Origin of the sequence: Roseobacter sp. (genome assembly GCF_024639605.1) — a bacterium.
GTDB lineage: Bacteria > Pseudomonadota > Alphaproteobacteria > Rhodobacterales > Rhodobacteraceae > Roseobacter.
The window spans coordinates 1-42,483 of the sequence record NZ_JAHEHZ010000011.1 but is presented as its reverse complement, the minus strand read 5'-3'; the positions used below and the strand labels follow the sequence as shown (position 1 = coordinate 42,483).

Genomic DNA, 42,483 nt, shown 5'->3' with positions numbered 1-42,483 from the left:
CATAAGGCTGCAGGCTTACGGTCAGTTGCGTACGCCAAACCCGGTATGCAGCAGGCGCCTGCCTGCTGATAATCGCTTATCGGCGATCAGGCGTGGGCAGGCCTGTCTGTCCCGACTGGCGTGGCGTCAGGAACAGGCGGGGCTGGTACCTGATCTCCGTGCTATACGCTTTTTGGCTGCTGCCCGTATCACCGGGCTGTTTCTTTGCCATCTGACCGCAGCCGGCGCAGCAGCTTGAAGGCAGGCAGAAAGATCAGGATCAGAGCAATGATCGTGATCGGCCCGGCCACCGGCCGCGTGAAAAAGATCGACGGATCACCAGATGAGAGCAACAACGACTGGCGCAGCGTTGGCTCTGCGATCGGACCCAGCACAATAGCCAGAACCGCAGGGGCCAGCGGATATTCAAACTTGCGCATGAAAAAAGCGCCAATCCCGAAGGCGACCATCAGCCAGATGTCGAACATATCGCGTGTCGATGCATAGCCACCGGCAATTGAGAGCACGAAAATCATCGGCGCGAGGATCGTGAAAGGCATCCGGAGCATCCAGATGAACACCGGTATGAATGCGAGATTGATCAGCAGCGCTGCCACATTCGAGATATAAAATGAGCCGATCAGCCCCCAGACGAACTCCTCTTCGTCGACGAAGAGCCTCGGCCCGGGCACCAGCCCCCAGATCACCATGCCGCCCAGCAGGATCGCCGTCGTGGGCGAGCCCGGTATCCCCAGAGTCAGCATCGGCAGCATGGACCCTGTTGATGCGGAATTATTGGCAGCCTCCGGGGCGGCAACCCCGTCAACCGCGCCTTTACCAAACTGGCCGGGGTTGCGGGACACCATCTTTGCCACGCCGTAGGACATCAGCGATCCCGGTGTTGCGCCGGCTGCCGGCAGGATCCCGACAAAAAAGCCCAGAAATGACCCGATGGCAGTTCCTTTCCAGCCCCGCGTGGCAAAGTCTCTTGCATCCGTGGCCATGCCTTTGACGGTCATTTTGGGTGTCGTGGCCTTAACCTCGCCGCGGGTCTGGTCAATCGTCCAGAGCATTTCCCCGATGCCATAGACACCGATGGCGAGTACGAGAAAACCGATGCCCTGCAGGAAACCATTGTAATCGAACAGAACAAGTCTTGGTGCGCCGGAGATCTGGTCGAAACCGACGGCGCCCAGCACCAGCCCGAAGCAGATGGAGAAGATCGTCTTGGGAATGTCATCGCCGCCCAGGCCGACAAAGGTGGCAAAGGCGAGCAGCATCAGAGCAAAGACCTCGGGCGGGCCGAAAGACAGAGCCACGGTTGCCAGCAGCGGGGCAAAGAGGGTGAAGAGAATATTCGCGATCGTGCCGCCGACAAAGGAGGCCAGAGCCGCCGTCACTAGCGCAAGACTTGCACGCCCCTGGCGGGCCATTGGCAGGCCGTCAAATGTAGTGGCCACGGCCGTCGACGCGCCCGGGATACCAAGCGTGATCGAGGATACCGCGCCGCCGTACATCGCCCCGTAGTAGATTGCTGCCAGAAAAATGATGGCAGAACCGGGCGGCACAAGAAACGTTATCGGCAACAGGATCGCGACCCCGTTAACAGATCCGAGCCCCGGCATCGCCCCGATAAAGAGCCCCACGGTTACGCCAAGCAGGATCATCAGCAGGTTCAGGGGCTGGAGGGACAGCAACATGCCATCGCCAAGCAGGTGCAGAACGTCCATCATCGGTTACTTTCTTGCAGGAAGCGTGCCATAACTTCAGTAAATAATGTCATAGAGGATGTTAAAGACCGGGTCGGTGAACGGCAGGCCCGACGGCATCGTGATCCGCATCGCACCTTCAAAGAAGAAAAACAGAGCGAGTGGTGTGATCAGCGCGATCGACAGACTGAGCCACAGGCTGTGGCGGCCCAGAAACCAGGTGTAGTAGAACAAAAAAACACCAACCGCCCCGTACATCGAAATTATGCTGATCAGAACCACGAAGACGATCACGCCCCCGCCGACAAATATCAGAGATTTCCACCCGTGTGTGTCGAGGACGGGCGCGTCGGACTGTGAGGGGGCGCTGGTACCACGCCACCAGTTGAAGGCGATGCAGATACAGCAGACCAGCATGATCCCGGAGAGCCAGAATGGCCAGGCGCCTCCGCCGGGCCCCTTTCCGGGAATAAAGCCGATGGGCAGTTCAGTGCTTTTCCACATCAGGTAAAGCGACAGAAGGGCCAGAAATCCGGCGGTTATAATCTCGCCAACGCGCATCTGGCCCTCCTTGCTGTTAAGTCCCGGTTCAGGGGTCTGATGGGTCTGTGGGCATCACTCGCTCAGTGTGGCGAGCAGTTTCTTGTGGTTTTCCACCTGCAGGCCCCAGTAGTCGCGCTGCGCGTCCGCATCCATCCAGAGCGGCGACAGGCTTTCTGCCTTCAGGTAATTCTGCCATTCATCGCTCTCATAGATCGTGGTGAAGAGGTTCTGGTAGTAGGCCGCAGCTTCGTCAGACATGCCCGGCGCTCCGACTACGGCGCGCTGGTTATAATAGGAAAAATCGTGGCCCATCTCTTTGATGGTGGGAACGTCCGGATAAGCCGGCATACGTTCGTCCGAGAAGGCCAGCAGCGGTACAAAATCTCCCGCCTCATAAAACCCCTTGGCTTCTGCGGGGTTGTTGACGCTGGCCATGATCTGCTGACCGGCAAGATCCTTGGCGACCGCACCACCGCCATCATAGGGGATGTACTTGATGTCGAGGTCGTAGGCATCCGACATGTAGGCAATGACGATGCTGTCTTCCTGACCGGCACCGGTGCCGCCCATGACATACTCACCGCCCATGTCTTTCACCGTGCTGACATACTCGTCCATAGTGGTGATGCCACTGTCTTTGTGCACCCAGAGTACAAAGGGATCGACCCCCATCATCGCGACAGGCGTAAACGTCCGGATGTCGATGCCGAGATTTTCCTGACGCAACGGTGTCGTGAAAAATGAATTCAGGGTCACAAGGATTGTGTGATCGGGGTCGCTGGCGTTGCTGACGTGGATCAGCGCCTCCGCGCCGGAACCACCGCCCTTGTTGTTAGGCACGAGAGGCCGGTTCGTCAGATCCTGCTTTTCGGCCACCGACTGGATGAAGCGTGCGATCTGATCAGCGCCACCACCAGCCCCTGCCATGATGACAAAATCGATGGGTTTACGTGGTTGCCAACCGTCGGCTACTGCAGAAATGGGCGCTGTCGCAAAGAGTGTGGCTCCGGCGATTCCCAGCAGAAAACGTTTCGTAATCTTCATGGTTTTGTCCTCCCGTTCATTGTCCGAGCAGTCCGGCCGATGCTGACAGCACAACCAGGACCTGCACCGCAGGCATGTTTCATCCGGCGTACGGGAGTAACTATCTTGTTGTATTTGCTTTTCAAGCGAAACTTTGTTGCGCAGCCAATGAATACCTTAGTGTACCAAAACCACAGGAATTTCTGCTTTATCTACAACGGCCTGGGTGTTGCCGCCGAAAAGGGTCTCGCGTTCGTGGTTGTGCCCGTAGGCCCCCATAATCAGCAGATTGGCGCCCAGTTCAGTTGTTCGGTTCAGCAAACCCTCGGCGGGATTGCGGGCGTCGAACCGCTCAATCTCAGCCACAACCCCGCGCAACCGGTAGTAGTCAACCAGCTCTTCCGCGCTTGCGCCATGCGGCTCGCCTTTTCCGCCGGAAAGGATGGTCACCGACTGTGCTGTTCTCGCAATATCAAGCGTCATCGCAACGGCGCGCGACGATTCCAGCGATCCGTTCCAGGCCACCGTGATGTGGTTTCCGAAGTCCGGTTGTACGTCCTTGCGGGGCGGGCACATCAGGACCGGCCGCCCGGTACGGAACAAAGCGGACTTGAGTGAATTGGTGCCGAGATTGCGATCCCGGTCCGGTTTTCCGACAACTACCAGATCCGCAAGCCTGCCGATGTGTTTGATCACGTCGGCCATCAGCCCGTATTCTTCAGCAAACTCGATAGATGCCACGCCCTGACCCGGTACGTTGGTTTCTTTCAGCCCCAGGGACAGGGCGAACCTGTGCAACTGGTCCCGGACAGCCCGTTCTTCCTGATCTGCCAGTTCGCGCGCCTGTTCGGTAAGCGTTTCCCGCGCAAAGGACGGTAACTGCCGGCTGAAAGGCATCAGATCCTCAGTCCTTGAACGGCAATGGGCGACAACAACATGCGCGTTGTGACGCATCGCCAGTGCCGACGCATGTCCGAGTACGGGCTCAATCATACCGTCTCCGCGCACCGGGACGACTATTTTACTAAGCATGGATGGCTTTCCTCCTCTTGCCGACCGGGGCCGCGCTGTCGTTGCGGAACCGGACAATACTGAAATTTCGGTCTTCTGCCAGCCGGACGCATCCCCGGCGGGTCCCCTGGCCGCGTCAGTGTTGTTGCGCGCCGGTCGTTTCGCTGTGCCGCACGGCAGTGCGACCCTCAGGCCAGACGGGCCGGGCCGTACACATGTGAACTGGTATTGTCGTGCGGATGCCCGGGCGGATATTCTGATCAATCATCAAGGTCTTTCAACTGTTGTCTTCCCGATCAAGTAGCGCCGCAAGGCTTTTAGTGAAGTGATCTGGTGAGTGTCGTATCGAAACCAGTCAATGCGTGCGACGGATTGTTCCGCCTGTTCTGATGCCCCGAAAAAGCGGGTCAGCAGCGTGACGTTGTAATCAGACCAGGCGCGCGGGCGCTGTGCATGCGGGGCGGGAGGGTGCTGAAGTTCTGCAGGAACCTGCGGGCGCGCGCATTCGGAACGGACCGAAAGATCAGCCGGCGTCCCCGCTTCATGTGCGACCCCGCCGTTTGCGTGTGGCGAAATAAGTGCGCCGGCCGGCACACTTGCCAACTGGCGCAACTGACGTTTCAGAAGGTCAGACCGTTTGCAGTCGTTTCAGCAAACCGATCATCGAAAAGCCCGCCGGAAGAAGGAGGTGCCCGCCGGCAGCGCGCCGGAGATACCTGAGAAGCGAAAACGGGTGTGCGCACTTTGAACGATGTCAGTGCCTCATCAAAGTTTTCGAAGCTATCGAGGCGCTGGTCGGTGCCGGTTATAAGGCGCCCGCCGACCTGACAGGTCGAAAAGGTATCGGGGTTATCGTGATCAGGATTGATCACCAGGTCCATTGACCATCCATAATCGTGCTCACCTGTTTGATCCTTTTGCCGCTTTGAGAGGGTCCGTCACAAGCGCCACAGGAAGATGTTTTGATGCATCCCGGCTGTTGGGTTGCCGGACTGCCCGTTCCTGATGCAGGACAGCGCACTTCTGATACCCCGCTCCGGGGCTGATTGCCTCAGGCGGCGTAAAACCCATGTTGCCGCAGGTGCTGGCATCATCCATGACACTTCTGTCTTCAAAACGCATTTTGTCGCAAACCAGACGTTCACCGGTTTCATGAATCGTCAGGCGCTTCACCGGTGGCCATGTCACAGGTATTCCGGCCGTCGACAGTCTGATGCTCAACAGGCACGGGTATCGGGGTCGATGATGCCGGCAACAGCCCCGCATCTGCAGTATTCAACAGAATTTCTGCATACCATCCCTTTGTGATCTCGGTGTACGGGCGACGGTCCGAAATCTGCATGGTACTGAAAGCAACTTATCAAATACCGGGGGGAGACAAACGTCCGACACGTGCCCGTACAACGGAATCATATCTAAAACTGTGAATGTGAGGCATTGATTTAAGTCAATCGCAGGTCGGGAACGCCAGCGGGTCACCTGCTCATGGGCGGGCTATCGCCAATCGACCGGGATGCCGGGGAGATTTTCAGGGACTCAGCAGTCCGCCTCACTGATCTGATATGCAGATCGTTCCAACCAGTCGGAAGACACCTCTACGCCCCATCCGGGAGCGTCGGTGACAACTGCTTTGCCTTCTGTGATTCTAAAGGGAGATCTGACGAACAGTCCCTCCTGCCATGGATAGTAATCAGGGCCTTCAATCGCAAACTCCAGATATTTCCCGGCATTCGGGATCGCCCGCAGCAGGTGCATGGTGAAAAGCGTCACCATGGAGAGGTTCGCGCAATGGGGCGTGACGGGTATGCCGGCGGTTTCCGCCATTTTCGCCACGCGCAGGGTGCGCGCAATACCACCCAGATAGCAAACGTCAGGCTGCACGATGTCGACCACACGGTCATCGATCATCTGCTTCCAGCTGGCCATCATACAATCCTGCTCGCCGCCCGTGACATCAATATCCAGCGCATCTTTGACCTGCTTTGTCTGTGCAAATTCCCAGTAGGGGCAGGGCTCTTCATAGTGAGACACGCCGTTGTCTGTCAGCAGTTTTCCCACTTCGATTGCCCGCGCCGGATCATAACAGGAGTTCGCGTCAACCAGCAGCGCCACATCATCTCCCATTGCTTTGTACATCGTCGGTACAATCTCTTCGGTCCGGCCGGGCCATTCATCCACGTTACGGCCCACTTCTGCGCCGATGCGGAATTTGAACGCATCAAAGCCCTTTTCATCACGCAATCGCAGGAGACGGTCTGCTTCATCCCGGGGCGTGATGTCCCGTTTCATTGACGACGCGTAGGCACGCACCGGCCCCGGCGTCCCGCCGATCAGTTCGCATACGGATTTGCCCGCACGTTTGCCTTTGAGGTCCCACAGAGCGGTATCAAGACCACCCATCGCGCGACGCAGATAAGAGCCCGGGAACTTATGCTCGCGGTCGCGCACAATATCCAGCAAACCGTTGATATCCCCGTCATCCTGACCGAGGGTCCAGGGGGCGACCTGCCGGTGCAGGACCAGGGCCGTGATGTCCGCGAAGTAGGGCGCGACCTGTCCCCAGCCCTGTGCGCCGTCTTCGCCGGTGACGCGGGTGAAACAGACAAATTCATTTGTGAACGTCTCGATAGACCTGATTTTCATGCAAACTCCGCGCCGTAGGCTGACTGGCTGAACGTATTGACGATACAGGGCTTTGGATATTTATTAAGGTCCATTAAGCCGCATTGAGCAGTCCAATTCCTGAAGGAACGCCCCGATGAAAAGACAGGACGGTGCGTTGCTTTCTTCCATTGAGATTGACCGCACCGGCAAGCGGGCGATCGGTGTGCAGCTTTATATGGTGCTGCGTGAAATCATTCTGTCGGGTGGTCTGCGCGCGGGCGAACGGATCCCGGCAAGCCGTACGCTGGCGCGTGAGGTGGGGGTGTCGCGCACCACTGTCATAGATGCTGTTGATAAACTCGTCGCCGAGGGGATGCTGGTCTCGCGGGTGGGGGCGGGTACATTCGTCAGCGATATTCTGGAACAACAGCACCCCCGCACAAACGAGCTTCGCCCGCCGGATCCTCAGACTTCACAACCCCGCCTGTCGCATGCCATCGACCACTCTTTTTCGTCCTATGCCCCCCGGTCATGGCTGCCGCATCAGGCCAGTGCCTTTATAACCGCGCTGCCTGCGCTGGATGCTTTTCCGATTGCGCAATGGTCGCGGTTTTCAGCGCGCCACCTGCGCGGCGACCGTGCCGGGATTATGGGATATGGCCAGCCCCAGGGGCATCAGGGTCTGCGCAACGCCATCGCCAGCCATCTCAATGCCGCGCGGGGGATCAGGTGCAGCCCCGAGCAGATCTTTATCACCTGCGGCGCGCAGCATGCGTTCTCGCTGGCCGGCAGGGTGCTGCTCAATCCCGGTGACAAGGTCTGGTACGAAAACCCTGGTGCCACGGGTGCCCGCAACGCTCTGATTGCCGCCGGCGCCGAGCTGGTACCCGTAAGTGTCGACGATGAAGGGATAAATATTGCGGAGGCGAAGCGGGTTGCTCCACACTTCCGGCTGGCGTTTGTCACGCCGTCCCACCAGCAACCGCTGGGTCATGTCATGTCACTTGCGCGCCGGCTGGAACTGCTGGAGGCGGCCAATGATGCCCGGGCCCTGATCATAGAGGATGATTATGACGGCGAATTTCACTATGGCGTAAGCCATCGCCCGCCGTTGAAAAGCATCGATACCCAGGGACGGGTTATTTATGTCGGCACTTTCTCCAAAACTCTTTTCCCGTCTTTGCGTCTGGGTTTCATGCTGGTGCCGGAGCAACTCACGGCGGCATTTGATACGCTTTTTGCCTCCTGGATCAGCACGCCCCCGACAGCGGTCCAGGCCACGGTTGCGGATTTCATGGATGAGGGGCAGTTTGCGGCCCATATCCGCCTGATGCGTCGGCTGTACAAGACCCGGTATGACGCGCTGATGCAGGCGGGGCGCGATCATCTGCCCGATACCATCCGGTTGCAGGAAACCACCAGCGGGTTTCACACAACGGCCCTGCTGGACGACCGGGTGGATGAAAATGCCCTGATGGCGCAGGCCGCGGCCGCGGGCCTGACGGTTGCTCCGATCAGCCGCTACAGCCTGTCAGACACCGTCGAAAAGGGGCTGGTGCTGGGCTTTGGCAGCACCAGTCCTCCGGACATCGAGAGCGGTGTTTCAGCACTCATGCAGCTGCCTGCACTCACCCCGTGAATTGGTCTGTATAAAATTCCATAATGGATATGTGGGCCAGTCCAATACTCTACTAACATCGCCCGGTGTCCATGAATGCCACGCAGCGCGAACCGGCGCTGATAAGGGAGTTAAACCATGAAACAGAAAAACTATATTGTCGGACTTGCGGTTACGGCGGCGCTGTCGACCGCATCCGTGGCCCAGGCCGAAACACTGCGGCTGCTGACCTGGGGCTCATATGCGCCCGAAGAGCTGATCCAGAAATTTGAAGAAGAATATCCCGACATCGATGTCGAGGTCACTTTCTCCAACAACGAGGAAATGATCGCCAAACTGCGCGCGACAGGTGGCGCCGGATTTGATCTTGCGCAGCCGAGCCATGACCGGATCTATGCCGCACAGCTTGAATACGACATTTACAAGCCGCTGGATCTGTCAAAAATCGATACTTCCGTGATGGAGTCCACGCACCTGGAAGGCGTGAAGGCCAACACGACGATCGACGGTGAAGTCTATGCGGTCCCGCACCAGTGGGGCACCTCCGGTCTGATGAAGAACAAAGCCATGGCGGCGGATTTCAACGGCTGGGATGATCTGTGCGACTCTCAGTACGCGGGTAAAACCTCCATGCGCCTGAAGCGCACGATCCTGCTGGGTACGGCATTTGCAATGGGGCATGATCCCTTCGCGGCCTATTCCGATCTGGATAAATATCAGGACATCCTTGATGAGGTCTCCGAAAAACTGATCGCGTGCAAATCTAACATCAAGGCTTACTGGCAGGGTGGCGATGACCTCTCCGCGATGATGTTGTCGGGTGAGATTGTGGCCTCAGAGACATGGGACTCCACAGCCTATAAACTCTATGCCCAGAACCCCGACATCGTGTTTGTGCCGCCGGAAACAGGTGCGCTTGCCTGGATCGACACATTTGCACTGCCCGCCAAGGGCAAAGCGGATGATGCGGCCTATAAATGGATCAACTTCGTACTGCGGCCGGAGAATGTGACCATCATGTCCGGCAGCACGGGTGCGATTGCAGCCGTGAACGGCGGTCTCGACTTGTTGCCTGAGGACAAGAAGAACGCGGTGAACGCGGCCTTCACCCCCGCGGACATTGCCAACCTCAAGTTTTTTGCCAACATTCCCCCGGGCGTCGAGGATATGGAAGGCAAAGCGCTGGAGAAGATCAAGGCAGCCACAGGCGGCTGAGTTAAGTAAATGCACGGGGGGCGGCGATGTCGGTGACACGCCGCCCCTTTTGTGTCACGACGGGGTGCAGGGGAGCAGGCGCAATGAACGACGCTGTGGAACATGATCTGGAGTGCACAGGGCTCTCCAAACATTTCGGATCCGTGCGGGCGGTGGACGATGTGTCCTTCAGAATCCCGAAGGGATCGTTCTTTTCGATCCTCGGCCCGTCGGGCTGTGGCAAGACAACGCTGATGCGGATGATTGCGGGGTTCGAAAACCCCTCGGACGGGGACATCCACATCAAAGGGCGCTCTGTCCTCAACATCCCGCCGAACAAGCGCAACGTGAAGATGGTGTTCCAGCATCTGGCGCTTTTCCCGATGATGAATGTCTTTGAGAATATCGCCTATGGTCTGCGCTGTGCAGGCACCCCGAAATCCGAGATCCCGCAAAAGGTCAATGATGTGCTTGAACGCATCGCGCTGCCTGACGTCGGCAATCGCGAAATTCATCAGCTGTCAGGCGGGCAGAAACAGCGCATCGCGATTGCGCGCTGCATGGTGCTGGACCCCGATGTGCTGCTGCTGGATGAACCTCTGGGCGCGCTGGATCTGAAGTTGCGCGAGGCCATGAAAATCGAGCTCAAGCTCTTGCAGCATCAGTTCAACACCACATTCATTTACATCACCCACGATCAGTCCGAAGCTCTTGTGATGTCCGACAATGTCGCCGTGATGAACGAAGGACGCTTTGAGCAGGTGGGCAAACCGGAGGAACTTTATCACAAACCGGCGACGTCTTTTGTCGCCGGGTTTGTCGGAGATTCAAACCGCTGGGCCGGCAAAGTGGAAGAGATTTCTGACGGCGTGGCGAAGGTCGCGACGGAGGCCGGTCTGAGCATGCTCTGCAAGCCGCAGGCGGGCGTCGTGACGGGTGCGCCGGTGTCGATTTTTGTCCGACCGGAGTTCATCGGCGCGCAACGCGCCAGCGAGGCCGGACCCCCGGATGCAAACAGCAACGCCCTGGCGGGTAAGGTGGATTCTGTGCTGTTCAACGGCGCCAACAGCCGCATTCTGGTGCGCGGCCCCTCTGCCGAGCTGATCGAGGCGGATGTGGTGGTGACCGGCGGCACCTCTGATCTGCGTCCCGGCGATGCGGTGCAGCTCAACTGGGCGCCTGAACAGGCGATGTGCTATGCAAGGTGACGTAAAGCGTCTCTCGCTCATCCTGCTTTTCGCGCCCTTTGCGCTCTGGATTGTACTGCTGATCATCCTTCCGCATCTGGGGATGGTGTATCTGTCGCTGCGTGAAAAGGTGGCCCCTCGGGTCTATGAGTTCGGTTTCGGCAATTACATCGATTTCATACAGGAACCGATCTACTGGAATACCCTGCTGCGCACCGGGTCCATGTCGATCCTCGTGACCGTTCTGGCGCTGCTGATCGGGTTTCCTATTGCCTATTACATTGCGAAAATCGCCGGCCGCCGGTCGCGCGGCGCACTGTTTCTGCTTTGTCTGATCCCGCTGTGGGTCAGCGATCTGATCCGGGCTTTCGGCTGGATCCTTTTGCTGCGAGAAACCGGCGTGATTTCCACCAGCCTGCAAACAATGGGGCTGATTTCGGAGCCGGTGGAGTTTCTTTATAACGACGCCACGGTGATCGTCGGTCTCGTCTATACGGTGATCCTCTTCATGATCGTACCGCTGGTCTCCACTCTTGACGGGATGGATGATGCGATGGTCGAGGCAGGCTATAACCTCGGTGGCAGCGGCCCCACAGTGCTGCGCCGCATCATCATTCCCTACGCCATGCCGGGGATCGTGGCGGGATGCATCGTGGTTTTTATGCTCACCGCAGGCAGTTATCTCACGCCAATCCTGCTGGGCGGCAAAAACTCCAGCTGGTTCACCGAACAGATTTACGATCAGTTCATCACCCGGTTTAACTGGGAATCCGGGGCGGCCTTTGGCTTTCTGCTGCTGGCCTTTACATCGCTGGTGGTCTGGGCCGGGCTGCGCCTGACGGGCCAGAACCTCGCCAACACCGTGGCAAAGAACTGAAGGCGCGCGATGGCTGTTTCCACACATAACAAAGGGTTCCTGCTGGGCTACCGGCTCTATGTCGGTGCCTTCTTTGTGTTTCTCGCAGCGCCGCTGATTGCGGCCGGAACCTTCGCCTTTAACGACTCGCTGTTTCCCGCGCTGCCCTGGCAGGGGTTCACGCTGGACTGGTTCTTTAATGATACCGAGCCCAAGCTGGGCATGTTCCATGACCGTCGCCTGTTGCGCGGGCTTTATTACTCGGGCGTCATTGGTGTTCTGGTGGCGTCCCTCTCGGTTTTTGTGGCGACCTGCAACGCTTTTCTCTTTGTGCGCGGCGAGTTTCCGGCCAAAAACTTTTTCTACATTCTGATGATCCTGCCGCTGGTCATCCCCGGCGTGATCCTCGGCATCTCCATTCTGGTCATGGCCAGCAATATCGCCAACGGGATGGAGGACAACTTCAGCATTGAGATCGAAATGCTGAGGCCCGGTCTGCCGCTGGTGGTGCTGGGGCAGTTCTCCTTCATCACGACAATCACGTCACTGGTGATTTCCGCACGGCTGAAGAAATTCGACTCTTCCATGGAGGAAGCCGCGCTGAACCTCGGCGCCACCCGGGCGCGCGTGCTGCGCACGGTGACTCTGCCCTTCCTGCGCCCGGCGATCATTGCGGCATGGATCGTGGCCTTTCTCGTCTCTTTCGAGAACTTCAACACTACGCTCTTTCTTGTGGGCTCAGAGGCCCCGCTCACGATCACCATGTTTGACCGCATGGCCAAAGTCGGCTCGACGCCGGTGCTTAATGCGGTGTCGTTCTTTCTGATCATCGGCTCAGGTCTGCTGGCGCTCGTCAGCGTTCTTGTGCAGCGCGATCCGCCGGAAACCTGAAGGCACGGGCGGTGGCGGAGTACGATTTTATCATCGTAGGTGCGGGGTCGGCAGGCTGCGTGCTGGCCAACCGGCTGAGCGAGAACGGCAAATACACGGTGCTGCTGCTGGAAGCCGGCGGCAGTGATCTGCATCCCTGGATCTGGATGCCGATCGGCTATGGCAAAGCGTTCCATCACAAGCGGCTCAACTGGCGCTATCAGGCCGAACCCGACCCGGCGCTGAACAACCGCAGATCATACTGGCCCCGTGGCCGTGTAATGGGCGGGTCCAGTTCGATTAATGCGATGGTCTATATCCGGGGTCAGCCTGCGGATTTTGACGACTGGGAAGCGATGGGCAATCCCGGCTGGGGCTGGAAAGACGTGCTGCCTTTTTTCCGGAAATCTGAGACCAATGACCGGGGCGCGGATGATCTGCGCGGCGGCAGCGGACCGTTGCATGTCTCGACGATGGATCCGTTTCTGCACCCGATGTGCCAGACCTTTATCGCGGCCGGTCAGGAAAATCAGTGGCCACATAACCCGGATTTCAATGGCGCTTGCCAGGAGGGCGTCGGCACGTATCAGAACACCGCCAGGGGCGGGATGCGCATGTCTGCCGCGCGGGCATATATCGGGCCTGCAAAACGGCGCCAGAACCTGCGTATAGAAAAGCACGCGCAGGCGACGCGGGTTCTGTTCAGGGGCGCGCGCGCCACCGGCGTGGAATACAGCCGGCGCGGCGCGTTGCGTCAGGCGACCGCGCGGCGTGAAGTGGTGTTGTCGGCCGGGGCGGTCAACTCTCCGCAACTGCTGCAACTCTCCGGCGTGGGGCCGGAAGCGGTGTTGCGCGCGCAGGGCATTGACGTGCTGCACAATCTGCCGGGCGTAGGGCGCAATCTGCAGGACCATCTGGCGGTTGATTTTCTCTATCGCTCAAAAGTGCCCACACTGAACGACCAGCTGCATTCCTGGCAGGGGAAGCTGTGGCACGGGATGCGCTATGTGCTGACCCGGGGCGGGCCTTTGTCGCTGGGCGTGAACCAGGCGGGGGGCTTCGTGAAATCCCGCCCGGACGCGCCGCGCCCGAACATCCAGCTTTATTTCTCGCCGGTGAGCTACACCAAAGCGCCGCCCGGAGTGCGTCCGCTGATGAACCCTGATCCGTTTTCGGGCTTTCTGACAGGGGCGCAGCCGACGCGCCCTACAAGTCGCGGATATCTGGAGATTGCGTCTCCCGATCCGATGGTGGCGCCCGTGATCCACCCGCGGTACCTCAGCACTGATCTCGATGTTCAGGAAATGCTGGAAGGAGCGTGGTTGCTGCGCAAACTGTCGCAAAGCCCGTCATTGGCCGGGGTAATTGAACGCGAAACGCGCCCGGGTGCTGACATCGCCACAGATGCGGATATGCTTGCCTATATCCGGGAAACCGCAGGCACGGTCTTTCACCCGGTCAGCACCTGCAGGATGGGGCCGGATGTGACATGCGATGTGGTTGATGCACGGCTCCGGGTGCACGGGGTAACGGGGTTGCGGGTGGTGGATGCGTCGGTGTTTCCGACCGTGACATCAGGCAACACCAATGCACCCACCATTATGGTAGGAGAGAAGGGCGCAGACCTGATCCTTTCTGATCACGAAGAGGGCGGCAGACATGTTCACCGATGACTTCAGGCCCGCGCCTTACTGGTGGGATCATGCTCCGCGGGAAGACCCGACACCCACGGATCTGCCGCGAACCGTCGATGTTCTGGTTGTCGGCTCCGGCTATACCGGGCTGCATGCTGCTCTGCGCGTCGCCCGTGCGGGGCGCTCTGTGCTTGTCGTGGATGCAGAGGCGCACGGACACGGCGCCAGCAGCCGGAACGGCGGGCAGATTTCGACCTCGGTCAAACCGGGCAAAGCGGCCCTGACCCGGAAATACGGGGCAGAGATCGCAAACGGCATTCTGGCTGATGGTCAGGCATCGCGGGAGTACATCGAAGATTTCGTGCGATCCGAGGGCATTGACTGTAACTTTCAGGTGCCGGGCCGCTTTCACGGCGCGCATACCGCCCGCCAGTACGAAAAACTGGCCGCCGGGGCAGGGGGCAACGATACGTTCATGGTGCCCCGCGCCTCCCAGCATGAGGAGCTTGGCACCGATGCGTATTTCGGCGGTATCGTCTATCCGCATCACGCGAGCCTTCATCCGGGGCGCTATCATGCGGGGTTGCTGGAAAAGGTACGCGCTGCGGGTGTTCAGCTCGTCAGCCATTGCCCGGTGGAGGCGCTGGCACCTGATAACGGTGTCACCCGCGTCAGCACACGCCATGGCAGCGTCAGGGCCGGGCGGGTGATTGTGGCCACCAATGGCTACACCACCGGACTGACACCCTCACTGCAGCGGCGGGTGATCCCGATCGGATCCTACATCATCGCGACAGAGGAGCTTCCCAGGCCCGTGATGGACCGCCTGATGCCAAAGGACCGCATCCTCTCCGACACCCGCAAGCTGGTTTATTATTATCGTCCGTCGCCCGACCGCAAACGGATCCTCTTTGGTGGTCGCGTCTCGCTCAGAGAAACCGATGCCCGGGCAACAGCGCCCTTGCTCAGGGCCGAACTGATCCGGCTCTTTCCGGAACTGGGTGATGTCAGGATAAGCCACTCATGGTCCGGTTTTGTCGGCTATACCTTCGACAGCCTGATGCACATCGGGCAGGATGAGGGCATTTACTATGCGATGGGCTATTGTGGCTCTGGTGTCGGGATGGCCAGCTATCTCGGGATGAAACTGGGCCTGATGGCGGTGGATGACCCGGCGGGCGAGACTACTCTGGCGAAGCTTCCGTTTCCCGGCAGGCCATATTATCGCGGGGACCCCTGGTTTCTGGCTCCGTCCATTGCGGCTTACCGGTTGCGCGACAGACTGGGGTTCTGAGACGTCGCTAATGATTGCCGGGGGAAAGCGACGCGGACAATCCGACCCGGAAACCTTCTCACGAACGCGATGGTCTCGTGGAGTGCGTGCCCTGTTTGGCGTTTTCATGGATCCATCGTCAGAAAGGCATTGTGGATCGCTGTCCGGCGTCATGGCGTCGGGGCCGCCTGTCTGAGATCCTGAACTCCACACCGTATCACCGTCGGCCTCAGGTGCGCGGTGTTACCTGCCGGTTCAGGTAAACTTCCGGAAAAGCCGTGTTTTATCAAAGATCTCTTCCAGCTCCTGCATCCGGTCTTTGGTGTTGTCCCAGTCGAGATTCTGAACCTGAGAGATCATGCTTTCGACGAGAAGCACCGTCGTTGCAACCGAATCCCAGGCGGAAGGAACAATGATCCGGCAGGTCAGAGTGATATCAGCGAGCCGGTGCACCGGCGATCGCCACTGATCGGTAAAGAGCACCAGTCTCGCCCCGCGCGCCCGTGCCATTTCGGCCAGTTTCAGTGTGTTGTTTTCATAGCGCCGCACATCGAAGATTACAAAAACATCACCCTCCGCAGCATTCAGCAGGTAGTGAGGCCACGTGTTCGACGTCGACTGCACATGGGTCAGGTTCGGGCGGATGACCTGCATATGCATAAAGAGGTATTCGGCCAGTGTATGCGTGATCCGTCCGCCGACGATGTAGAGATGACGCTTCTGATCCGCGACAAGCGCGCAGGCCTCGTCAAAGGCAACCGGATCAATATGCGCCATGGTGTTCCGGATATTGTCGATCACAGCTTCGGTAAAGCGGTTCAGGATATGCCCTGAGGGAGCGGCCCCGGCCCAGGTTTCATGCTTGGCAATCGGGCCTTTGGCGATTGCGCTCAGTTCATCGCGCAGATCGGCCTGGAAATCCGGATAGCCTTTGTAGCCCAGCTTCTGCACCATGCGCGCGACCGTCGGCACCGAGACATCAGCGCTTCTGGCCAGCGCCGTCAGCGGGCCGAGTCCGGACGCCGGGTAGTTCTCGAGGATCGACAACGCCAGCTGCCGTTCGGCACGGGTAAAGGTATCCAGCTCTTTGTGAATGCGGTCCGAAATCGTCTGGTTTGCATCTGTCACCGGGGAGATGCCTCGTCGTTGAGCGATAAAATAACAGGTTAAAGCGGCCTGTGATAAATATTTCATAATTGTGTTGACAGAATGCCCGCCTGGCAAGACCTTTCCGGGGTGGGAGCAGCAATGAATCATCCGGAACGCCTATCCGACGACGCCGTGGTTGAGGTGTATAATGCAAAGGCAACGTCGCCTGTCGTACTCGTCTGCGAGCATGCCAGCGCGCATATTCCGGCCGAATTTGACGATCTGGGTCTGAGCGGGGATGCCCTGCACAGTCACGTCGCCTGGGATCCGGGCGCAGTGTCGGTGGCCCGGGGCATGTCGCGGCAGCTTGATGCGGTGCTCGTGGCCTCGCGCATCTCGCGCCTGATCTATGACTGTAACCGGCCGCCCGACGCGGCGGGTGCGATGCCGGAACGCAGCGAGATTGTGGACGTGCCGGGCAACAAAGGCCTTAGCACGGCGCAGAAAGCGGATCGGGTGGCGACATACTATGAACCTTTCCGTGCTGCTCTGTCTGAGGTGCTGGCCCGCGTGTCTGACCCTGTGCTTGTGACGGTGCACAGTTTCACGCCTGTGTATCACGGGCAGAACAGGGATGTCGAAATCGGCGTTCTGCATGACAAAGATACCCGTCTGGCGGATGCGCTGTTGTTAGATGCGCCGGGGGCCTGTGTCGTGCGGCGAAATGAGCCTTACGGGCCTGCGGATGGTGTGACCCATACACTGAAAGAACACGCACTCGGACCCGGACACCTGAACGTGATGCTCGAAGTGCGCAACGATCTGATCGGAAACGAGCGCGATCAGGCCGCGATGGCGGATCTTTTGTCGGGCTGGATCAGACGCGCCCTGACACCTGCCGGTGCCGCCATATGCTGAATTTCGCGATGCGATACACCCGGATAATCGACGGGCTGAACTATCGCATCGGGCGCGTGGTGATGTACGGGATCTTTGTGATGATGGCGATCCTGCTCTGGTCGTCTGTCAGCAAAACCTTCTTTGATCCGTCACTCTGGACGCTGGAAGTCGCGCAGTTCGCCATGGTCGCCTATTATATGCTGGGCGGGCCTTACTCGATACAGATGGGGGCAAACGTGCGGATGGACCTGCTTTATGGCGAGTGGTCGGATCACCGCAAGGCTCAGGTCGACGCGATGACCATTGTGTTTCTGATTGTCTATCTGATCTTTCTGCTCTGGGGCGGCTGGGAAAGTTTTCAGTATTCGATCAGCTACGGCGGAGAGCGAAGCTCTTCAGTCTGGCGCCCGTATCTCTGGCCGGTTAAGGCGATCATGCTTGTGGGGATATTCCTGATGTTGCTGCAGGCGTTCTCCGAGTTCTTCAAGGACATACTGCGCCTCAAAGGCTACGACATGGGGGAGAAGATCTGATGTCCTATGAGGCCATCGCGATCCTCATGTTCTCTTCGATGATGCTGATGCTGCTGACCGGGCAGCGTGTTTTCGGCGCCATCGGATTTGTCGCTGTGGTGGCGGCGTTCTTTCTCTGGGGTGACCGGGGGGGCTATGATCTGGGATTTGCCGCCGCGATCAAGCTGATGAAATGGTATCCGCTGCTGACGCTGCCGATGTTCATTTTCATGGGCTATATCCTGTCGGAATCCCGGATTGCGGATGATCTTTACAAAATGTTCCACGTCTGGATGGGCGGGCTGTCGGGCGGGCTTGCGGTGGGCACCATCGGGCTGATGGTGCTGATCTCCGCGATGAACGGTCTGTCGGTTGCCGGCATGGCGATCGGAGCCACGATTGCGCTGCCGGAGCTTCTCAAACGCGGCTATGACAAACGCATGGTGACCGGTGTTATTCAGGCGGGATCATCGCTCGGCATCCTTGTGCCGCCCTCTGTGGTGCTGGTGCTTTATGCGATGATCGCGCGTCAGCCGGTGGGACAGCTCTGGCTTGCCGGGGTGCTGCCGGGTCTGATGATGGCCGCGATGTTCGTGATCTATATCGTGATCCGTTGCCGCCTCAATCCGGCACTCGGACCCGTGCTGCCGCCTGAGGACCGTGACATGCCGATGGCACAGAAAATCAGGCTGCTGGGGGCGGGCGTGCTGCCGCTCTTTATCTTCTTTTCGATGATGGTGCCTTTTGTGAACGGCTGGACATCGCTGGTGGAAAGCTCGGCCATCGGCGCGATCGCGGCCTTCCTGGCTGCCGTGCTCAAAGGCCGGATGACCTATGACGTCTTCGAGACAAGCGTGCGCAAGACCCTTGGCATCTCGTGCATGTTCATGTGGATCATCCTGGCGGCTCTGGCCTTTGGCGCGGTTTTTGACGGGCTGGGTGCCGTCAAAGCGATTGAGAGCCTGTTTACCGAGAAATTCGGTCTCAGCCCCTGGACGATCCTTATCCTGATGCAGCTCAGCTTTATCCTTATGGGCACTTTTCTCGATGATACGGCGATGCTGGTAATTGTCGCACCGCTGTATGTGCCGCTGGTGGGCGCGCTCGGCTTTGATCTGATATGGTATGGTGTGCTTTACACGATCACCACACAGATTGCATATATGACACCGCCGTTTGGCTATAACCTGTTTCTGATGCGCGCGATGGCACCGCCTGAGATAACGCTGAAAGACATCTATTCTTCAATCCTGCCTTTTGTGCTGGTGATGGTTGTGGCCCTCGCCACAATCATGGCCTTCCCCGAAATCGCCCTTTGGCTGCCGGGGTATGTGTACGGAAATTAAAGACAAAAAGATCCCGGTATGCGGGACGCAATTCACAAGACCTTCAACAGAGAGGAAAGACCCATGACAACCAGACGTAAGTTTCTGACCACAGCAGGTGTCGGTGCCGCTGCCACGCTTGCCAGTCCCGCAATCGTCAAAGCGCAAACGGCAATCAAATGGCGTTTCCAGACATATGCCGGCAGCGCGCTGGGAGAGCACGTCACCAAGCCGGTGATCGATTACATCAACGCCAATGCCAACGGCGAGCTTGAGGTAGAGCTTTTCTATGCCGACCAGATCGTGCCCACCGGAGAGCTTTTCCAGGCGCTGCAGCGTGGCACCCTTGACGGCGTTCACTCGGATGACGACTCAATGGCCTCGCCCACGCCTTTGCGCCAGTTCGGTGGCTATTTTCCCTTTGCAACCAAACACATACTTGACGTGCCTGTGCTCTTTAACCAGTACGGTCTGAAGGACATCTGGGAAGAGGAATACGCAAAGGTCGGCGTCAAATGGCTTTCGGCGGCAGGACAGGATCCCTGTAACTTCAACACCAAAAAAGAGATCACCAGCGTGGCGGATCTTGATGGTCTGAAGCTTTATACATTCCCGACGGCGGGTCGCTTCCTCGCACAGTTCGGCGTGGTCCCGGTGAACATTCCCTATGAGGATGCCGAGGTCGCAGTGCAGACCGGTGAACTCGACGGTATGGCATGGTCGGGCATCACCGAAGATTACACCGTGGGCTGGGCGGATGTGACGGACTATTTCCTGACCAACAACATCTCCGGTGCCTGGATCGGATCCTGGTTTGTGAACCAGGAACGCTGGGCGGACCTGCCGGATCATCTGAAATCGGTCGTGATGGCGGCAACCGAAGCGGGACACACATATCGCAATCAGTGGTACTGGGGTGGTGAGGCTGCACTGCGCGCTAATGGCGACAAGCTGCAATTGCGTTCAGTACCCGCCGGAGAGTGGGCCGAGGTCGAGAATGCGGCCAAAGCTTTCTGGGAAGAAGTGGCGCAGGAAGGTGAAGTGCACCAGAAGATCGTCAACATCTTCAAAGAATATAACAGCGTCATCAACCAGGCCGGTGCGCCCTATAACTTTGAATAAAACTGCCTGATCAGCAAAGGGGCGTCCCTCAACAGGGGGCGCCTCATCTGTGCCGGGGGCGGGCGTCACGGCAGCACGTTGCAGCCCCAAATCCCGGTTGGCTCATCTCAGGCCTGAGCAAAATGCGAGGGGGAAACGGGTACCTTAGCACTGAGAAACTGCCCCGGCGGACCGGAAGCTGAAGCCCTGCGTATCATGCCTGCAACCGCCGTGGTTTCAGTTCATGGGGGCGCTGTTTTGTGGTTCAGCCTTTGCAGCCGTCTGCAGTTTGTCCGCCAGCGCGGGCAGCGAAAACGGCTTGTCCAGAAATTCAAAACCGTCGCTGCGCAGTTTATCTGCGTCCCCGCCATTGCCTGAGGCAAAAATCACGCGGGTCCCCGCCTGGGCCAGTTGGCGTCCGAGCGCGATACTGGTCTGTCCGCGGTCCACATTTATATCGAGAACAGCCAGATCGAAATCGGTGTCTGCCATCAGTTGATGCGCGCTTTCCAGACGGTAAGCTACAGCAACGCTCTCAAACCCCAGCGTTTCGAGGTATTCGGCTGTATCCATTGCCACGAGAAGCTCATCTTCCAGATACAAAACCTTCAGGCCATTCAACACGCAATCATGCTCCTTTTGAGACTGTGACATCGTCGAAATTTAATTCAATAACCACGCGCAGCCCGTTTTGTTCCCATTCCGGCGTCACAGTTCCGCCAAGACTGCCCTCCAGCGTGGAGTTGATCAGTTGCGTGCCAAAGCCTGTTTTGTCTGGTCCGCCGATCTGCGGTCCGCCGGATTCTTTCCACTGAATAATCAGCCTGTCGCTCCTCGCGTCGGTGATACGCGACCAGTTTACACTGACATGCCCGTCCTCGCCGGAAAAGGCACCATATTTAGCGGCATTAGTCGCCAGTTCATGGATGGCCATTCCGATCGCCAGTGTGGCCTCGGAGGTCACGAATACATCCGGTCCCGAGAGCGTCACCCGGTCTTCGCCATAAACGCCTGCCGTTTCGGGTTCGATCACGTCACGCAGCAACGCCGAGGACCAGTTTTCCGCCGTCAGCAGCGAGTGGGTTTTCGCCAGCCCCTGAATGCGGTTGGTCAGCGTATCGAAAACGGCCCGATCAGTTGTCGCCTCGCGCCCCGCGCGGTTTATCAGCGCGTTGACGTTGGAGAGCATGTTTTTTACCCGATGCTCAAGTTCGCGCATAATGCGGCGCAAATTGTTCGCTGTTTCAACTTGTTCTGTGATGTTCCTCACGTTGACTGAGACGCCTGTGAGCCCTTCGCCGGTGTAAAAAGGCAGCCAGTCGCTTTCCCAGATATGAACTCTGTCGGGTTCGTTCAGGGTGCTGCCGGTCACCCGCTCTTTAAAGATCGGTTTTCCGGTCTCCAGAACTGTGCGGATCAGCTGTTCGGTGTGATCGGCGACATCGGGGATGATATCGCGGATCCGTCGGCCGATGTGCTGATCGACCGGCGCGCCGTTAATTTCAGCCAGCTTCTCATTGAGCCTGATATAGCGCATGTCGCGGCCCACCAGACCCATGGCCATGGGGCTGTGTTTATATATCTGTTCGACCTCGGCCTTCTGACGATCTGCCAGCGCCTTGGCGTAATCCGCCGTCCGGACAGCTTTGCGCAGTTCGGTCACGTCCTGCAGGGTAAAGACAGCGCCGAGGCTGTCCTTGCCGTCAGGCGAATAGGGCATCACCCGAACTGACAGGCTGACTTTTTCGTTCTTTGTCAGAAACTCTTCTTCGCGCTCCAGCTGGTCCGTGACGGTTTTTTTACACAGTTCAATCAGCCGGTCCTGATCAATTTCGGCGCTCAGATCGGCGAGGTTGCGGCCGAGGTCTTTTTCGGTGAAGCTGAAATACCGCTCCGCTTCAGGGGTGAAGCGCAGCAGCCGCAGATCCGCGTCGAGGAAAACAGACGGGACGCGGGCGCTCTGTACGAAATTGTTGAGGTCCACATTGGCCTGATTGAGCGCACGCAGCTTCTCCTGCAACTCGTCGTTGATCGTGGTCAGCTCTTCATTGGCCGATTGCAGCTCCTCGTTCATCGACATCATTTCTTCGTTTGAGCTTTTAAGCTCTTCGTTTGATGTCTCGAGCTCTTCCACGGTGGTGCGCACCGCCTGTTTAGCGTCGTCAAGCTCCGTTTCGAGCTGATTGACATAGGCGTCCTGCTTGGACCCCTGATCCGCGGTCCCTCCTGGCCGGCTGTCGAGGAGTTGCAGATTGTCGCGGATGACGAAAAGCTGCGTGCCATCATCAAGCCGTCGCGCTGAAACGATCAGCCGTTCGGGTCGACCGCTGATCTCTCCCTGAAATTCAATCTCGCCCGCGGCACCCGGCTTCGGGTCGGTCCGGGCGACCCTGCGGAAGGTCGATTCGAGTTCAGGGGCGATGATGCTGAACAGACCTGTGCTCACTTTGCCGGCCCGGATGGTGAGATATCTGCTTGCGTTGGCCGAAGAGAATATCACATCGCCCCGGGTATCGGTGTGCAGATAAGCGGGCGCGAATTCATTGAGGATCACCCGGTCAAGGTCTGATAATTCTGTCGTGGTCGCGGTTTTTTCTGCCGTCGTTTTGTGCCGGTTCATCACAGCGCCTGACAGGCTGCCAAGGTTCAGCGGTTTCGCGGCACCCGGCTTGCGCCGGAAGATGCGCGCGCGCGCCGAAATCTCATCAAAGTATGTCAGGATCGATTTCGGGTTTTCACTGGGCCCCAGGAACAAAAACCCGCTTTCGTTCAGAGCGTAGTGAAAGACCCGCCCCGTCAGTTCCTGCAAAGTATCCTTGAGATAGATCAGCACGTTCCGGCACGAGACCATATCGAGCTTGGAAAAGGGCGGATCCTTGATAAAGCTGTGCCGTGAAAACCGGACCATCTCGCGCAGTTGCGGGCCGACTTCATAACCTTCCTTTGTGGGTTTGAAATACCGATCCATCAGGTTGGCGGGGATGGCGTCTGCAATGGCGTCAGGATAGCGGCCGTGGCGGGCAACGCTCAGCGCCTGCTCATCGATGTCGGTGCCAAAGATCACGACCTTGCACTGCTTATTTACCCGACTGATTTCTTCCGCGGCGAGCATGGCGATGGAATAGGCTTCTTCCCCTGTCGAGCAGCCTGCCACCCAGATACGCAGTTCGCCGTGCTCTTCGGTCTGCTCTACCAGCTCAGGGATGATCTCGGCTTTCAGCGTGTCAAAATGATCCTCGTCGCGGAAAAAGCTGGTTACGTTGATCAGCAGATCCCGAAAGAGAAGATCGGCTTCGCTTTTTGTTTCCGCCATGTATTTCAGGTAGTCATTGGGCGAACTCAGATTGAGCACAGACATCCGCACCGCGATCCGCCTGAGCATTGTGGCGTCTTTGTATTCAGTGAAATCGTGCCCGGTGCGAAAGCGGACATGCCGCATGATCCGTGAGAGAAATTCGGCATCCGTTTCCATGCCCTCGTGCCTGCCCGTGCGCAGGTTGAAATAATCGCGCACGACATCGATGATCTCTTCCGCGTTCGACGTGACATCGGCCCCGCACAGGTCGAGCACGCTTTGTGGCATGCCGTCGTATTTGGCCTGGCGCGGGTCCTGGACAAAGACCAGACCGCCTTGTCCTTTAATTTCCCGCGCACCGTTCGCACCGTCACTGCCAGTGCCTGACAGAACAACTGCGATGACGTTTTCGCCATGCTCTTTGGCGAGGCTGTTAAAGAACCGGTCGATCGGACGACGCAGCCCGCGGGGCGCGGAAAATTTCGTCAGCCGCAACGACAATCCGATTATTTCCATCTCATAGCCCGGCGGGATCAGATAAATATGTCCGCGCTCGATCTGCATGTTGTCTTCTACGCTGTGCACAGGAGATTTCGTTTTCGCCGCGACAAGCTCCGGCATCAGGCTTTCGTGGTCCGGGTCGAGATGTTGCACCAGGATGAGAATAAGATCATGCGCGTCGGGCAGGCCGGTCAGAAGTTGCTGAAAGGCTTCGAGCCCGCCGGCGGACGCGCCGATGCCAATGATGACAGGCTCGTCAGTATTTGTATTTCGGGACATAGAAGGTAAAACCGGAAGCGTGAAGGATAAGAGGCAGACGATGGACGACCGTTTTAATTTAGCTCTTGGGTCCCTGGAGGAAACCCTTAATCGGGTGCTATTTGCACTGACGTTGTCGAATTTATCCGCTGAAGATGCACCGCTGATTTTCATGAATTCGAGTTTTAAGGACATGACCGGCTGCACGGATGCGCAACTGGGTCAGAACTGTCGCTTTCTGCAGGCTGAATTTCCCAACTATGAAGCGCGCGCAGAGGTCCGCCTGGCGCTCCGGGAGCGGCGCCGAACCCAGGTCATCCTGAAAAACAGGCGCATGGACGGAAGCGTATTCCGTAATTTTCTGCTGCTGGAATATATTGGTTCATACAGAGGTTTTCCGGAACTTGCGCTGGGGACGCAGTTTGTTCTGAGCAAGGATGAGGAGGACGATCTGAATGCGGTGCCGGTGAAAGACGGCCCGCTCGCGCAGGCGCAGAGTGCCGCTTTGAGAGTGCGGCTTGAGCGACGCAGGATTGCCTCGGACTCTGCTGTGCGTCTGTTGCAGTCCTGGTGTGTGCTGAATGAGCTCACGCCCGAGCCCTGACCGCGAGGCCTGTGCCGGTTATTTCCGCACGTGAAATGCCTGTCCGGACGTAAAAGCGCCGGGAACCCGGCGGGCTTTGTGCGCCAATTGTGAGAGTATTCTTAGTGGTCCCGCAGCAGGCGCTGCATCCGGCGTGTCTGATCCGGGAAGCTGGCGTCTATCCGAAGCCGGTCAGCTCCTGCGCGTCCACGATAATTGCGAGGTTCCATAGGCGACGGATCTGCTCTTCGCTGCACCGCCGGTCTTCCTCGTCCGTTCCCGCGACCTGTTCCACACGAAACCCGTACTGCTGCAGGCCACAAACGCCGACATGGCTGATCACGACCGGATACACCGCGCGCTCCAGCGCGATGGCGGCAAGACGCGCGGCGATACGGCGCAGATCAGCCGGAGGCCGGGTGACCCGCAGACCGATGCGCGAGACACGTGGCGCATCCGTCTCCCACAGAGCTGGCGAGGGTATGAAACGTCCGCCCGGCAACACGTGTCCCTGCGCGGGCTGCCCGGAGCCGGACAAAAGATCGTCAAGACCGGTCGGCGCTGCGGCGGGCAGGCGGGCCAGCACGTCGAGATATGTCTGCGGATCGCTCACCTGCTGTTTACCCCTCTGATGAGTTCTGCGGCGGCATTGTTGCCCCGCTCGGGTAGTGGCACTTCTGTAAATGCCGCTGCAATCTCTGCGCGAACCGTGCCGTCGAGAAGACCGTCCACCTCACGTTGCAGGGTCAGCAGATCCGTTGCCGCTACAAAGCGCGCAAGGTTACGGTCTGCCGCCGCCCGGGCGCGTTTCTCCTGGTCGTCAAGATAGGTCGCATGGTTCGGGATCATGATCGACGGGATTCCGGCATAAAGCAGTTCGTGGAATGAATTATACCCAGCCGCCGACACCACAAGATCCGCCGCGGCACACAGGCTCAGCGTCTGGTCGGTACGCACCGCAAAACTGTTGTGCCACTGGCCGAAATCACTGGCGACAACCGCATGAGGCCAGACAACGACCAGGTGCAGGCAGTTTTCACGTTCCTCCATCAGACTGCACAGCATCTGCACCTGTGCGGTACGTTCTGACGCCATGCCGCTGCCCAGCATGCTGACGGCGAGTGTATCCACCGGCCGGTTGAAGGCTTTGCCCAGACGTTTGCGCAGACCGGCTCTTTCTTTCGGCGAGGAAGCATCGGTGCGGACCACCGGGCCCACGCGGTGAATATGATTACCGCTGGAATACACATCATTGAGTTCTGGAAAGGCCTCGTCCGGGGTGATCACCCCGGTAAAAGCCCGTTCTCGTTCCAGCACGTTGGGATTGATATGTTCGGGCTGCCAAAGCCCGCGCCGGATCCACCAGGCAGGAATTTTCAGCTCGGACACAACGCGGTAAACGGAATCGAACACAAAGCCGCCGTCAAAAACAAGCGTGTCCCCGGGCGCCAGCATGTCGCGCAGCCGCAGATAGTTGATCAGATCAGCCGCAAACGCGTCCTCATGCGCATCACTGCGGGCGATGACCGGCATGCAGTCGTAACCGCGTCGGCGCAGCAAATCGGTGCAGCTCGGGAAGGCTGCAAAACGGACGGCACTTTCGCCGGGCAGACCGTCCGCGATCAGGGCACAGCGCTGTGCATGCCCGAGCCCGACACCGTTAGTGGGGAAAAAAACCGTCGCGGGCGCGCGTTCGTCCGGCGAGGCTGCCGGGGAAGGGCGCAGAGACAGGCTTTCTGTGAGGGTCGCGATATCGCAGGCCCGCAACCACGGATCAAGCAGAATGCGGCGGCCTATCTCGCGCCGGCTGCCGGCCACGGTATCGGCCAGATAGCCTGCAAGAGCGGCGGCGTGTTCAGGTCCGCTCAGCGCCGGCGCCCCTGCGGTTTTGAAGGCCGCCGAGGTGGTGCAGTCGATCACCACTTTGCCCGATCCCATCGCAATCAGCGCCAGAAACGCCATGCGTTCTCCCGGTATTCCCGGACCGAAAAATGCAAAGACGTCCGCATAAGTCAGCAGATTGGCCGGTGCAAGCTCGCCATAGCCGAAGACCGACAGCCCGGCATGGCGCGACTGACGGATGATCGCTTTGCCCTTCGCTGTCGTCAGTATGTGCAGATCGGTGCGTGGCGCATGCCGCAGGGTGGCCAGATCATGCAGCACGCCTTCTTCTTCCAGCATGTCTTCGGGCATATAGACGAGCAGGCTGGTGCGTGCGCCCTCAGACTGGACCGGTGCCCGGGCTATGGCGGTGACCAGCGGTACCACCGGTGCTTCAATCAGCTGTTTGCTGTGTGGTGTGCCGCGGTTGATGACCTCCGGCTCTGTGCCCGTAGCATAGGCAATCCTGTTGCGGCTGTTGATCCGCGCCTGCGGGGTCTCGAAATACCCGACTGCCCTGACCGGCGTTCCCGGGGGGGGCGGGGCCGCGCGCAGCAGTGTCTGGACCTCTTCGGAGATGTCCTCGGCGGCGATAATCACGATGCAACCGGGCGTTATATCATCCGGGGCCGCCAGAAAGGGGACCGCTTCGAATTTCTGGTGCCGGGACATGCCAGCGGGCGCAAACCGGTCGTCAATGGCAACGCTGTACCCGGCCTCGCGCAGGCCGGTGGCAAACAGCAGCAGCGCATCCAGATGCCGCAGGGAAATCTGACCGGAGCAGAGCAGGATCACAGCACAGCCTCGCCGGAACGGCTCAGAACATCGCTGAACATGCGCCGGAAGGCGGCGGCTGAAAAGGCATCAAGACTGCGCTGTCCGGCCCGCACATCGGCCTGGTACCGGTCGGGATCGGCAATGTACCCGGCGATGATGTCGCTGACCTCATCCGGGGTTGCGGCCTTCACGCCCCCCTGAAAAGTCTGCGCGGTCCCGGGATCGGTGATCACGATCTTGCCCGCCGCGATCGCCTCGGCAAGCACGCGTCCAAAGCTTTCGTGCCAGGTCGGGGCGGTATAATAAACCATGAAATCAATCATATCAAAGTATTGCGCGACGGAAAGACCCTGAAACGGGATCAGCGTCCAGTGGGGAGGGCGGTCCGGGTCATCAGCGAGGTGATCCGCGCCGAGGATCACACTTGATGCTGCATCGGACGGGAAGCACAGATCCATGGTTTCGCGAGAAGGAAATTTTTCGAACCCCGGCCGGGAATGTCGCCCGCGCCTGTCTGCGGGCCGGGCCGTCGGGGCGATCAGGTCAAAGTCACAGATATTCGGCCAGTTGTCCTGGGTTTGCTGCCAGCGCGCACCGGCAGGATGCCGATCCATCCAGTCGCTCACTGTGCTGCGGTTGGCATCAGAGACCGGCGCGAGGCTGCGTGTCAGCGCCACGGATGCGCCCGCGATCTGGTCAAGACAGTTCGCCACGTCAAAGGCCTCATGTCCTCCGGGCCGCAGGAAATTCTCGTGGGTCACGACAATCAGGTGCCGGGCGATGATCCGGGTGCCGGGAGTATTCTGAAACTTGAGGCAGGCCGGGTTGTGGAAAATCACAATGTCCGCGGCGATTTCTTCGGGGTCCCGGATCAGAGTGAGGTTCAGTGCGGCAAGCGCGTCGGTCAGAACCGGTGCATCTTCGCGGTCCCGGAACATTGCGGTGCTCAGGCCGTAGACCGCCGGGCGGACCATGTCCGAGATCGCTGCAAGTTCGGCGGCGATGGCTGATGATGTGCCGCCGGGAAACCGCGGATCTGTCACATATGCAATTGTCGGGGTCATTGGCGGTCTGCTCACCTCGGGCGGGTCATCAGTAGATAGACGCGACCGACCGCTCCGTGCTGCCGAGACCACCGCCATCCGGCTGCGAGGGGCCTGAATCAAAACGGTTCAGCAGCCCGCGTTTGGTTTCATCGACAAAACTCCGTAATTCCACCGCCAGCGGGTCGTTTCCGGTCGTCAGCTGCGGTTTGGAGTTCACGAAGGTATAAAGCGCGTTCCATTCCTTGCCGGTGATCAGCGCATCAATGGTCCGCAGATCATCGATTGTCACATCCTCCTGCGCCAGACCGGTTGATCCGATCAGGCTGAGAATTGTCACAATCGCAAGAAGCTTTTCGTTCGCCACACTCACACCCGTCAGGAAATACCCTGCGACAGCCCGGATTCGACCGGGACCATACCATCGGGAGCATTTTAACATGAAGGCTGTGGAGATATCAAACGGCTCGTTACGCCGCGCGGCGCGACTACTTGTACTCTTTTTTGCGCAGGCTGTTTACAAGCCGGTTGCGCAGGCGCTGCTCGGCCGCGGCGCGCAGTTCTGCGGCAGACGGGGCGGGCTGTGCACGCCGTGTCGTGGTCTGACGCTGGCTCTGCGCGGGTGCTGCTGTGCGACCTGAATCACCTGTCATCCAGAGCTCGACCCGGCCGATCGGTGCGGTGCCGCTGATATTGGTGAAATCACGCACAGGGGCGCCGAATTCCTCAGCAACAGCACGGGCCACTTCAGCGTCGTCGGGATGATAATACCGCACATGAGTTTTTGACACCCGGAAGGACACACGGTTCAGCGCGCCGAGCGGAAAGCCTGTTTCGCGCAGCCGGGCACGGTTTTCCTCGACTGAGGTGTCGCTCACGCTGTCCGGGGCAAAGGTCACGAGGCTGAAGCGGGACCGTTCAGGCACATCAAGTCCGAGCCGGCCCGCGAGGGTTGGTGTGCGCTCAGCCGGAGCGCCTGTCTGAGGCAGATCTTCTGCGGTATCGGGTGAGTAGAGCGCCGGCGTGACGATGGCCGGGATTTGTGGCGCGATCCCGATGTCCGCAGGCCCCGTCGCGGGATCAGCCGGTGGCGGCGTGGCCGGCAGGGTCGCCGGGATGCCGGAGCTCGCGACGGAAACAGCAACCGGCAGAACCCGCATCGCTGCATTGAGAACCGGGGCAGTGCCGGATGCTGCGCCCTGCAGAACCGGCGAGGGCATGAACACGGTCGTGGCCACGACGGCATCCGGCGCCTCAAATTCACGGGGCTGAGCGCTTGGCACACGCAGGCTCGCAAGACCTGTCCAGAGTGATATTTTGTTGCGGTCGGCAAGTTCAGGAAGCTGATCGGTCAGTCTCAGGATAATTCCCGGCCGGTCCGGCGTCTGCGCGACATATGCCAGTTTGTCGCCCGAAAGAGACAGCGGTGCGGGCCGCGCCGCGACGGGTTCCGGACCGGCAAGCAACGGGGTGTAGGTGCCGATCAGCGGTCCGGGCGACAAAAAGCCTGCAGGATAGGTATCCGCAGGGGCTGCGCCTGCCAGCGGCGGCACATCTGTGCGCAACGTATCCTGCTGCGCTATGCCCGGTGTTGTCAGCCCGCCCACCCCCGGACCTGGCGTAGGAGCCAGCATGGTAACGGCGGTACGGGTCAGGACATCCGGTGGCGTGTCTGACACAACAGATGCACCGGGTCGTGTCGCTTCTGCGCTTTGCTGTGACGGTGTAATCCAGCCCATTGCGGCAAGTATCGCGAAACTCAGCACCATGCCGAAGCCCAGCCCGAAGCAGCACGCAAAGGCGATGACCGCAAGGCGTACGCCGGGCGTACTGGATTCGAGCCAGCGTGAGAAGGTCCGTAACCGGGTGCCGGGGGCGGCGGGCTGGATCTGTGCTGCCAGCGGCGGCAGCTTGTCACGCACCCGTCCTGGGGTGCCCTCAGTTCCGGGCGGAGTTATCTGGTCATCGGCAGGTTGGCGAAACTCAGGAGTTTCTGCAGTGCGCTCAGCAACCGCGACGGCGCGCACGGACTCTGCGGGTGCCGCGACGGTCTTCTGGTCAGAGGCTGAAATCAGCGTTTTTCGGGCAATATCGCCGGGAACGCGGGCCTTCAGGATTTCGGATGCGACGGCACCTTGCGCGCTGCGCGCCGCCGGCCCGTCGGCAGCAGGTTTGTGGGCTACGGGCTCTGGAGGCGCGGTTTTCTTCAGAACGGATTCTGTTAGCGGCAGAATACCGTCGCCCGCCGGCACCGGACGCGGTCTGACAGACTTTTTTTTCTGTCCTGAGGCTTCGCGCTGCGCGAGGATTCTGGCACGTTTCTTTCGGGCCTCTGCCACGCGGTCGTCCCAGTTGGCTGCAAGTGCAGGGCTGCGCTCAGACCCGGGGGCTTGTTCGGCACCGGTCGTGCCGGTCGCACCGCTTCTGCCCCTTTCACCCGCCATTTAACTTAACTCCCGAACCGCGCGGATCTGCGCGCCTGCCAAACGAATCCCTCACCAAAGCGTTGCCAAGAGTAACGCTGTCAGGCTTTGATGCAAAGATTCATACGTAAATCTCAGTATTTCCGTTAATGCAAACCGCGATTGCTGTTAATGCCGGCCGGTGCCGGATATTGTTGCCGGATCCGGAAACAAATCGCCCGTCATACCGTCCTGCCATCGGGGATACCTGTGCATGACGGCTGCAAATTTTTGTGACGCGAGAAACGAGGCGAGCCAGCCCTGCAGACGGGGCCAGGGCCCGGCATCGAAACGCGCTTTGTCGATGAAGGCAAACTGCCGGACGAATGGCAGGATCGCGAAATCCGCCAGCGACGGCCGCCCGAAGAGCCAGTCGTCAGTCTGAGCATCCAGTTTCTGAAGAAACTCCGAGGCCACCTGCCGGGCCGCTTCCGGATCCGATCCGGGATAGCGGGTTTCATATTTGGTGCGGTCAAGCGCTTCTTTGAACGGACCGTCGGCGTATTTGATCAGGGCAAATCCTTCGGGCGGCATGTGGAGCCATCCTTCGGGATCGTTCTGCCGCAGCGCCCAGATCATGATGTCGAGGCTCTCATCAATCACTCCGGTGTCTGTTTGCAGGCAGGGCACGGTAGCCCCCGGCGAAGCGCGCAGGAAAGCCGCCGGTTTGTCCTGCAGAACGACCTCGCGCAGATGAACCCTTACCCCCGACACCTCGAGAGCCAGGCGTGCGCGCATTGCATAGGGGCAACGACGGAATGACCACAGGACAGGCGACAACGGGCAAAAACCTCCGGATCCGGGCAGCAGCGCCCGGCGGATCCGGGCAGCGGCATCAAAGGCGGTTTATCTCGCACAGGCGCGGGGCTCAACCACAGGTCTGTTGTCTGATCTGGCGCCGCCCCGTCGCCGGCGCTAAGCTTGCGTGAAAAAGGGAGAGCATCATGAATCTCAGCAGCCTGGCGCGCGACGCCGGTGAACGCGGCACTCCGGTCCGCGCCGCCCTGATCGGGGCAGGAAAATTCGGATCAATGTTCCTCAGCCAGGTGCCGACAATCGCAGGGCTGGACGTGGCCGTTATCGCGGATCTTGATCCCGACCGGGCGCGTGCTGCCTGTCGGGCGGTGGGCTGGGATGATGCGCGCATCGCGGCCACACAGTTCACCGACAGCGGCGCGCAGGCCGTCGCTGCAGATGGTGTGGATGTGGTGATCGAAGCGACCGGCAATCCGCTGGCCGGCATCCGCCATGCACGTGCAGCCATCGCCGCAGGCCGGCATGTGGTCATGGTCAACGTCGAAGCTGATGTTCTGGTCGGTCCGGCGCTGGCCGCAGAGGCGCGTGAGGCCGGCGTGGTCTATTCCATGGCTTACGGTGACCAGCCGGCGCTGGTTTCTGAGATGGTGGACTGGGCCCGGGCCACGGGGTTCCGCGTGGCCGCCGCCGGCAAGGGGACCAAATATCTGCCGGCTTATCACAGTGTCACCCCTGATGATGTCTGGTCGCATTACGGCCTGACACCCGAAGAGGCAGCGCGCGCCGGTATGAACCCGCAGATGTTCAACTCCTTTCTCGACGGAACCAAGAGCGCCATCGAGATGGTCGCGATCGCCAATGCCTGCGGGCTCAATGTGCCGCAGAACGGGCTGGCTTTTCCGCCCTGCGGTGTCGATGATCTTGCCCGGGTGCTGCGCCCGCGTGATGTCGGCGGGCAGCTTGAGGGACCGGAAATGGTGGAGACGATTTCCTCCGTGGAACGCGATGGCCGGCCTGTTTTCCGCGATCTGAGATGGGGCGTTTACGTGGTGCTCGAGGCCCCGAATGCCTATTCTGCCGCCTGTTTTCACCAGTACGGGCTGCCGGTGGATGACACCGGCCGGTTTGCTGCCATGTATAAACCCTTTCATCTGATTGGCATGGAATTGTCGGTGTCCGTGCTGAGTGCGGCTTTGCGCCGCGAGCCCACCGGCACATCGCGCGAGATGCGGGGGACGGTCGCCTCTGTGGCCAAACGCGATCTGAAAGCAGGTGAAATGCTGGATGGCGAAGGCGGCTTTACTGTCTGGGGGAAGGCACAGCCGGTCGCTGCAGCGCGCGATGCGTTGCCCGTCGGGCTCGCGCACGGGGTGAAGGTGACGCGCGATATTGCCGCCGGCGAGACCCTGAAGCTCAGCGATGCAGACCTTGCAGAGGATGCGGTGACTGAACTCTATCGGAGCCTTGTTGCGTCATGATCGGGGGGCAGAAGACAGTGATCCGTCCCTCTGCGCCATCGGGAAGGCTGGCCGATGCTTGACGAGACCGCGCGTGGCGTGTTCACCATCGCGGCCACGCCGTTTGTGCCGGACGGGGCCGTTGACTTCGACAGTATCGACAGTCTGACCGATGCTTATCTGCGTCTGGGGGCAACCGGGCTGACAATCCTGGGCATGATGGGCGAGGCCGGCAAGCTCTCGGCGGCGGAATCCGAAGCGATTGTGCGCCGGGTGACCGGCCGGGCAGATGTGCCGGTCGTGGTCGGCGTCTCGGCTCCCGGGTTTGCTGCGATGAAGGCACTGGCCGATACCTCGATGCAGGCAGGTGCTGCAGGCGTGATGGTGGCCCCGCCATCATATTTGCGCACGGATGAGCAGATCCTTGCGTATTACCAGAATGTGGCTGAAACGCTGGGCGACACGCCGTTCGTGCTGCAGGACTTTCCGCTTGCGACCGGTGTGCAGATCCCGGTGCGGGTTATTCTGCAGATTGTTAAGGATTGTCCCACCTGCGTCATGCTGAAACACGAGGACTGGCCGGGGCTGGAAAAGATCACCGCCCTTCGCCGCGCCAGCGAGGCCGGCGACAGGCGCATTTCCATTCTGTGCGGCAATGGCGGGATGTACCTGCTCGAAGAGATGTTGCGCGGGGCGGATGGGGCCATGACCGGTTTTGCGTATCCGGAGATGATGGCACAGGTCACAGCGGCCTGCGCGGCCGGGGATACCGACCGTGCGCGGGACATATTCGACGCCTACATGCCGATGATCCGCTATGAGGCGCAGCCGGGGCTTGGTCTCGCAATCCGCAAGTATTCGCTGGCAAAACGCGGGTTTATCGCGCATCCGGTGGTGCGCAAACCGGGTGCCGGGCTGAGCCGGGATGCGATGCAGGAGATTGATGCACTCGCCGCCCGTCAGGCCGTGCGGCTGGAGGCTCTTGGTCTGTGACGGGGCCCGGGGCCAGATCGTCGCGGGACGCTGCCGTTACTGCAGCTGCAGCTTTCTTTGATGACGGGCGGTTTGTGCGGGATCTGGCGGCGCTTGTGGCCTATCCGACCGAAAGCCAGAACCCGGCGCGTGCAGAGGTTCTGCAAGCTTACCTCACGGAGGCGATAATGCCGCGCCTGGAGGCGGCGGGCTATTCCTGCGGGATTTTCCCGAACCCTGATCCGCGTGGCGGACCGTTTCTTGTTGCGGAACGGCATGAAGGCGACGGGCTGCCGACGGTTCTGACCTATGGTCACGGCGATGTCATCCACGGCCAGGAGGGGCAGTGGCGCGCGGGCCTTGAGCCCTTTGTGGTGAGCGTTGACGGCGAAGAGATCTACGGGCGCGGCACGGCGGACAACAAGGGCCAGCATCTGATCAATATAATAGCGCTGGAGCAGGTGATCGCCGGGCGGGGACATCTGGGGTTCAACAGCCGGATTATCATCGAGATGAGCGAGGAGACCGGTTCGGCGGGTCTCGCGGAATTTTTCAGTGCGATGAAAGACCGTCTGTCGGCAGATGTACTGATCGCCTCGGACGGGCCGCGCCTGCAGCCGGACACACCCACCGTTTTCACCGGATCGCGCGGCGCGGTCACCTTTGATCTGGTGGCGGATCTGCGCGACGGGGCGCACCATTCGGGCAACTGGGGCGGCCTGCTGGCGGATCCTGCCATGCTCATCGCTCAGGCGCTGGCGCTGATCACCGACGCCCGCGGAGATCTGCTGATCCCTGAATGGCGGCCCGACAGCCTTACGCCCGACGTGCGCGCGGCGCTGCGCGATCTGCCGGTGACAGGCGGCGACGGGCCGGAACCGGATGAGGACTGGGGCGCGCCTGATCTGAGCATGGCCGAGCGCGCCTATGGATGGAACAGCTTTGCGGTGCTCGCCATGACCAGTGGCCTGCCTGAGGCTCCTGTCAACGCAATCTCCGGCACGGCCCGCGCCACATGCCAGCTGCGCTTTGTGACCGGCACAGATACCGCAGCACTGCTTCCCGCTCTCAGAGCGATACTGGACGCGCGCGGTCTGGGCCGGGTTGAAATCCGCCCGCACCAGGGGGGGCATTTCCCCGCCACACGGCTGGCGCCGGACCATCCCTGGACGAAATTTGTCTGCGCGTCTGTGCAGAATACCACCCTGAAGCGGCCGCATCTGCTGCCCAATCTTGCAGGATCGCTGCCGAACCACGTGTTCACCGAAATTCTCGGAATGCCGACCGTATGGATCCCGCATTCATGGCGCGGCTGCAGCCAGCACGCACCTGACGAGCATATGCGCGCGAGCATCTGTCGCGAGGGGCTGCAGATTATGACGGGTCTGTTCTGGGATATCGGTGCTGCGGACGCGGGTCTGCCGCGCACCGGGGCCTGCGGCACTGCGGGCTGACAGACCGGGCACTTTCGTGTTATCTTTCAGTGAGATGAAGATGCACGGAAAACGGGAATGAGCAAAAGCGTTTGCGCTCACATGCACGGAGGCGGGCTGAAGCTTGTGGCCGATACCGCAGGCCCTGATGATGCCGGTGCCTATTCCGCCACGCTGTTCGGCACCGGACGTGCACTTCTTGCAGATGTACCGGTCGGGCCCGGTCCGGGGGGGCTTCAGGCTGATCTGGAAAACCGCGAAGGGGCCGGAGGCGGGGGGCAGGTTGCCGGCTACAGCCGGCTCGGACCACGCGAGCAGGACACCCGCGACGGGCCGCTCGCGGCTTTAGCCCTTGCGATGGTATCCTCGGTGCGACCGGCATGGCCCGCAGCAGAGCCCGCGCTGCCTTCGGCATATGTTTATTTTGCTCAGTTTCTCGGCCATGATCTCAGCCGGAGCAATGTCTCAGACCCTGGTGCGCCGCTTAATCTGAACACTGCCGCACTTGATCTCGACACGGTTTTTCCGCCCCCGACAGAACACCTGCAGCACATGGCCGGCGTGTATCAGCAGACCGGCGCACTGGTGGAACAGGACGTGGCCCTCGGGCGCACGTCACGCAGTTCATTTGACAGCTTTCTCGACCTGCCACGGGATACCGGTGGCAGGCCACTGATCCCGGACACCCGTTCGGATGCGAACCTGTTTCTGGCACAGCTGCACGTGGCGCTTTTGCGCTATTATGTCAGGCTGTGCCGCGACGGCGTGCCTGATCCCAAACAGGGTCTTATCGATGCGGTACATCAGATTACGCTTTATGATTTTCTGCCGCGTATTATCGATGCCGGCACGCTTGCCGACATCATGGCCAACGGACGCAGACTTGTTGCACCCGGCACTGCCGATCCGGGACATCTGCTGATCCCTGCGGAATTTGCCTTTGCCGCCTACCGGTTCGGGCACCCCATGGTGCGTGACCGCTACACCTGGTCGCGGACCGGTCCGTCGCCCCATTTCATGCCGCAGCTGCTGGCGCATACGTTCAACGGAACCAGCCTTGCAATGCATGATGACGGGCACCGGGTTCTGAGTTTCCGCTGGGAGGCGGACTGGCACGATTCCGATGCCGCGACGGCGGACAATGTCGCGGCGCCGATAACGCCGGTTCTGTATCACGAGATGGGGCAGCTTGATCCGGGCCATCTGAGCGAGCAACCGGGCCCGGCAAATCTTGCGCAAATGACGCTGGCGCGCGGGCAGTCTGTGGGGCTGACATCCGCACAGGGGCTCTGGCACGCAGATCCCGGCATTTTCAGCGGTGCACTGCTGACGCCCGAACAAATTGCCGCAGACCAGCCCTCGGCCATCACTGCCGCGCTCACCGACGGGGCGGCTGGCGACCGGCTCTGCGACCGCACACCATTGTGGTTTTATACCCTGCGCGAGGCGCAGTTTCTCAGCGGTGGCGCGCGGCTTGGGCCGCTTGCCGGCCGGATTGTCGCGGAGACGCTGCATGCTGCAATCTGCGCGGCGCGGGGCGGCACGGTGCCTGCACAGGGCATTCTGACCCTGCCGGACCTGCTCAGGGTCTCGACCACACTTGACGCGGGGCCTCCTCCGCCCTGAACTGTATTACACATCAGAAAGGACACTCATTATGCCATCCGTTATTTTCTTTGAGACAGCAGATATGACCCCGGCCGCGCGCCGGGAGGGCATGATCTCGGCCGGCAGCGATATCCGGGCGGGATCCGGCGGCGTTGCGGACAAAAATGATGCAGAAGATCTTGTGCAGGGCATTCTTGATAAATTCGCCGACCCGGCGACTGAATGCCATGCGGTGCTGGCAACCACAGGCGATGATTTCAGGGTTCTGGAACGCCAGGGCAACAAATATGCCCTTGAGACGCTCGCCAATCCGGGCAATGTGGTGAATGATAAGCTTGAGCTGCGTGGTGATATTGACGACAAAAACGGCAACACCTTCCGGATGACAGCCGTGGTTCAGCAGAATGCCCAGACCTCTGCGTATGACTATATCTCGCAAACCGTTGTGCCTGATACGATCGCCCTGGTTGCGGACTTTCTGGCCGCTCAGAGCGACGCCAACCGCAAACGCCTTGAAGACTATCTTATCGCGAGCTTTGCCTTCACGCGCTGCCGGTAAGGGCGGAGACCTCCAGCCCTGCGGCAAAGGCGATGGCGCTGGCAAGGCGGACCGTGTCTTCGGGCCGCCGCAGGGGGTAGGCGCTGATAAACCACCGCGCAAGGCTGAGCGCGTCAAGGGGCACAGAGCCCTCCCAGAACGGTTTGATCGTTTCGCTCAGGGTGTCGAATGCCGCCGCGGCATTATCGCGATCCTCAAGGGCTGCGTAGCTTGCTGCGAGCCAGCCGTAGTTGTCTTTGATGGCGTCGCCCCCCTGTAAGGCAGCATCCGCAGCGCCGGAATAATCACCTGCGAAAAACCGCACCGGAACGCCGTAGCACCACTGCCAGCGGGCCAGAACCGGAGCAGTACGTGCTGTTTTCTCAAAAAGATCGCGCGCCCGTTCTGCGCGCCCGAAAAACGCAAACCCCATTGCGGCTGAGATCACTGTACGTGAGCTGGTAGGGTTGAGGGTTGTCGCCAGATCGAGGTGCACCGTGCCCAGATCGTAATGGCCTGCCATGGCTGACGCCCAGGCAAAGGCCAGCTGCCCGCGGGCATCCAGCGGATCAAGTTCAGTGGCCCGCACCGCGGTTGCCAGCGCGCGGCGGGTGTCTTCGTCGCTGCGGTTCAGTCCGGGGCGTACGATGTGACGCACGTTATAAATGCTGGCGAGGCTGGCGTAAGCCGGCGCAAAGGCCGGATCGCGTTCCAGAAGGTTTTCCAGAAGGGCGGCTGCCTCGGTTTCAGCATCCGGGTCCCAGCGCGCCAGCAACCCTTCGGCGCGCATCCAGTCGTCAAACTGCGAGGATTCCGTCCCGCCAAATGCCCGCGCCACGCGGTCGGCTGAGACATAGACTTCGGCACGGGCGGCGACGCGGGCGACAAGCTGCTCCTGAGACCGCTTCCAGTCCGCGCCGGATGCGAGCCGTTCCTGCCACAGCACAACGCCATCACTGGTGCGGGTGAACGAAAAGGTGGCGTGCTGTTCACCGACGCGCGCGGTCAGAAGGTAATCGCCGCCGTCACGCCCGGAAGATTCCGCAACATACCATTCGCGAAACCGTGACAGCGCAGCCACCACATCAGACCGCAGGCCGGCGGCCAGATCGGCATTGCTGTCACTGGCGGAAAAGGCACCGACACGCAGATCGGGCCGGCGGGTGTCGGTGAAACTGCCGGGCGGGAGAGCATCAGCCGCTTCGCCTGCGCGGATCCCGGCGATCAGTGCTTCGGTCTCAGCCGAGGGCGCCATGTCGTAGCGACCGGTCAGCCAGTCCCGCAACCGTTCGTATTCCTGCATGGCCATCGCGCGGTTGCCGAGCGCGTTATAGTGCCGGATCAGCACCCGTGCGGCAGGTTCATGGCCGGGCTCGATCAGCAGCAGCGCCTCAGCGGCCACCCGTGCGCCGTCTTCTTCCGCGCGGAACCGTTTCAGACAGACCTCAAGCGCGCCGGCGGCCTCGCGACGCCAGCGTCCGCGCATCACGCGGGCCCAGCCCGCGAGAGAGCCGCCCTGATCTCCCAGTCCGGGCGCAAGTTCCACGTCCCAGTCGATCCCGCGCACCAGTTTCGGGTCTACCGCGCCCGATCTGGCGTCGCGGGGCAACTCGTAAAGATCAACACGCACGATCGACTGGTCGACGCCGATCGTTCCTTCATCGTGCAGCCGCAGTCCGGCGGCCCCGGCGCGCCGGAAGGCCCGCGCCAGGGTGCGCCGGGCCGCTTCGAGCCCCGCGGCATCTTCGGGATTGCCCATCAGGGCCGCGCATTGGGTGCGCTGCTGCGGGTCCGGCCCGCCCAGCACCAGAATACCGAGCAGGATCCGCGCGCGCTCTGAGCGCAGCTCAACCCGGGCACCGTCTTCCGACGAAATGTGCAGGCTGCCGATCACGGTCACATCGGCGGGCAGGGATGCCGGCTCGTTGCGGCCGGGTGAATAATCATAGGCGGTGATGTTCTCACCTATATTGCGCAGCACCACCGGCCCGCGGCCGCTGAAATCGCGCGCAAAGGTCTCGGCGCGGCGAAACGCGGCACCGGAGATGGTGATGCCGCCCGGGGGCGCTATCCCCTCAAGCCGTGCGGCGATATTGACGGCATGTCCATAGATGTCGGCATTGCCGAAATGCACCGGGCCAAAGTGCACCCCGATGCGAAATCCGTGCCGGACACCGGGCGTGTCAGGCTCTGCGCGCTGAAAGCTGATTGCAAAAGTCAGAGCAGCAGGCACAGTGGCGAAATGGGCCACAAAACCATCCCCGGTCGTTTTCACAACCTCGCCGCCGACCGCTTCGACGGCATCGCGCGCCTCGGTGAGGCGGGCGGCGATATAGGCGACGGTGGCGGGTTCGTTCTCGCGCATGTGCCGGCTGAAACCGGCAAGGTCGGCAAAAAGGATTGCTCGCTGGGACATCATTCCTCCGGTCGCGCGGTGCGGAAACTATGCCTTTTAACGCTTGGGTTGAAAACAGTTTTATGACGGCACCTGGTTCTGATCTGGCGCGGATGGCGGCACTTTTCACGCCGCACTGGTTCGAGGCACCCGATCTGCCGGTGCATCTGGTGGCGGTGGTTCCGGGTGATGCGGCCATGGCGCTGTCCGGTTTTCCGGCGGCGGCTCTGCCGGTCACGGGGCGCGTGGCATCAGGTCGCGGGCTCACCCGCGCGGACGCGCTGCGGCGGGCCCTCGGTGAGGCGGCCGAGCTGGTATCCTGCTGTCGCAACGGGGATGCGGATACCGGGCGTGCGGCCCCTGTGGGAGGCCGGCTCGACCGCACCGAGGTTCTGCGGTTTTCTCAGGCACAGTATGCCGCACATAAGTCCTGGAATGAGCGCTGGGGCGATGAGGACCTCTGGCCGGGCGCGCCGGGCCGGGATGCGATGTGGCACGAAGGCGTGGATCTGCTGAGTGGTCGCGTGGTGTGCGCGCCCTCTGATCTGGTGTGGATCGGTGGAGATGGCGTAAGCGCCCTGAACCCGTCGGGAAGCGAAGGCTGTGCATCGGGCAGGGACCATGATGCAGCCGTTGCCGCAGCCCTTGCGGAACTCTTTGAGAGTGACGCCATCGGTCGCTGGTGGTGGGGCGGCATCCGCGCTGCGGCGTTGCCTTTGTCATTGCTGGAGGAAGTGCCTGATCTGTTGCGCGCGTTCGGCGCGCGTGAACGCGAAACAACGCTGATGCTCCTTGCAGCACCGCAGGCCCCGCATTGCGTCGCAGCTGTGAGCAGTGCCCCGGATGGCGGTGCCGTCGCCTGCGGGTTTGCAGCGCGCACCGACCTGCGCGCGGCAGCGCTTGCCGCGGCGCTGGAACTGGCCGACAGCGAATTCCGCATCCGCATGGCGCAGCATCATGGCCCGGAGCATCCGCTGACACCCTGGATCGCGGGAATGAGCCGCGCCGATCCCCGGTTCACTCCCGACGGGGCAGCGGACGTTCCGCGGACAACGGCCGGGCTGTCAGACTGCTGTGCCGCAAGGGGCGGAACTTTTGCTGTTTTTGATATGACGCGGGCGCAGTTTGGGGCGCCCGCCTTGCGGATCATCGCACCCGGGCTCGTCTCACAGCGACCGCGGTTCCTGAACCTGCCATCGGCAGACGCGTTGTTGCCGGCGCTGACCGGCACCGCAGGCGCGACAGGGCGGCAGGCGGCACTGCCACTGCTCGTTTAAGGCATGATGTGAAGGCTCAGGGTGCTGTAAAGTGACCGGCAAAGACCGGCGCCGGACAGGTGCGGGTCTGCGCGTGTCTTTGCGGGGCACAATGCGTGGAAAGATGAGAACAGTCAGGCAAGGACCGTCAGGTAACACTTCAGAGGACCGGCCGGAGATGCGTGCATCCACCGACCTGCACCCTACGTCATTCTGTGGATCCTTGCAATGCGGCAGCGGCAGCGCGAACCGGCGTGTGCCAGTCGTATCGATCAATCACCGCAGACGGCGCGGCGCCGATCCGCGCCGAAAAAAGTATACCGGACTGCAAGCTTTCAGGCGATGCAGATCATGGCAATAAAATGCGAATCCGCAATCGCCAGCGGCTTTTCGCCGGCACTCAGACCTGCCTTGCTGCACTCGCAGAACCATTTGACGTGATGCATCTTCGCGAAACACACAACGGTTACTGCATGGAGTTTTTGTGTGTTGTCGATGTGAAAATTCACGATCCCGGTGGAATGCCCCCCGTGGCCCGCGATCGTCGCAATGGTGGATCCGGATAAACCACGTCTGGGGGCGCATGAGAGGCAGGCATAAGTCGTTTGCCTCCGGTGTATCTGTCGGGGGCTGTCCGGGACCGTTAACAGCGGGATTTTTGCGCTCAGCAACATTATCTCTCGTCTCGGAGAGGCATTCATCCTGTCGTCTGCGGTGTCGCAGCAACGTGTGTAACTGCACAAAATGCTGGAATTTAGCGGCAGCGTCAAAGGCCCCCGGCGGCAAAACCGCTCAGGGCGCATTTTCACAAGTGGGGGGCGTTGCCAACGGGCGCTGAAA

Annotated in this window: 34 protein-coding genes and 1 pseudogene; 18 read left to right on the top strand and 17 right to left on the bottom strand. The window is 60.4% G+C overall.

The annotated features are described in order from the left end of the window. Nucleotides 1–188: 188 nt before the first annotated feature. The 6 genes from Q0M35_RS02855 to Q0M35_RS02830 form a co-directional block, all read right to left on the bottom strand. The gene (locus Q0M35_RS02855; protein ID WP_295311983.1) at nt 189–1,709 is read right to left on the bottom strand and encodes a tripartite tricarboxylate transporter permease; all 1,521 of its coding nucleotides are present in this window, start codon (nt 1,707–1,709) and stop codon (nt 189–191) included. A 36-nt stretch (nt 1,710–1,745) separates the two neighbouring features. Then, nucleotides 1,746–2,249, bottom strand: coding sequence for a tripartite tricarboxylate transporter TctB family protein (locus tag Q0M35_RS02850; protein WP_295311981.1), 504 nt, complete (start codon nt 2,247–2,249; stop codon nt 1,746–1,748). A gap of 54 nt (nt 2,250–2,303) precedes the next feature. Further along, nucleotides 2,304–3,275, bottom strand: coding sequence for a tripartite tricarboxylate transporter substrate binding protein (locus Q0M35_RS02845; protein ID WP_295311979.1), 972 nt, complete (start codon nt 3,273–3,275; stop codon nt 2,304–2,306). Between the two features lie 156 nt (nt 3,276–3,431). Then, the gene (locus Q0M35_RS02840) at nt 3,432–4,286 is read right to left on the bottom strand and encodes a universal stress protein (protein ID WP_295311977.1); all 855 of its coding nucleotides are present in this window, start codon (nt 4,284–4,286) and stop codon (nt 3,432–3,434) included. A 599-nt stretch (nt 4,287–4,885) separates the two neighbouring features. Beyond that, nucleotides 4,886–5,146 carry a hypothetical protein gene (locus Q0M35_RS02835; RefSeq protein WP_295311975.1) on the bottom strand — a complete coding sequence of 87 codons (261 nt, stop codon included), beginning with the start codon at nt 5,144–5,146 and terminating at the stop codon, nt 4,886–4,888. 655 nt (nt 5,147–5,801) lie between these two features. Next, nucleotides 5,802–6,908: a mandelate racemase/muconate lactonizing enzyme family protein gene (locus Q0M35_RS02830; RefSeq protein ID WP_295311973.1), complete on the bottom strand. Its 1,107-nt coding sequence runs from the start codon at nt 6,906–6,908 to the stop codon at nt 5,802–5,804. Nucleotides 6,909–7,023: 115 nt separating this feature from the next. Between Q0M35_RS02830 and Q0M35_RS02825 the strand changes: the two genes are divergently transcribed. The 7 genes from Q0M35_RS02825 (at nt 7,024) to Q0M35_RS02795 (ending at nt 15,522) form a co-directional block, all read left to right on the top strand. After that, complete coding sequence (locus tag Q0M35_RS02825) at nt 7,024–8,508, top strand: PLP-dependent aminotransferase family protein (RefSeq protein ID WP_295311971.1); 1,485 nt, start codon at nt 7,024–7,026, stop codon at nt 8,506–8,508. A gap of 117 nt (nt 8,509–8,625) precedes the next feature. Further along, the gene (locus Q0M35_RS02820) at nt 8,626–9,702 is read left to right on the top strand and encodes an extracellular solute-binding protein (RefSeq protein WP_295311970.1); all 1,077 of its coding nucleotides are present in this window, start codon (nt 8,626–8,628) and stop codon (nt 9,700–9,702) included. Between the two features lie 83 nt (nt 9,703–9,785). Next, a complete protein-coding gene (locus tag Q0M35_RS02815) occupies nt 9,786–10,889 on the top strand; it encodes an ABC transporter ATP-binding protein (protein WP_295311968.1) in 1,104 nt (367 codons plus the stop codon). Then, nucleotides 10,879–11,745 (top strand): ABC transporter permease, encoded by an 867-nt coding sequence (locus tag Q0M35_RS02810; RefSeq protein WP_295311967.1) that lies wholly within the window; start codon nt 10,879–10,881, stop codon nt 11,743–11,745. The genes Q0M35_RS02815 and Q0M35_RS02810 overlap by 11 nt, the downstream gene beginning before the upstream one ends. A 9-nt stretch (nt 11,746–11,754) precedes the next feature. Further along, complete coding sequence (locus Q0M35_RS02805) at nt 11,755–12,615, top strand: ABC transporter permease (protein ID WP_295311965.1); 861 nt, start codon at nt 11,755–11,757, stop codon at nt 12,613–12,615. A gap of 11 nt (nt 12,616–12,626) precedes the next feature. After that, nucleotides 12,627–14,267: a choline dehydrogenase gene (locus Q0M35_RS02800; RefSeq protein WP_295311964.1), complete on the top strand. Its 1,641-nt coding sequence runs from the start codon at nt 12,627–12,629 to the stop codon at nt 14,265–14,267. Then, nucleotides 14,254–15,522: an FAD-binding oxidoreductase gene (locus Q0M35_RS02795; RefSeq protein WP_295311962.1), complete on the top strand. Its 1,269-nt coding sequence runs from the start codon at nt 14,254–14,256 to the stop codon at nt 15,520–15,522. The genes Q0M35_RS02800 and Q0M35_RS02795 overlap by 14 nt, the downstream gene beginning before the upstream one ends. A gap of 234 nt (nt 15,523–15,756) precedes the next feature. On the opposite strand, the gene Q0M35_RS02790 is transcribed toward Q0M35_RS02795, so the two are convergent. After that, nucleotides 15,757–16,629: a MurR/RpiR family transcriptional regulator gene (locus Q0M35_RS02790; RefSeq protein WP_295311961.1), complete on the bottom strand. Its 873-nt coding sequence runs from the start codon at nt 16,627–16,629 to the stop codon at nt 15,757–15,759. A 120-nt stretch (nt 16,630–16,749) separates the two neighbouring features. On the opposite strand from Q0M35_RS02790, the gene Q0M35_RS02785 reads away from it, so the two are divergent. The 4 genes from Q0M35_RS02785 to Q0M35_RS02770 all read left to right on the top strand — a co-directional run bounded on the left by Q0M35_RS02785 (nt 16,750) and on the right by Q0M35_RS02770 (nt 20,449). Beyond that, a complete protein-coding gene (locus tag Q0M35_RS02785; protein WP_295311959.1) occupies nt 16,750–17,508 on the top strand; it encodes an N-formylglutamate amidohydrolase in 759 nt (252 codons plus the stop codon). Further along, entirely contained in the window at nt 17,502–18,023 is a 522-nt protein-coding gene (locus tag Q0M35_RS02780; RefSeq protein ID WP_295311957.1) for a TRAP transporter small permease subunit, read from the top strand. Before Q0M35_RS02785 ends, Q0M35_RS02780 begins: the two co-directional genes overlap by 7 nt. Then, on the top strand, nt 18,023–19,348 hold the full coding sequence (locus Q0M35_RS02775; protein WP_295311955.1) for a TRAP transporter large permease subunit: 1,326 nt from the start codon (nt 18,023–18,025) through the stop codon (nt 19,346–19,348). Before Q0M35_RS02780 ends, Q0M35_RS02775 begins: the two co-directional genes overlap by 1 nt. 63 nt (nt 19,349–19,411) lie before the next feature. Beyond that, nucleotides 19,412–20,449 (top strand): TRAP transporter substrate-binding protein, encoded by a 1,038-nt coding sequence (locus tag Q0M35_RS02770; RefSeq protein ID WP_295311953.1) that lies wholly within the window; start codon nt 19,412–19,414, stop codon nt 20,447–20,449. Nucleotides 20,450–20,665: 216 nt separating this feature from the next. On the opposite strand, the gene Q0M35_RS02765 is transcribed toward Q0M35_RS02770, so the two are convergent. Together Q0M35_RS02765 and Q0M35_RS02760 are read right to left on the bottom strand one after the other, a co-directional pair. After that, nucleotides 20,666–21,052 (bottom strand): response regulator, encoded by a 387-nt coding sequence (locus Q0M35_RS02765; protein ID WP_295311951.1) that lies wholly within the window; start codon nt 21,050–21,052, stop codon nt 20,666–20,668. Nucleotides 21,053–21,056: 4 nt separating this feature from the next. Beyond that, on the bottom strand, nt 21,057–24,503 hold the full coding sequence (locus Q0M35_RS02760; protein ID WP_295311949.1) for a CheR family methyltransferase: 3,447 nt from the start codon (nt 24,501–24,503) through the stop codon (nt 21,057–21,059). Between Q0M35_RS02760 and Q0M35_RS02755 the strand changes: the two genes are divergently transcribed. Beyond that, complete coding sequence (locus Q0M35_RS02755) at nt 24,460–25,086, top strand: hypothetical protein (RefSeq protein WP_295311947.1); 627 nt, start codon at nt 24,460–24,462, stop codon at nt 25,084–25,086. The genes Q0M35_RS02760 and Q0M35_RS02755 overlap by 44 nt on opposite strands. Before the next feature lie 157 nt (nt 25,087–25,243). Here the strand turns inward: Q0M35_RS02755 and Q0M35_RS02750 are convergent, their stop codons facing one another. The 6 genes from Q0M35_RS02750 to Q0M35_RS02725 all read right to left on the bottom strand — a co-directional run bounded on the left by Q0M35_RS02750 (nt 25,244) and on the right by Q0M35_RS02725 (nt 32,008). Beyond that, nucleotides 25,244–25,678, bottom strand: a complete 435-nt coding sequence (locus tag Q0M35_RS02750) for a hypothetical protein (RefSeq protein WP_295311946.1) — start codon at nt 25,676–25,678, stop codon at nt 25,244–25,246. Then, complete coding sequence (locus tag Q0M35_RS02745; RefSeq protein WP_295311944.1) at nt 25,675–27,741, bottom strand: glycosyltransferase; 2,067 nt, start codon at nt 27,739–27,741, stop codon at nt 25,675–25,677. Before Q0M35_RS02745 ends, Q0M35_RS02750 begins: the two co-directional genes overlap by 4 nt. Beyond that, nucleotides 27,738–28,787 carry a hypothetical protein gene (locus Q0M35_RS02740; RefSeq protein ID WP_295311942.1) on the bottom strand — a complete coding sequence of 350 codons (1,050 nt, stop codon included), beginning with the start codon at nt 28,785–28,787 and terminating at the stop codon, nt 27,738–27,740. Before Q0M35_RS02740 ends, Q0M35_RS02745 begins: the two co-directional genes overlap by 4 nt. 28 nt (nt 28,788–28,815) lie before the next feature. Further along, complete coding sequence (locus Q0M35_RS02735) at nt 28,816–29,133, bottom strand: hypothetical protein (protein WP_295311940.1); 318 nt, start codon at nt 29,131–29,133, stop codon at nt 28,816–28,818. Between the two features lie 121 nt (nt 29,134–29,254). After that, nucleotides 29,255–31,210, bottom strand: a complete 1,956-nt coding sequence (locus tag Q0M35_RS02730; RefSeq protein ID WP_295311938.1) for a hypothetical protein — start codon at nt 31,208–31,210, stop codon at nt 29,255–29,257. A gap of 147 nt (nt 31,211–31,357) precedes the next feature. After that, the gene (locus Q0M35_RS02725) at nt 31,358–32,008 is read right to left on the bottom strand and encodes a glutathione S-transferase (RefSeq protein ID WP_295311936.1); all 651 of its coding nucleotides are present in this window, start codon (nt 32,006–32,008) and stop codon (nt 31,358–31,360) included. 164 nt (nt 32,009–32,172) lie between these two features. On the opposite strand from Q0M35_RS02725, the gene Q0M35_RS02720 reads away from it, so the two are divergent. The 5 genes from Q0M35_RS02720 to Q0M35_RS02700 are packed head-to-tail and all read left to right on the top strand — an operon-like array spanning nt 32,173 to nt 38,013. Then, complete coding sequence (locus tag Q0M35_RS02720) at nt 32,173–33,462, top strand: SAF domain-containing protein (protein WP_295311934.1); 1,290 nt, start codon at nt 32,173–32,175, stop codon at nt 33,460–33,462. Between the two features lie 54 nt (nt 33,463–33,516). After that, the gene (locus Q0M35_RS02715) at nt 33,517–34,434 is read left to right on the top strand and encodes a dihydrodipicolinate synthase family protein (protein WP_295311932.1); all 918 of its coding nucleotides are present in this window, start codon (nt 33,517–33,519) and stop codon (nt 34,432–34,434) included. Beyond that, nucleotides 34,431–35,867, top strand: coding sequence for a M20 family metallopeptidase (locus Q0M35_RS02710; RefSeq protein ID WP_295311930.1), 1,437 nt, complete (start codon nt 34,431–34,433; stop codon nt 35,865–35,867). The genes Q0M35_RS02715 and Q0M35_RS02710 overlap by 4 nt, the downstream gene beginning before the upstream one ends. 57 nt (nt 35,868–35,924) lie before the next feature. Continuing rightward, the gene (locus Q0M35_RS02705) at nt 35,925–37,472 is read left to right on the top strand and encodes a hypothetical protein (RefSeq protein ID WP_295311928.1); all 1,548 of its coding nucleotides are present in this window, start codon (nt 35,925–35,927) and stop codon (nt 37,470–37,472) included. Between the two features lie 31 nt (nt 37,473–37,503). Next, nucleotides 37,504–38,013 (top strand): hypothetical protein, encoded by a 510-nt coding sequence (locus Q0M35_RS02700; RefSeq protein ID WP_295311927.1) that lies wholly within the window; start codon nt 37,504–37,506, stop codon nt 38,011–38,013. Here Q0M35_RS02700 and Q0M35_RS02695 read toward each other — a convergent pair. Further along, nucleotides 37,997–40,408 carry an adenylate/guanylate cyclase domain-containing protein gene (locus Q0M35_RS02695; protein WP_295311925.1) on the bottom strand — a complete coding sequence of 804 codons (2,412 nt, stop codon included), beginning with the start codon at nt 40,406–40,408 and terminating at the stop codon, nt 37,997–37,999. The genes Q0M35_RS02700 and Q0M35_RS02695 overlap by 17 nt on opposite strands. A gap of 29 nt (nt 40,409–40,437) precedes the next feature. On the opposite strand from Q0M35_RS02695, the gene Q0M35_RS02690 reads away from it, so the two are divergent. Next, nucleotides 40,438–41,664 carry a YcaO-like family protein gene (locus Q0M35_RS02690; RefSeq protein WP_295311922.1) on the top strand — a complete coding sequence of 409 codons (1,227 nt, stop codon included), beginning with the start codon at nt 40,438–40,440 and terminating at the stop codon, nt 41,662–41,664. 314 nt (nt 41,665–41,978) lie between these two features. Here Q0M35_RS02690 and Q0M35_RS02685 read toward each other — a convergent pair. After that, a pseudogene (locus tag Q0M35_RS02685) lies at nt 41,979–42,483 on the bottom strand (hypothetical protein); the annotation flags it as partial.

What these genes read in the sequence shown, in the direction of transcription:
- Q0M35_RS02830 (WP_295311973.1), bottom strand. Translation starts at nt 6,908, where the DNA reads ATGAAAATCAGGTCTATCGAGACGTTCACAAATGAATTTGTCTGTTTC.
- Q0M35_RS02810 (WP_295311967.1), top strand. Translation starts at nt 10,879, where the DNA reads ATGCAAGGTGACGTAAAGCGTCTCTCGCTCATCCTGCTTTTCGCGCCC.
- Q0M35_RS02715 (WP_295311932.1), top strand. Translation starts at nt 33,517, where the DNA reads ATGCTTGACGAGACCGCGCGTGGCGTGTTCACCATCGCGGCCACGCCG.
- Q0M35_RS02850 (WP_295311981.1), bottom strand. Translation starts at nt 2,249, where the DNA reads ATGCGCGTTGGCGAGATTATAACCGCCGGATTTCTGGCCCTTCTGTCG.
- Q0M35_RS02720 (WP_295311934.1), top strand. Translation starts at nt 32,173, where the DNA reads ATGAATCTCAGCAGCCTGGCGCGCGACGCCGGTGAACGCGGCACTCCG.
- Q0M35_RS02755 (WP_295311947.1), top strand. Translation starts at nt 24,460, where the DNA reads ATGCCAATGATGACAGGCTCGTCAGTATTTGTATTTCGGGACATAGAA.
- Q0M35_RS02840 (WP_295311977.1), bottom strand. Translation starts at nt 4,286, where the DNA reads ATGCTTAGTAAAATAGTCGTCCCGGTGCGCGGAGACGGTATGATTGAG.
- Q0M35_RS02740 (WP_295311942.1), bottom strand. Translation starts at nt 28,787, where the DNA reads ATGACCCCGACAATTGCATATGTGACAGATCCGCGGTTTCCCGGCGGC.
- Q0M35_RS02760 (WP_295311949.1), bottom strand. Translation starts at nt 24,503, where the DNA reads ATGTCCCGAAATACAAATACTGACGAGCCTGTCATCATTGGCATCGGC.
- Q0M35_RS02835 (WP_295311975.1), bottom strand. Translation starts at nt 5,146, where the DNA reads ATGGACCTGGTGATCAATCCTGATCACGATAACCCCGATACCTTTTCG.
- Q0M35_RS02730 (WP_295311938.1), bottom strand. Translation starts at nt 31,210, where the DNA reads ATGGCGGGTGAAAGGGGCAGAAGCGGTGCGACCGGCACGACCGGTGCC.
- Q0M35_RS02815 (WP_295311968.1), top strand. Translation starts at nt 9,786, where the DNA reads ATGAACGACGCTGTGGAACATGATCTGGAGTGCACAGGGCTCTCCAAA.
- Q0M35_RS02700 (WP_295311927.1), top strand. Translation starts at nt 37,504, where the DNA reads ATGCCATCCGTTATTTTCTTTGAGACAGCAGATATGACCCCGGCCGCG.
- Q0M35_RS02775 (WP_295311955.1), top strand. Translation starts at nt 18,023, where the DNA reads ATGTCCTATGAGGCCATCGCGATCCTCATGTTCTCTTCGATGATGCTG.
- Q0M35_RS02705 (WP_295311928.1), top strand. Translation starts at nt 35,925, where the DNA reads ATGAGCAAAAGCGTTTGCGCTCACATGCACGGAGGCGGGCTGAAGCTT.
- Q0M35_RS02795 (WP_295311962.1), top strand. Translation starts at nt 14,254, where the DNA reads ATGTTCACCGATGACTTCAGGCCCGCGCCTTACTGGTGGGATCATGCT.
- Q0M35_RS02770 (WP_295311953.1), top strand. Translation starts at nt 19,412, where the DNA reads ATGACAACCAGACGTAAGTTTCTGACCACAGCAGGTGTCGGTGCCGCT.
- Q0M35_RS02855 (WP_295311983.1), bottom strand. Translation starts at nt 1,709, where the DNA reads ATGGACGTTCTGCACCTGCTTGGCGATGGCATGTTGCTGTCCCTCCAG.
- Q0M35_RS02690 (WP_295311922.1), top strand. Translation starts at nt 40,438, where the DNA reads ATGCCTTTTAACGCTTGGGTTGAAAACAGTTTTATGACGGCACCTGGT.
- Q0M35_RS02825 (WP_295311971.1), top strand. Translation starts at nt 7,024, where the DNA reads ATGAAAAGACAGGACGGTGCGTTGCTTTCTTCCATTGAGATTGACCGC.
- Q0M35_RS02695 (WP_295311925.1), bottom strand. Translation starts at nt 40,408, where the DNA reads ATGTCCCAGCGAGCAATCCTTTTTGCCGACCTTGCCGGTTTCAGCCGG.
- Q0M35_RS02805 (WP_295311965.1), top strand. Translation starts at nt 11,755, where the DNA reads ATGGCTGTTTCCACACATAACAAAGGGTTCCTGCTGGGCTACCGGCTC.
- Q0M35_RS02820 (WP_295311970.1), top strand. Translation starts at nt 8,626, where the DNA reads ATGAAACAGAAAAACTATATTGTCGGACTTGCGGTTACGGCGGCGCTG.
- Q0M35_RS02785 (WP_295311959.1), top strand. Translation starts at nt 16,750, where the DNA reads ATGAATCATCCGGAACGCCTATCCGACGACGCCGTGGTTGAGGTGTAT.
- Q0M35_RS02780 (WP_295311957.1), top strand. Translation starts at nt 17,502, where the DNA reads ATGCTGAATTTCGCGATGCGATACACCCGGATAATCGACGGGCTGAAC.
- Q0M35_RS02845 (WP_295311979.1), bottom strand. Translation starts at nt 3,275, where the DNA reads ATGAAGATTACGAAACGTTTTCTGCTGGGAATCGCCGGAGCCACACTC.